A 57,087-nucleotide genomic window follows, 5' to 3' on the forward strand; every position below is an offset into this window, starting at 1 on the left:
GATGACAAAGGCGAAGTCACGCTGTCGCCGGTTCAGCAGGCATTTCTGGAACATTACAGTTTCCAGTGCGGTTACTGCACGCCGGGCTTTGTCAATGCGGCAACGTTGCTGCTTGAGCGTCTGGAAAAAAATCCAATCGCACTCAATGAGCTGGAAGGTGCGATTGAAGCGGCGCTGGAAAATCACATCTGCCGCTGTACCGGTTACGTGCGGTATTACGAAGCGGTGCGTGATGTCGTGATGAAAACTCCAGGCCTGATCCGGGAGCACGCGTGATGAAAAAACGTCTTTTTCTCCTGCTGCTGGCGGTGATTATCATCGTCGTGGCGGTGCTCTGGTGGCGTGAAAACCGCACGCCGGACGCGCCGGTGCAAAAAGTCACGGCGGACACCACACAGATTGAACGTGGCCGCTATCTGGTTCAGGCGTCCGACTGTGCCGCGTGCCATACCGCGTCCGGCGGCGCACCGCTGGCGGGCGGTTATCCGCTGGAAACGCCATTCGGCAAAATCTTTGGCAGCAACCTGACGCCGTCCGCAGACGACGGTATCGGCCGCTGGACGTCGGATGATTTCTATCTGGCGCTCACCAAAGGCGTTGCGCCGGGCGGGCGTCATCTGTATCCGGCGATGCCTTACACCTCGTATAAAGGCGTGACCCGCAAGGATTCTGACGACATGTACGCATTTCTGATGACGCGTCCGGCGGTGAATCAGCCGGTGCCGGAAAACGAAATGCCGTTCCCGTTCAACCAGCGTATGGCGATGATTGGCTGGAACCTGTTGTTCCGCACTGCCGATCCGATCCCCGCCAGTTCGCAGGGCGATTCTGCTGACTGGCAGCGCGGGCAATATCTGACGGATGTGCTCGGCCACTGCGGCGAATGTCATACGCCACGCGGTGCGCTGGGGCAGATGCATACCGATAACAACCTGAAGGGCGGAACGCTGGGGCGGATCACCGCGCCGGACATCACCCCGCAGGCGCTGGCGCAGCGCGGCTGGAACCCGGCAGATCTCAGCCGTTTCCTCGCCACCGGCATTGCACCGCAGGGATCGGCGTTCGATGAAATGCACAAAGTTGTCGATCTGAGCACCCGTCATCTTACCGAAGACGATCACCGCGCGATCGTCACTTATCTGCTGGGCGACAAACCGCCTGCGGCTGTCCCGGTGGCTATCGGGCAGGGCGGCAATGACGCCGGCCGCATTACGTATCTGGATCAGTGTTCCGGTTGCCATATGGCTGACGGTTCCGGCAAACCGCACGTTGCCGTGGCGATGCAAAACAACGCCACGCTGCGTCAGCCTGATGGCCGTAACCTGATTGTTTCGGTACTTGAAGGCTTACCGGCGCAGGAATTCCCTAACGGCGAAAGCATGCAGCCGATGCCGGGCTTCGCGGAGCGCCTGAACGACGCGCAGATTGCCGAAATGGTGAATTACCTGCGCGTAACGTTCGGCGGATTGCCGGGCGATATCACGCCAGAGCAGGTGAAGGCGCTGCGCAAACCGTAGTGGAACGCGCTGATAAAGCATGAAAAAGCCCGGTGAAGGGGATATTCACCGGGCTTTTTATTTTATGACGAGAGCCGTCAGATCAGATGCTCTGCAAACTCCCCGAGCATGTCGCCGACAAACTTCAGGCGTTTTGGCCGGTCGGTGAGATCGAGCATAAACTTCAGTTTAGTCGGGCCATCAAGGCGGTAAACCTGCGGCTGTTTTTGCAGCAGGCCAATCAGGAAGCCAGGATCTACACGGTTTTTATCGCCAAATTCAATGAATCCACCACGTTCGTTGCCTTCGATACGTTTGATGCCCAGCGTTTTTGCTTTCAGGCGCAGTACGGCAATCTGCAACAGATTACGCGCACCGTCCGGCAGCGTGCCGAACCGGTCAATCAGCTCGACGCGCAGCTCATCCAGCTCGCCTTCGGTTTTGGCACTGGCGATACGCTTGTACAGCGACAGACGCGTGTTGACGTCAGGAATGAAATCTTCCGGCAACAGTGCAGGCATGCGCATTTCAACTTCGGTCTGGCTGGTGGTCAGATCTTCCAGCGACGGCTCGCGGCCTTCTTTCAGCGCTTCGACGGCGTTTTCCAGCAGTTCCATATAGAGCGAGAAACCGATGCTAGTCATCTGACCGCTCTGGCCTTCGCCGAGCAGTTCACCGGCCCCGCGGATTTCAAGGTCGTGCGTTGCCAGCGCAAAACCGGCACCCAGGTCTTCGAGCGACGCGATAGCTTCCAGACGTTTGTGCGCATCCGTTGACATCGCTTTTGGCGGCGGCGTCAGCAGATAAGCATACGCCTGATGATGCGAACGCCCGACGCGGCCACGCAGCTGGTGCAACTGCGCCAGCCCGAAGTGATCCGCGCGCTCAATAATGATGGTGTTCGCCGTCGGAATATCGATCCCGGTTTCAATGATGGTGGTACACACCAGCACGTTAAAACGCTGATGGTGGAAATCGTTCATCACGCGTTCGAGGTCGCGTTCGCGCATCTGGCCGTGGCCGATGGCAATACGCGCCTCGGGCACCAGTTCCGCCAGGCGCTGTGTGGCTTTCTCGATATTTTCGACATCGTTGAATAAGTAGTAAACCTGCCCGCCGCGCAGGATTTCACGCAGAATGGCCTCGCGAACCACCAGGCTGTCGTACTCACGCACGAACGTTTTGACCGCCATACGGCGCGCCGGTGGCGTGGCAATAATCGACAAATCGCGCATGCCGCTCATCGCCATATTCAGCGTGCGCGGAATTGGCGTGGCGGTCAGGGTCAGAATATCGACGTCCGCACGCATCGCTTTGATGCGCTCTTTATGACGCACGCCGAAGCGGTGTTCTTCATCGACAATCAGCAGGCCGAGGTCTTTCCAGCGCAAATCACTTTGAAGCAATTTATGCGTTCCGATGATGATATCGACCTTGCCTTCGACCGCATCTTCCAGCACCGCGTTTTGCTCTTTGGCGCTGCGGAAACGGGACATCATTTCAATGCGCACCGGCCAGCTGGCAAAACGGTCGCGGAAGTTATCGAAATGCTGTTGCGCCAGCAGCGTGGTCGGCACCAGAACCGCGACCTGTTTGTTGTTGGAGACCGCGAGAAACGCCGCGCGCATCGCCACTTCGGTTTTGCCAAAGCCCACGTCGCCGCACACCAGACGATCCATTGCGAGAGGCTGCGTCATGTCTGTGAGAACGGCGTTGATGGCCTGCGCCTGATCCGGCGTGGTTTCAAAAGGAAACGCCTGGCAGAACAACTGGTACTGCTCTTTATCATGCTTAAACGCAAAACCGGCTTTCGCTTCGCGCTGGGCGTAAATATCCAGCAGCTCGGCGGCCACGTCGCGCACCTTCTCGGCGGCTTTCTGACGGGCTTTCGACCAGGCTTCACCGCCCAGTTTATGCAGCGGCGCACTTTCATCCGCGCCTCCGGCATAACGGCTGATCAGATGCAGGGATGACACCGGCACGTAAAGTTTGTCTTCACCGGCATAAGTCAGAATCAGGTATTCAGCGGTAATCCCGCCGGTTTCCAGCGTGGTCAGGCCAAGGTAACGGCCTACGCCGTGCTCAACGTGAACCACCGGCTGACCGGGGCGCAGTTCTGCAAGGTTGCGGATCAGCGTATCGGTGTTAATCGAGCGGCGGGTGTCCTGACGACGACGTGCCACACGCTCACCGAGCAAATCACTTTCACAAATCAGCGCCAGCTGTTTATCCGCATCAAGAAAACCGCGTTCACACGCACCGATCATGATGTAGCGACCGACCGTTTCGGCTTCTTCAATGCGGGTAATCAGCGCGGGCATCAGTTTGATGCGCGCCAGCAAATCTTGCAGCGTTTCGCGGCGGCCTTCACTTTCCACCGAGAACACCAGGCTGCCCGCGAAAGATTCATTGAACCGGCGCAGGTTATCCATCGGCGCTTTGTTTTGCGGCTGGACGGATAAATCCGGCAGTTTCTCGTAGCTCAGGTTGGTGTTGGCGGCTTTCTTCGGCAGTGAATCCGTACGCAGCTGAACGCGAGGCCAGGCTTTCAGTTCGGCGTGCAACGCATCGACGCGCAGCCAGAGATTTTCCGGTTCGAGCAGCGGACGCATCGGATCCACGCGACGGCTTTCATAACGCTGGCAGGCGTCCTGCCAGAAACGTTCGGCGGCGGCTTCCAGATCGCCGGTATTGAGCACCAGCGTGTTTTCCGGCAAATAGCTGAAGAGCGTGGTCAGCGGCTGGCTGAAGAACAACGGCTGCCAGTATTCGATACCGGCGGGGAACGTGCCTTTGCTGACCTGCTGGTAAACGTGCTCAGCGTCGCGGCGCACCTCAAACTTCTCGCGCCACTGGCTGCGGAACAGTTCGATGGCGTTTTTGTCAGTCGGGAATTCGTGCGCGGGCAGCAGATTAATGTGGTCGACTTCCGTCAGCGTGCGCTGGGTGTCCACGTCGAAAATGCGCAGGCTGTCGATTTCATCGTCGAAGAAATCGATGCGGTACGGCTCTTCGCTCCCCATCGGGTATAAGTCGAGCAGGGCGCCACGGGTGGCAAACTCACCGTGTTCCATCACCTGATCGACGCTGCGGTAACCCGCCTGTTCCAGCTGTGACCGCAGTTTGTCACGCGAAAGCTGCTGGCCTTTTTTCATCACCAGCGCATGGCCGTGCAGGAACTCATGCGGACAAACGCGCTGCATCAGCGTATTCACCGGCAGAATGATAATGCCGCGCTCCATCGTCGGAAGCTGATACAAACTGGAAAGACGCGACGAAATGATTTCCTGATGCGGTGAAAAACTGTCGTAAGGCAGCGTTTCCCAGTCCGAAATACTCAGGACTTTATGATCGGTAAATTGTTGAATTTCATCACGCAGGCGCAGGGCATTTTGCATATCCGGCGCAATCAGCAGGATAGGACCCGCGTGGCGTTCACTGATTTGGGCGCATTCAAGCGCGCAGGCGGAGCCGGTAAGCTGCCCTAACTGGCGGGTATCGCCCGGGCGTTCAGGCAGCGAATAACGATAATCTTGAGACATAGGCTGTTTTGCGTTCTCGTTTTTGGCGGCTGTCGGAGGCCAATTAGCAGACCGTATCTTGCTTTGCAGGGGTAATCGGGGTCAACCCGTTGTCTGTATAAAATGGTCAACGGCGTCACAAACTTAAACCGATTACTTTGGGTTAGTGGTTCCATAAAGCGGTGCTAGCCTTTATTATCCTTGATCACTTTAGTCTGCGCCATGCACTTATTTGCGGCCAAGCACTTAAAACGGAAGTCATGTATCAACCTGTCGCGTTATTTATAGGCCTGCGCTACATGCGCGGGCGTGCTTCGGACCGCTTTGGGCGGTTTGTCTCCTGGTTATCCACCATCGGCATCACTCTCGGGGTGATGGCGCTGGTAACCGTCTTGTCAGTGATGAACGGTTTTGAGAAGGATCTGGAAGGTAACATTCTGGGTCTGATGCCTCAGGCGCTGATCACGGCACCGAACGGTTCAATCGACCCGCAGAAAATCACCCACGATCAGGTTTCCGCGCTGAAAAGCGTGAACCGCGCCGTGCCGCTGACCACCGGTGACGTGGTGCTGCAAAGCCCCGGCAGCGTGGCAGTGGGCGTCATGCTCGGCGTCGATCCTGACCAGAAAGATCCGCTGGCGAAATACCTGATTGGCGTCGCCCAGCAGGAACTGCAACCGGGCAAATACAACATCATTCTCGGCGACCAGCTGGCGCAACAGCTTAAAGTCCGTCGTGGCGATCAGCTGCGTATGATGGTGACCAGCGTCAGCCAGTTCACGCCGGTCGGGCGTGTGCCTAGCCAGCGCCTGTTTACCGTGATCGGAACTTTCTCCGCCAACAGCGAAGTCGATGGTTACCAGATGCTGGTGAATATTCAGGACGCGTCGCGCCTGATGCTATACCCGAAAGGCAACGTCACCGGCTGGCGATTATTCCTCGATAAACCGCTGGACGTCGATACCCTGAGCCAGCAAAAACTGCCGGACGGTGCCAGCTGGAAAGACTGGCGCGAGCGCCGCGGCGAGCTGTTCCAGGCCGTGCGCATGGAAAAAAATATGATGGGCTTGCTCCTCAGCCTGATCGTTGCCGTTGCCGCGTTTAACATTATTACATCGCTGGGTTTACTGGTGATGGAGAAACAGGCCGAAGTGGCGATTTTACAAACGCAGGGCCTGAGCCGCCGCCAGATTATGGCGCTGTTTATGGTGCAGGGCGCGAGTGCCGGTGTGATTGGCGCACTGCTCGGTGCTTTGCTCGGCGTGCTGCTCGCCACGCAGCTCAACTCGATTATGCCGGCCCTCGGTCTGATGCTGGATGGCGGTTCGCTGCCGGTCGACATTGAACCGGTACAGGTAGTGGTCATCGCGATTGTTGCGATGGCTATCGCTTTATTGTCAACGCTTTACCCTTCCTGGCGCGCTGCTGCCACCCACCCCGCAGAGGCTTTACGTTATGAGTAATTCTTTATTATTGCAGTGTGACAACCTCTGTAAGACTTATCAGGAAGGCAAAATGCATACCGATGTATTGCGCGACGTGAGTTTCGCGATGCAGCCGGGTGAGATGATGGCGATTGTCGGCACGTCCGGTTCCGGCAAAAGTACATTGCTGCATTTGCTGGGGGGGCTGGATTCTCCGACGTCTGGCGAGGTGATTTTTAAAGGCAAGTCGCTCAACGCGATGTCTTCTTCGGCGAAATCAGAACTGCGCAACCGCGAACTGGGCTTCATTTATCAGTTCCACCATTTGCTGCCGGACTTTACCGCGCTGGAAAACGTGGCGATGCCGCTGCTGATCGGCAAAAAGAAATCTGCTGAAGTGCAGGAGCGCGCAATGGCGATGCTGGAGGCCGTGGGTTTACAACATCGCAGCAATCACCGTCCTTCTGAGCTTTCCGGCGGCGAACGTCAGCGTGTGGCGATTGCCCGTGCGCTGGTCAATAATCCTTCTCTGGTGCTGGCGGATGAACCGACCGGTAACCTGGATCAGCGCAATGCCGACAGTATTTTTGAACTGCTGGGCGAGCTGAATGTGCGTCAGGGCACGGCATTTCTGGTGGTGACGCATGATTTGCATCTGGCGAACCGTCTGACACGTCAGCTGGAAATGCGTGACGGCAAGCTGCAGCAGGATTCGATGTTGCTGGGAGCGAAGTAATGTCAGGCATTCCATTTTCTTTAACGATTGGCCTGCGGTTCAGCCGTGGCCGTCGTCGCAGCGGCATGGTTTCACTGATTTCAGTGATTTCAACGTTGGGTATCGCGCTGGGCGTGGCGGTGCTGATCGTCGGGCTGAGTGCGATGAACGGCTTTGAGCGCGAGCTGAAAGAGCGTGTTCTGGCCGTCGTGCCGCACGGTGAAATCCGTCCGGTGAATCAGCCGTTTAATGACTGGCAGGGCGTGCTCGACCGTGTTGAAAAAGTGCCGGGTATTGTGGCCGCTGCGCCGTACATTCAGTTCAACGGACTGATTGAACACGGAGCAAAACTGCGTGCAATCCAGCTGAAAGGCGTGGATCCGCAGAGCGAACCGCGTGTCAGCGCCGCGCCGAAATTTGTGCAGAATAACGCCTGGCAAAACTTTAAAGCCGGGCAGCAACAGCTGATCCTCGGTAAAGGCGTGGCGGATGCGGTAGGAGTAAAACAGGGTGACTGGGTGACCGTGATGATCCCTAACAGTGACCCTGAAATGAAACTGTTGCAGCCAAAACGCATCCGTTTGCAGGTCGCCGGGATTTTACAACTCAGCGGCCAGCTTGATCACAGCCTCGGCATGGTGCCGCTGGCCGATGCGCAGCAATACCAGGATATGGGCACCAGCGTCACGGGCATTGATATCAAAGTGAATGATGTCTTTGCCGCGCAAAAACTGGTGCACGACGCCGGTGAAGTCACGCACGCTTACGTCTACATTAGTAGCTGGATTGGCACTTACGGCTACATGTACCGCGATATTCAGATGGTCCGCGCCATTATGTACATGGCGATGGTGCTGGTGATCGGCGTGGCCTGTTTCAACATCGTGTCGACGCTGGTGATGGCGGTAAAAGATAAAAGCAGCGATATTGCGATTTTGCGCACACTGGGCGCGAAAGATGGGCTTATCCGCGCTGTCTTCATCTGGTACGGTTTACTGGCGGGGCTGGTCGGCAGTGTCGCGGGCGTGGTGATTGGTGTGATTGCGTCGTTCCAGCTCACCAATATCGTCAACGGTTTGCAGAAACTTACCGGCCATCAGTTCCTGTCCGGGGATATTTATTTCATCGACTTCCTGCCTTCTGAAGTTCACTGGCTGGACGTCGGAGGCGTGCTGTTAACCGCGCTGGTGCTGAGTTTGCTGGCGAGCTGGTATCCGGCACGCCGCGCCAGCCGTATTGATCCCGCCCGCGTACTCAGCGGCGGCCAGTAACCATGGTTTACGCAACACAATCTTTCAGACACAGAGAGTAAGGAGCACTTCATGCGCACACGTCATCGTCTGTGTCGGTTTCGCAAAAACAAACGTATCCGGCATCAGCGTTTCCGGTCGAATATTTTCCACCGTGACTCAATGGCGGCGGCCTCGCTCAAAAAGCCGTTTGTGGTGGTGCTGACCGGTGCCGGGATTTCCGCTGAATCGGGGATCCGCACTTTCCGCGCCGCCGATGGTTTGTGGGAAGAACACCGCGTGGAAGACGTGGCGACGCCGGAAGGGTATCGCCGTGATCCGGAGCTGGTGCAGCGTTTTTATAATGAACGCCGCCGCCAGTTGCAGTCGGAAGATCTCAAACCGAACGCCGCGCACTATGCGCTGGCGACGCTGGAAGAAGCGCTCGGCGATAACTTTCTGCTGGTGACACAGAATATCGACAACCTGCATGAACGCGCAGGCAGCTCCCGCGTGATCCACATGCACGGCGAATTGCTCAAAGTGCGCTGCACGCAGTCAGGACAGATTCTGGACTGGCCGGGCGATTTAACCGTCGATGACCGCTGCCATTGTTGCCAGTTCCCTGCGCCGCTGCGTCCGCACATTGTCTGGTTTGGCGAAATGCCGCTGGGTATGGACGAAATTTATGATGCGCTGGCAAAAGCTGATTTCTTTGTGGCTATCGGCACGTCCGGGCATGTTTATCCGGCTGCCGGATTTGTACATGAAGCACGGATTGGCGGTGCCTGTGCCGTTGAGCTGAATCTGGAACCGAGCCAGGTTGAAAGCGAATTCGACATGAAGCATTACGGGCTGGCAAGTGAGGTGGTGCCCGAATTTGTGCATAAATTCCTGACCAAAAAAGATGAAGCCTGGCAATAAACCCGCCAGACCTGACGTTGCAGCCGAACTGGCGATGCCTGTTTCCCGTATTCTTCGGGAGTTCATCGCCAGTTGCAACGCCGGTAACTTAAGCGTTATTCATCTTTATCGCTAAAATTGCGCCCGCCCCGAAGAGTTATCCCGTTAAACTTGGTGAAAAATGACCTGACGCAATATTCACGGTTTTCATGCTGCGCATAATAAAACCCAGCCGCCAGAGGATACCTATATGGATAAGTTGCTTGATCGTTTTCTGAATTATGTTTCTTTCGATACCCAATCTAAGCCCAATGTTAAACATACGCCGAGCACCGACGGTCAGCTGAAGCTGGCGCAGGCACTGCGTAATGAACTGACTGAACTGGGATTTTCACAAGTTACGCTCAGTGATAAAGGCTGTGTAATGGCGACATTACCGGGCAATGTGGCCTGGAAAGTGCCGGTCATTGGCTTCATCTCTCATCTGGATACCGCCCCCGATTTCACCGCGAAACACGTTAATCCGCAGATTGTGGAAAATTACCGTGGCGGCGATATTGCACTGGGCAATGGCGATGAAATTTTATCTCCGGTGATGTTCCCGGTTCTGCATCAGTTGCTTGGCCATACGATCATTACCACCGATGGCAAAACGCTGCTGGGGTCTGACGATAAATCTGGCATTGCCGAAATTATTACCGCGATGGTGCGGCTGAAAAACAGCAATATCGCGCACGGTCCGGTGCGTATTGCCTTTACGCCGGATGAAGAAATCGGCAAGGGCGCGCAGAGTTTTGATGTTCCGGCCTTTGGCGCGGAATGGGCGTATACCGTGGACGGCGGTGGCGTGGGTGAGCTGGAGTTTGAGAACTTTAATGCCGCCTCGGCGACCATCAAGATTGTCGGCAACAACGTTCACCCGGGCAGCGCGAAAGGCGTGATGGTCAATGCGCTGTCGCTGGCGACGCGTTTCCACAATGAACTGCCGGTGGAAGAAACGCCTGAACATACTGATGGCTACGAAGGTTTCTATCACCTGACCACCATCAAGGGCAACGTTGAACGCGCGGAAATGCACTACATCATCCGTGATTTCGATAAAACGCAGTTCGAAGCCCGCAAACAGAAAATTATCGATATTGCGCACGTCGTGGGCAAAGGCCTGCACCGTGATTGTTATATCGAAGTGACGCTGGACGATCACTATTACAACATGCGCGAGAAAGTGGCCCAGCATCCGCACATTATTGCGCTGGCGCAGCAGGCGATGAAAGACTGCGATATTGAGCCGATCATGAAGCCGATCCGCGGTGGCACCGACGGCGCGCAGTTATCTTTCCGCGGCTTACCGTGCCCGAACATTTTCACCGGCGGCTATAACTTCCACGGTAAACATGAGTTTGTGACGCTGGAAGGCATGGAAAAAGCGGTATCCGTGATCATGCGTATCGCCGAGTTAACGGCGAAAGAAGCGCTGAAACACTAAGTTCCCGCAAACAAAAATCGGGTAAAACTGGCGGCAAAAAAAGGGGCGATGTCTGATGACATTGCCCCTTTTGTATTTGAATCAGTCGCGACGGTTAGTCGTTAAAGTACCAGTAACCGCTGTTCACCAGCGCGGAAAGCAACGCCAGGAATGACGGGTCATCCAGCGCATCGCCCAGCATTTCTTTGGTCACGGTTTTGTGGCGGGCAATCGCGTCCACCGCACCGATGTGTTCGGTAGTCATCGCTTCACCGTTGACATAACAAACGTCGCCGACGCGCAATACGCGCAGCCCGCCCAGACGTTCCAGTGTTTCGCCGGAGTCGAGCAGTTCGTAGATTTCACCGGCCTGATACGGCGGTTCCGGCGGGGCCAGATCCAGTTCGTGGCGCGACTGGGAAATAAACTCACCAAACCAGCTGTTGAAGTGCGCCGGGTTGCCAATCAGGTCCAGCATCATGCCGCGCAGTTTATCCAGTTCGGCAGGCTGAACTTCCGCCGGATTTTCGCGTTCCGCCAGATCCGGATCGCTGTAACGGTGGCTGCCCAGTTCACGGGAAAGCACGAAGTCGGCGAAACCGCTGACCATTTCACGCGCATTCGGCGCGCGGAATCCGACAGAATAGTTGAGGGAATTTTCCAGTGAATAGCCGTCGTGCGGGAAACCCGGCGGAATATATACGATATCGCCCGGTTCCAGTTCTTCATCGATAATGGCTTCAAACGGCTCAACCTGAAGCAGGTCCGGGTGCGGACAATGCTGTTTCATGGCGACTTTCTCGCCCACGCGCCAGCGGCGACGGCCCGTACCCTGAATGATAAAGACGTCGTACTGATCCAGATGCGGGCCAACGCCGCCGCCCGGAACAGAGAAGGAAATCATCAGGTCGTCCATCCGCCAGTCAGGAATATGGCGGAACGGCGTCATCAGATGGGAAGATGGCTCGTGCCAGTGATCAACCGCCTGAACCAGCACTGACCAGCCGTTTTCGCCCAGATGATCGTAGCTTTCGAAAGGCCCGTGGCTCACATTCCAGCGTCCGTCCTGATTACTGACCAGACGGCTGTCGACTTCGTTTTCCATCGCCAGACCCGCCAGCTCATCGGGAGAAATGGGATCGACGAAATTCTTGAAGCCGCGTTTTAAGACGACAGGACGTTTTTGCCAGTAGCGCTGAAGGAAATCGTTCCAGTCGAGGTCGAGTTGATAATCCATAATATATCCATGAGGGGAGGGAACTGTTAAGGATTATAACGGAAGGTGTTGCTGGTGCATTGGGCAATTACCCGCAAATTTAACGTTACGTGCAAGAAAGCAGCGAAATTTGCGGGCGAATGCAGCAGCATTTTGATTTGCGGACGGTTACTCCAGTTCGATGCCGTGCTGTAATCCGAAATGAACGTGCATGCTGGCACCGCCTAGCGGGCTGTCGCCGATGACAATTTTACCGTCGTACTGCTCGATAATGTCATTCGCCAGCGACAGGCCAAGACCTTGTCCCGGACGCAGCGTATCCGCGCGCTGACCCCGCTGGAAGATCACTTCACGCTTACTTTCCGGAATGCCTGGGCCGTCGTCCTCAATCAATATCACCAGTTCGTTTTCGGTATGAACGGCGCTGATTTCCACGAACTCAAGGCAGTATTTACAGGCGTTATCGATAACGTTGCCCATGACTTCCATGAAGTCATTTTTCTCGCCGACAAAGGTAATTTCCGGCGAGATATCGACCGTAATCACCACGCCTTTGCGCTGATACACTTTGTTGAGGGCAGAACATAATCCGTCAAGAATTGCGGGTACGGAATGCACTTCGCGGATCAGTAAATTCTGTTCCGAGCGCAGCGTGGCGCGGTGCAGGTAATAGCCAATCTGCTGAGAGATGCGGCTGATTTGTTCCAGCATGACCGGCTCGGCTTCTTCGATGGTCATCTGTTTGCCATTTCGCAGCGCGCGCAGCGTGGACTGCAACACTGCCAGCGGCGTTTTAAGGCTGTGCGTTAAATCCGCCAGCGTGGTGCGGTAACGGTCATATCGTCCGCGCTCGCCGTGCAGCAAAATATTGAGGTTTCGCACCAGCCCGCGCAGTTCACGCGGAGGATTTTCATCGAGCGATTCACGCTCATGGGTCTCCAGCTCGGCGACCTGATGAATCAGCTGTTTGATTGGCCGCAGGCTCCAGTAAGCCGCCAGCCACAGCAGCGGAACCACCAGCAACAGGTTCGCCAGCAGCACATAGCTGAACCATTCCCAGACCAGATCCGAGCGCTGTAATTCCTGCGGAATGGTATCGACCACCACGATATTGAGCGCCGGTAAACGCGATGTGGCGTTATACGTGTTGACCGCGATGGAGTGGGTCATCGCGTTGGCATCGGTGTCGTCGTAACTTTTCAGCTTGTCCTGTGCTTTCGGGTTATTGCCCAGCACTTCGCTGCTGATTTGCGTGTCGGTATCCAGTTCATAAAAGCCCGGTTTATTCATCCAGGCTTTATCAATATGCGCTTCGAGTTCGGGGATCCGGCGTTCTGCCCACAGCAGATTGCCTTCGCCGTCGTAAATAAAGACCAGCGTCGGGGAATTAAGATCCAGATCAGGCGGCACGTTAATGCTCAGCTTGTTGTCACGCCACTGCGCCAGACTGAAGAATAAGTTACTTTCACCGCGCAGGAGGCGGTAAGCAGTTTTGTCGAAACTCACCATATAGCCCACCACCGCCACCAGCCCGTAAGCCAGTGACAGGGCGAGCACGACCGCAGCGGTCGCCATCATAAAGCGGACGCGAAGAGAAAAAGGGTTCTTGGTACGTCCTTTCATGGCGCGTCCTTTTGAGGCGAAAACAGGCAATTACGGGCGGATATCGAAACGATAACCCTGGCCGCGCACGGTGGTAATAACATCAACCGGATGTTCGGCTTGCAGCTTTTTACGCAGGCGTCCCATCAGCACGTCGACGGTGTGGCTTTCGCGCAGCTCGGCGTCCGGGTAAAGCTGAAGCATCAGGGAATCTTTGCTGACGACTTTACCGGCGTTGCGGATCAGGGTTTCAATAATGGTGTATTCGAAAGCGGTCAGTTTGATCGGCTGCTCGTTGACGGTCAGCTCGCGGCGCGACAGGTCAATCTGAAACGGCTGAAGAGTGATGACCTGCGAGGCCAGGCCGCTGTTACGACGCATCAGCGCCTGCATGCGGGCCAGCACTTCTTCGAGGTGGAAAGGTTTGGTGACGTAATCGTCGGCACCGGCTTCCAGCACCGCGACTTTGTCCTGCCAGCTTTCACGGGCGGTCAGCACCAGAATCGGCAGATTGGTCTGATGACTGCGCCAGCGGCGGATCAGGCTCAGGCCGTCTTCGCCCGGCAGACCGAGATCGACAATCGCGATATCAGGCGCATGTTCGTGCAGGAAGTAATCCGCCTCTTTGGCGTCTTCCGCCGCATCAACCTGATGACCCATTTCCCGCAGCTGTACCGAGAGGTGGTGGCGTAGCAGTGCGTTATCTTCAATGACTAAAATTCGCATGGTGATTCCTTGTTCTCAGTACGCGGAAAATGATGACTAATTTGATGCGGTTAAGTCTAAATGATCCTGAAACATTTTAATCAACCCAGGCTCAACGCAGGGCGGAGAAACCTCAACAAAACATAAACGAATTATAAACGCCCTGAGCCGGGAGAAACATAAATTGTGAGGCAGATCGCTGATTAATATCAAAGGTATCATTAAGGTATTGTAAAGGTATCTCGAATGCCTGATTTCATCCGTTGCTTCCGGTGCCGGGGCACCGCGCGGATCCCTTACTCAGCAAGGATATAATAATGAAACGTACCCATCTGAAGCTGTCCGTTATGATGTTTATTGAGTGGTTTATCTGGGGCGCCTGGTTTGTGCCGCTCTGGCAATACCTCAATAAATTAGGTTTTAGTCCGTCGGAAATTGCCTGGTCTTACAGCAGCACGGCGATTGCGGCGATCCTTTCTCCGGTTCTGGTGGGCGTGATCGCAGACCGCTATTTTGCCGCTCAGAAAGTGCTCGGCTGGCTGTTGCTGGCCGGTGGCGTGCTGATGGGATTCATCGCGCTGCAAACCGAATTTTCGACGTTCTTCCCGCTGCTGGTGGTATACGCGATTACCTATATGCCGACCGTCGCACTGACCAACAGCATTGCGTTCGCCAACATCAATGACACCGAAAAGGATTTCCCGCGTATTCGTGTGCTCGGTACGCTGGGGTGGATTGCGTCCGGTCTGGTGATTGGTTTTGTGCTGCCGCCGCTGCTCGGGATGGGCAATATCTCTGATACCAGCCAGCCGCTGTGGATCACGGCGATTGCGTCATTTGCGCTGGGGATTTACAGCTTCTGGCTGCCGGATACACCGGCAAAAGGCAAAGGGCCGGTGGACATCAAAGCCCTGTTTGGCCTGAATGCGCTGGGTTTGCTGAAAGACCGGTCGTTTGCCATTTTCGCTGTATGTTCATTTCTTTTTTGCATGCCACTGGCGTTCTATTACCAGTTCGCCAACGGCTATCTGACGCAGGTTGGCTTGCCAAATGCCACCGGCTGGATGACGCTCGGGCAGGTGTCGGAAATCTTTGCAATGCTGGCGCTGCCGTTCCTGCTTAAACGCTTTGGCATCAAAAAAGTGCTGATGCTGGGCTTCATCACCGCCGCCATCCGTTACATCTTCTTCATCTACGGCGGCACGGCTGACGTCTGGGCCTACAGCATGTTGTTCCTCGGCATTTTGCTGCACGGTGTCAGTTACGATTTCTATTTCGTCACCGGCTATATCTATGTCGATAAAAAAGCGCCGCCGCATATGCGCACCGCCGCGCAGGGCCTGATCACGCTGATTTGTCAGGGGTTGGGCAGTTTTATCGGCAACTGGCTCGGTGGCCGGGCGATGACCACCTTCGCGCTGAGTACACCAAAAAATGGCATGACCTTCGACTGGTTTGCCGTCTGGGGTGTCGGCGCAATTATGGTGGCGGGCGTGATGCTGCTGTTCCTGCTGTTCTTCCGTGAACGCAGCAAAACGATTACACCGGTCAGTCTGAGCGCCTCTTCTTAAACGACACATTTTTCATTTCTGGCGGGCAGGCAGCCCGCCGTAATTTTATTTCGGGAGATTTATCGATGACACAACCAGGACTTGAGAGCCGCATGCTCGGCGCGTTGTACGGACAAATGCTGGGCGATGCGCTGGGCATGCCGTCAGAGTTGTGGCCGCGTGAGCGCGTCAAAAAACATTTCGGCTGGATCGACCGTTTCCTCGATGGCCCGGCGGAAAACAATGCGGCCTGTTATTTCACGGCGGCGCAGTTTACCGATGACACTTCGATGGCGCTGGCACTGGCCGATGCGCTGCTGGAAGCGGATGGCAAAGTCGTACCGGAGCTGATCGCACGCAACGTGATCCGTTGGGTGGACAGCTTCGACGCCTTCAACAAAAACATTCTCGGGCCAAGCTCCAAACTGGCGCTGGCGGAGCAAAAAAAAGGTGTCGCGATTGATGCGCTGGAAAACAATGGCGTGACCAATGGTGCGGCGATGCGCGTTTCCCCGCTCGGCTGCGTGCTGCCTTCGGCTCCGCTGAAACATTTCTGTGAGCAGGTCTGGCTGGCCTCCAGCCCGACGCACAAATCAGATATTGCCGTTGCCGGCGCGGTGGTGATTGCCTGGGCGGTGTCGCGCGCCATTGAAGGGGCGGGCTGGGCGGAAATCCGTCTGGCGCTGCCGGACATCGCAAAATACGCGCAGACACGGGAATCGACCACGTTCAGCGCGTCTCTGGCAGCGCGAATCGAGCTGGCGTTTGATACGGTGGCGAAAGCCGAAGGCACGGAACAGGCGTCGGAAGCGGTGTATCAGCGGGTTGGCGCGGGCGTCAGCACCATTGAATCTGTACCTGCGGCGCTGGCGATGGTGGAGCTGGCGGGAACCTGCCCGAACCAGTGTGCCATTTTATGCGCCAATCTTGGCGGCGACACCGACACCATCGGCGCGATGGCGACGGCCATTTGTGGCGCGCTAAACGGCATTGAAGCATTCAAAAAAGAGTGGCTGGATGAACTGAAACGGGTGAATCCGCAGGACATGACCCGCTACAGCGACGCATTTCAGCGTTTTCGCCGCAACGCGCAGGAGGCCGGATGAGCCAGACGCACCGTGAACTTTTGCAGACACTGACGCAGGGCGACTGGCACCAGCAATCGCCGGTTCTCGTCATCGGTGCGGCGGTGATGGATATGGTTGCGCGCGCGGATGCGTTGCCGGAGCGCGGCGGTGATATTGCCGCCGACGTGACCGGTTTTCATCTCGGCGGCTGCGCATTGAATATCGCGCTGGGGCTGAAACAACTGGGAATTCACAGCCAGAATCTTTTGCCCGTCGGCGAAGGGATGTGGAGCGACCGTCTGCGCAAGGAGATGGCGGCGCGCGAAATTGTGTCTGATTTGCAGGTGAAAGGCGCGGACAACGGCTGGTGTCTGGCGCTGGTGGAACCTGACGGCGAGCGCACGTTTATCTCCGTCGACGGTATCGAAAATCAGTGGCAGCCTGCATGGCTGGCGCAGGCAACACCGCAAAACGGGCTGGTGTACGTTTCCGGTTATCAGCTGGGCGCAAAACAGGGCACGGTGCTGACGGACTGGCTCGACACCTTACCAGAAGCCGTGCGGGTGCTGGTGGATTTTGGCCCGCGTCTGGATGTGATGCCCAAAGAGCGCGTCGAACGGCTGATCCGCCCCGGTGTGATCCTGACGCTGAATCAGCGCGAAGCGGCCATACTCGGTTTTGCCGGTGACGCAGAAAGTTTCTGCCGTCAGTTGCATGAGAAAACCCGCGAACTGGTGGTTTTACGCTGCGGTGAGCAGGGCAGTTATTATTATGGTTCAGCGGACGATTGCGGATGGATCGCGGCGCGGAAAATTACCGTGGCCGACAGCATCGGGGCGGGCGACAGCCATTGCGCCGGTTTACTGGCCGGGCTTTCGCTGGGGCTGACGCACTGGCAAAGCATGATGCTGGCGAACTGCGTGGCGGCTTACGTGGTTTCACAACCGGGCGGAGATTGCGCGCCAACGCTGTCGCAGCTGATTTCTTCACTGGACAGCGTCAGTTAGAAAACGGTCAGTCTTCGCTGACGAATTCGTACATGTCACTGCGGCAAAAACTTTCGCTGTATTCAATCGGGCGGTTTTGCCCGTCGAACAGCGTTTGTTTGATGATAAGCAGTGGCATCGCCTCTTTCAGCTGCAATGCCTGCAAGGTTTCCGCGTCGCTCATCGCCGCACTGACGCGGCTTTGCAGCGCGCCGAGCTCAATATTATTGCGACCAAAATAGTCATAGAGCGAAACGCCGATTTCCTCGACGTCGCGGATGGCGTCCATGATGACGTAGGAAACTGCTACCGACATCGGGCGTGTATCAATGTAGTGAATGCGTTTAAGCATGTAGACCGGCGTGTTTTCGGTAATCGCCAGTTTGCTGGCAATCAGCGCCGAGGCGGGCACCTGATCGCGGCTGATCCACAGTGTATCCGGCTTGCGCCCCTGAAGCATGACTTCCCGGGAAAACCCTTTCACTCCGGCCAGCGAATAAGCCAGGCGGGCATCGGTCGCTTTTTTGATAAAGGTGCCGTAACCCCGCGAGCGCCCGATATGGCCGTCTTCTTCCAGCCTGGCGAGCGCCTTTCGCACGGTGATACGCGAAATGCCCAGAATTTCAGTGAACTGGCGTTCGCTCGGCAGAAAATCACCATCCTGCAAGATGCCTGCTTCCATTGCCTGACGTACCGATTCGTTAAAGCACAAATACAGGGGCATTGTGCCCGCCTGAGCCAGATCGGTTTTCAGTTTTTCCAGCACCTGCTGGTTGGTGTCCATGCTCATGAAGTCGGTCTTCCAATGCGGGGGGAATGGGCTCTATTTTAGAAGGACAGAGATTTTTTGCAGTGACATTTTGCGCGTCGCGGTCACATAAAAAAGGCGACCCGGAGGTCGCCTGATAGAGGTCACACATAATACGTGAGCAAAGATTTACTTCAGCTCGTCAACCATGGTCGTCGCGCGGCCAATGTAATTGCCCGGCGTCATGGCTTTCAGGCGCACTTTCTCTTCTTCCGGTAATTCCAGAGAATCGATAAAGGCCTGCATACCTGCCGCATCAACACGTTTACCACGGGTCAGCTCTTTCAGCTTCTCGTAAGGTTTTTCGATGCCGTAACGACGCATCACGGTCTGGATTGGCTCAGCCAGCACTTCCCAGTTGTGATCCAGTTCGTTTGCCAGATTCGCTTCGTTAACTTCCAGCTTGCTGACGCCTTTGAGGGTGGCCTGATATGCAATAAGCGCATAACCCAGACCCACGCCGAGGTTACGCAGCACGGTGGAGTCGGTCAGGTCACGCTGCCAGCGGGAAACCGGCAGTTTGCTGGCCAGATGCTGCAACACCGCGTTGGACAAGCCAAGGTTGCCTTCGGAGTTTTCGAAGTCAATCGGGTTCACTTTGTGCGGCATGGTGGAAGAACCGATTTCGCCAGCAATGGTGCGCTGTTTGAAGTGGTTCAGGGCGATGTAACCCCAGATGTCGCGGTCGAAGTCGATCAGGATGGTGTTGAAACGCGCCACACAGTCAAACAGTTCGGCAATGTAGTCGTGCGGCTCGATCTGTGTGGTGTACGGGTTCCAGTTAATGCCCAGAGAAGTCACGAACTCTTCGCTGAATTTATGCCAGTCCACTTCCGGGTACGCCACGATGTGGGCATTGTAGTTGCCAACGGCACCGTTGATTTTGCCGAGGATTTCGACGTTTTGCAGTTGTCTGAACTGGCGATCCATACGGTAGGCGACGTTAGCCAGCTCTTTACCGATAGTGGATGGCGTAGCAGGCTGACCATGAGTGCGCGACAGCAGCGGAATGTCACGGTGTTTGTGCGCCAGATCTTTAATCCCATCAATGATCTGTTTCCAGTACGGCAGCACCACGTCCTGACGTGCGGTTTGCAACATCAGCGCGTGGGAAAGGTTATTGATGTCTTCAGACGTACAGGCAAAGTGAATGAACTCGGACACCGCGTGCAGGGCAGGGATACCGGCCACTTTTTCTTTCAGGAAATACTCAACCGCTTTGACGTCATGGTTGGTGGTTTTTTCGATGTCTTTAATGCGCTGAGCGTCATTCACATCAAAATTGGCCACTAACTGGTCGAGGAAAGCGTTTGCGTCGGCATCAAAAGCAGGAACTTCCTTGATTTCTGCACAGGCTGCCAGTTTTTGCAGCCAACGTACTTCAACCTGCACACGGAATTTCAGCAGGCCAAATTCGCTGAAAATAGTACGCAGCGCGCTGACTTTATCACCGTAGCGTCCATCAACGGGGGAAACGGCGGTCAGTGAGGATAATTCCATCGGTAGCAACTCCTGGGGTCTTATTAACAATGAGCGAGAATACTTTTCGCCTGTTCAAACAAGCGATTACGGGAAAACATCAGTTGCAGGCGTCCACCGCCCACCTGGTGCCACAGCACGGCGGAACGGATGCCAGCCAGTAAAATGGCGCGGACTTTCGCCTGAACCTGCGGATTTTGCAAAATTGTCGGTGAACCGGTGACCTGAATGCGCGGGCCTGCCGGGCTGACGACGTCGACATAAATCGAGGCCAGCGAACTAATCATCGTGTCGGATTCGAGCTCGAAATGCGCCAGCTGGCGGTCGAGCTGATCGATACGTTCGCCGAGCTGATTCATGGCGGCTTTATTGGCACAGAGCTTGCGCTCAAGCACCATCAGGCTTAGTGCGTAACGCGTTAACTCAGCGCCCGGCCCCTGGCGGTTGGCGTTCAGCACGCCCAGCAGCGTTTCCAGCCCCATCTTCAAATTCGCTTCATTATTACCGTACACCGCCAGCGTGGATGCCGGATTCATCTCCAGCAGGCTGCGCAGTGACACTGACATTTCTTCCTGAGCGCAATTGCCTTCATGGGCAAGTTGCTGGACCAGGCGCGCCGCCTGACAGATCCCCGCCAACGCCAGCGTAATGTCATAATAATTTTTAGCCACGTTTACTCCTGTAAGCGTTTTGAAACGATGAGACGCAGTGACAAAGAAGATAGCCCAAACTAATGGCGACAGATCATGCCATAAAACTGACCCTAAACACAGTTCGGAATCAGTGCAGATCGTCACAGGCGGGCAGAAAAAAAGCGGGACGCCCGAAAGCGTCCCGTTTTCATACACCTGTTGGCGTGGTATCAGGCCTGAAGCGGCAGGCGTTGCTCAATAACGCCACCGCCGAGGCAGATTTCGCCGAGGTAAAACACGGCAGACTGGCCCGGTGTGACGGCGGCAACTGGTGCGTCAAAGCGCACTTCAATGCGGTCTTCGCCCAGCGGCGTGACGACGCATGGAATGTCTTCCTGACGGTAACGGGTTTTGACGGTACACGTCAGCGGCGCGGTCAGCGGTTTGCGATCAACCCAGTGAAGCTGTTGCGCAATCAGCCCGACGGACATCAGACGCGGATGTTCATGGCCCTGAGCAACGTACAGAATGTTGTTTTCCACATCCTTTTCAACGGTGTACCACGGCTCTTCGCTGCCTTCTTTCTGGCCACCGATGCCCAGACCTTTGCGCTGGCCGAGCGTGTGGTACATCAGCCCCTGATGTTGCCCCATCACCTGACCATCCACGCTTTTAATCACGCCAGGCTGTGCCGGCAGATAGCGGCCAAGGAAATCGCGGAATTTACGCTCACCGATAAAGCAAATGCCGGTGGAGTCTTTTTTCTTCGCGGTGATGAGATCGAGCTCTTCGGCAATGCGGCGCACTTCCGGTTTTTCCAGCTCACCGACCGGGAACAAGCTTTGTGCAACCTGTTCGTGACCCAGCGTGTAGAGGAAATAGCTCTGATCTTTATTGCCATCGACGCCGCGCAGCAGGTGGCTGATGCCGTCGATATCCTGGCGGCGCACGTAGTGACCGGTCGCGATGTAATCCGCGCCCAGATCTTCTGCGGCGAATTCCAGGAAGGCTTTGAATTTAATCTCTTTGTTGCACAGGATATCCGGGTTTGGCGTGCGTCCGGCTTTGTATTCCTCGAGGAATAATTCGAACACGTTGTCCCAATATTCCGCCGCGAAATTCACGGTGTGCAGTTCGATACCCAGCTTGTCGCATACGGCCTGCGCATCGGCAAGATCGGTGGCTGCTGTGCAATACTCTTCGTCGTCATCCTCTTCCCAATTTTTCATGAAGAGGCCCTCAACCTGGTAACCCTGTTGTTGCAAAAGGTACGCAGAGACTGAGGAATCGACACCGCCGGACATCCCGACGATCACTTTTTTCTGGCTGTTGTCAGACATAATTGTCCCGAAACACATGAATTAATTGTCCGGTACTGACGGTGTTTTTCTGATGCTTGTCCCACGAGGATGAAGGCCGCGCGCAACAAAAACACCACAGAAACCCGAACAGAGGGGTACTGCATAAATACTGAAGCGCGAAATTTTATCACGTCAGGCCGGTTGCTGCATCGCTGATTCACAGCACGGCAACAACCGGACGAAAGGCTTTTCTGCGCGCTTACTCCGGCAGATTAAAATTGTGCAGGATTTCCAGAGGGTAACGCGGTGATTCCTGATAACAGCGGATGCTTTCCGCCACCAGCGGTGAGCGTAACTGCGCCGAGCCGATAATTTCTTCGGCACTGACCCAGCGGCACTGATCGATATCGTCATCCTGCGGCGCGGTGTCCAGAATTTCCGGTAAATCAATCACAAACGCGAAGCGCAGAAACGGTGTGCCGTCCGGCGCCTGCCACTGATGCAATCCGAGAAAAGACTGCGGTTCGGCGTGAATACCGGTTTCTTCATACAGTTCGCGTTTTGCTGCGCTGACCAGCGTTTCGTCGGCTTCGAGATGGCCAGCCGGCTGGTTCCAGGTCACTTTTCCGTGAATGGTTTCTTCAACGACCAGAAACTTTCCCTGTGCCTGAACGACGCAGGCGACGGTGACGTGCGGTTTAAACATGCGGGATCTCCTTCCATTGGCCGGGTTGTAAGTCGCCGAGGGAAAATTCGCCCATGCTGTAACGGATCAGGCGTAACGTCGGGAACCCGACATGTGCCGTCATGCGACGAACCTGACGGTTCCTTCCCTCGTACAAAGTGATTTTCAGCCAGGTCGTCGGGATCGCTTTACGTTCGCGGATTGGCGGATTGCGTGCCCAGAGCCATTTCGGTTCACCGACAATTTCAGCACCGGCGGGCAGGGTGGGACCATCTTTCAGCGTGATACCTCGGCGCAATGCTTCGACGGCGGCGGTATCCGGCACTCCCTCGACCTGTACGTAGTAAATCTTGCCGGTGCGTTTACCTGGCTGTGTCAGTGCAGCTTGCAGTTTGCCATCGTTGGTCAGCACCAGTAAACCTTCGCTGTCCCGGTCGAGACGACCGGCGGCATAAACATCTGTTAATGAAATGTAATCTTTAAGTGTCGCCCGACCCGCCTCATCAGTGAATTGTGGCAGTACATCAAACGGTTTATTGAAAAGAATCACCTTTCTGGGCCCTTTTGGGGCAGATTGTTCTTTGGCAGGCCTTTTGCTGAAACGTTTAACGTTGTGATTTTTAAAAGATAGCGGGTTCATAGGCATTGAAGTTAGAGAGAATTAGCGCATTATACTTGAAAAATGTTTCGGATTGGCTAGCGAGAAATATTCGAGTAATATCGACCGGCATCTTACAAATTTTTAACAAAAATGCGCTCGAAGGAGAGGTTAATGGAAAGCAAAGTAGTTGTTCCGGCTGAAGGTAAAAAGATTACAGTAGACGCTCAGGGTAAACTGGTCATTCCTAATAATCCTGTTATCCCATTCATTGAAGGTGATGGCATCGGTGTTGACGTCACGCCTGCCATGATTAAAGTCGTTGATGCGGCTGTTCAGAAAGCCTACAAAGGCGAGCGTAAAATCTCCTGGATGGAAATCTACACCGGCGAGAAATCCGTAGAACTGTACGGCAAGGACGTATGGCTGCCAGAAGAAACTCTGGACCTGATCCGTGATTACCGTGTTGCTATCAAAGGCCCACTGACCACTCCGGTTGGCGGCGGAATTCGCTCCCTGAACGTGGCACTTCGCCAGCAACTCGACCTGTACATCTGTCTGCGTCCGGTTCGTTATTACACCGGCACACCAAGCCCGGTAAAACGTCCTGAAGATACCGACATGGTGATCTTCCGTGAAAACTCCGAAGATATCTACGCAGGTATCGAGTGGAAAGCCGGTTCTGCTGAAGCGGACAAAGTCATCAAATTCCTGCAAGACGAAATGGGCGTGAAGAAAATCCGTTTCCCACAGGAATGTGGTATCGGTATCAAACCTTGCTCCGAAGAAGGCACCAAACGTCTGGTTCGTGCGGCGATTGAATACACCATCACCAATGACCGTGATTCCCTGACGCTGGTTCATAAAGGCAACATCATGAAGTTCACCGAAGGTGCCTTCAAGGATTGGGGCTACCAGCTGGCGCGTGAAGAGTTCGGCGGCGAGCTGATCGACGGCGGCCCTTGGGTGAAAATCAAGAACCCGAACAACGGCAAAGACATCATCATTAAAGACGTTATTGCTGACGCATTCCTGCAACAGATCCTGCTGCGTCCGGCTGAATACGACGTTATCGCCTGTATGAACCTGAACGGTGACTACATCTCCGACGCCCTGGCGGCGCAGGTTGGCGGCATCGGTATCGCTCCGGGTGCAAACATCGGTTCTGATTGCGCGCTGTTCGAAGCCACTCACGGTACTGCGCCGAAATATGCCGGTCAGGACAAAGTGAACCCGGGCTCAATCATTCTGTCCGCAGAAATGATGCTGCGTCATATGGAATGGTTCGAAGCCGCAGACCTGATCGTGAAAGGCATGGAAGGCGCTATCGCGGCTAAAACCGTGACTTACGATTTCGAGCGTCTGATGGAAGGCGCTAAGCTGCGGAAATGCAGCGAGTTTGCCGACGACATGATCGCAAATATGTAATTTCAGTTCGCTGAAACAGAAGAACGGGAGCCTGGTGCTCCCGTTTTTTATGGCTGACGGGTATGAGAGGGCAGTTTAGCTGAGCGGGTTTTGCGGCTGATTATCGTCCTTGTCCTGCAGCTTGCCTTCGTAGCCCACCAGAAAAAATGCCCTGGACGGATGTTTCGCACTGGCGGAAAAGAACTCGGCCACCAGATCTTTATCCAGACTGTATTTACGCGACAAAACGCCTGCCTCGAATGCGGCATTGTTATCATCACCGGTAATCTGCGCCCGGGTGTGTGCAAATCCCAGCACAAAGCCCCGCAAATACTCTTTGCAATAGCCTGATACTTGCGCAGCAGGCCATGCGCTTTCGGCGCTCAGGCCCGCTTTTAGCCCTTTCCCAAAATGGTTTTGCATTTCAAAAATCCTCGTCGAACAAGCGCTGTATAATAAATCATATAGCGATTATTCAGGCAATGACCTACAGCAAGAGAATTGAGGTTTGTGGAAAGGCCACTCCGGAGCAAAGCAGGCATATTTCAGAGATAAGAATTTGGGTCAGAAGGGAAAGTGAGAGTGAATTTGCGTTAAGTTTTGTCGGCTCTTTGAATTTTTTCACCGGATATTCAGCAGGATAAGGGTTTATTTCACCGGTCATATTGTGCATCGCAGGCAGCGGTGTTAAATATGAGCGACTTTTTGCCACAGGACGGACCTTTTGTTACGTTCACTCCTCTCCAGCTCACTGTTCCGCATCGATCTGCGACGTCTGATTCTGATCTTAGCCGTAATGAGCGCCTTCGTGACGCTTGCAAACAGCTTTTATGCCAGTTATCGCGTACAGCGCCAGTTGCTGATCGACAACACGCTTGAAGAAAACCGCGTTTATGCGACCAAGCTTGCGTCCAGCACCGAACAGTTTATCAAAAGCATGCAAAAGCAACTGGCCTACAGCGCAGTGATTGCGGCAGGCCACTTTGACGATCCTGCTATTCTTCAGTCCGAAACCGCTCGCCTCAAATACCAGACGGACAGCTTCAATTCTGTGGTGATCACCAATGCCCGCGGAAAAGTGCTGGCGACATCGCCGGACAGTTTACAGTTGGTCGGGCATGTGCTGACGACGCCGGGCGCGGTAGAAGCCCTGAAAGAACGGCGTCCGCTGATCAGCAAACCTTATATTTCTGCCGCGCAAAACCTGGTCATCATTATCTCGACGCCGGTTTTTACCGCCGACGGAAAGTACCTTGGATATATCGGCGGCACCATTTATCTGAAGCAGAAAAGCATTTTGAATGAACTGCTGGGCGAGCATTTCTATCGTGACGGTTCCTACATCACGGTGCTCGACGAAGACCGGCGCATTCTTTATCACCGTGACGCCAGCCGCATCGGCGAGGTGATGAAACCACATCCGATGACAGAAATTGTCAGAACGGCGACCAACGGCAGCCTGATGGTGGAAGGCGTCGGCGGGGATCAGATGCTGGCCGGTTATGCGGTTGTGCCTTCTTCCGGCTGGGAGATTGTGACGCTTCGTCCGACCAACGCCACGCTGAAACCGCTGGAAGGGCTGATGGTTAAAGTGCTTAAACATCTGACACCGCTGGCTGTCCTGACACTGCTTGCCGTCTGGTTATTCTCGCGGCTGATCGCCCGTCCGCTGTGGCTGCTGGCGCGCAATGCGAACGAAATGGATAACCCGGAAGTTTCGGTTAATATCCGCGAGATTCCGTCGTGGTACTTCGAATCCAACCAGCTGAAACGTGCGCTGCTGATAGGTATCAGCCTGTTGCAGAAAAAAATCGGTAAGCTGAAATTTGAAGCGCAAACCGACCCGATGACCGGCCTGTTTAACCGGCGCGGGCTGGCAATGACGCTGGAGTCCGTGGCGCAGCTGCGTCAGCAGTTTTCAGTCATTGCGCTGGATATCGATCACTTCAAATCTATCAACGATTCTTATGGCCACGATGTTGGCGATGAAGTGATTAAATCAATGGCGGAGCAGATCCGGCATAACGCGCGGGAAACAGACATTTTATGCCGGGTTGGCGGAGAGGAGTTTCTCGTTCTGTTGCCGCGCACGGCGCTGGCTGAAGCGGAAATGATTGCTGAACGTCTTCGCGAAAATGTTGAAAGTCTGGAACTGCCGGGTATCCGGCCAATCACGATTTCGCTGGGCGTGGCGCACTGGCACTATTTGCAGGGCGATCCTGATACGTCGCTGAAAAGAGCCGATGAAGCGCTGTATAAAGCGAAACAGGATGGCCGTAACCGCGTGGTGGTTTCTGAACCGTAATTTTTACGTGATATCAGGGCATGAATTGCCCTGATTTTTACCGGTTATTTCGCAGCAGCGGCAGCCTGCTGTTTCTTTTCCTGCGCGGCAAGATGGTGCCCGATAGCGCAACCTGCCACCGCGCCGATGACTGCGTGGTGTTTCAAATGCCCGGCAACGCCTCCCACGACAGCGCCCTTGAGGCAACCTGCCGCCTGGGCAAATGAGCTCATCAGCAACATGCTGCAAATGACTGCGCCGAAGATTGTTTTTTTCACCTGATTTCCCCTGAATGAACGATTAGTGCTGTGGCAGAAAATGTCATAACAGGCGCTGGCTTGTCATTTTGCTATCTGTAAGCAGGTGCTGCTGATGTTACGCATTGTGCTGCAAAACCCTGCTGGCGTGAGGGAGTTTGGGATAAGGACGGGTTACAACTGCTGAAGCGGTTAACGGCTCATTGAACAACGGTTTACTTTGCATTCCGCTGGTCGGGCTCTTCACTTTTTTTAAGTCTGCTAAACTTAATATCAGTAACCGGCGAAGATCCCTTTCTTCGCTGTATCCGGTTATTTTCCACCCGTGAAGAAGGATGCCGCTATGACGCATCAAGAACAATTGCAGGCCCTGATGGTTCGCATTGACGCGCTGGAACAACGTGAAAGACAACTGACTTATGCTTCAAATGCTTATCAGGCAATTTTGACCACGTTACTGGGCATTCTGGATAAACCTACGCGCGATCGCGTGATCAGCATGGTAGACCAGGCTCACGATGTGGCTTATGCCAAAGCAAATCTGGAGCAGAAAGGGAATATTCTCGGCGCGGATGACATAACTCAGCGCATTTTCTTATTCGCGCAGGGGCGTGCAGCGCAGCCTAAGTGAAGGCAATTGCAGGATTTATTCGTGACTCGTTCCCTGAAAAGGCGACGAGGATTTTGTTCGTCCCTTATTCAGGAACGTCGGTCGGTTTTTAACATATTGATGGCTGCGCCAAGTAAAATACGACGCTGAACGCCAGTGGCGCAGGCCAGTTGCTCGTCGAGATAACCAATCAGCGCATCGGCACTCAGAGGCTCCCCTCTGTGACGCATCTGAATTACGCCATCACCGATAATACGCGCCACTTCATCCCAAAGCGGTTGGATCTCACTTTCCGAGAATTTCATGACAGCTCCCGTTTGTGTGATTTACGTACAATCTACCATCTGAGTGGCGTGTGGCAAGTGTGCGGGCCGAGATCGGGTGGCAGGGCAAAAATGGGTTCCTTCCGGCACGCAGGCCGGAAGGGGGTTGAGCGCAATGTGTTAATGCTTTATCACATACAAATCTTTGGTGTAGACGTAATTGAGCAGGCTGTCGTTGAAGCCGCCGACATAAGGTTTTACCAGACGGGTGCTCACATAATGGTACAGCGGGATGACCGGCGACTGGTCGGTCAGAACCTGTTCTGCCTGCTGATACGCTTTGCCAACATCGGCTTTATCCGTCGCTTTTAATGCATCGTTCAGCGCCTGATCGTAAGTGGCATTGCTGAATTTAGGCGTATTTTCGCTGTTGCCGGTACGCAGCGTATTCAGGAACGTGGACGGCTCGTTGTAGTCCGCAATCCAGGCGTAACGAACCACTTCGTAAGTCCCCTGATGCATGGTATCGAGCATGGTTTTCCATTCCTGATTCTGTAAAACGGCATCCACGCCGAGATTCTTTTTCCACATAGACGCCGCCGCGATGGCAATACGCTGATGTGCTTCTGACGTGTTGTACAGAAGATTGAATTTCAGCGGATGATCCGGACCAAAACCGGCTTCCTTCAGCAATTTCTTCGCTTCTTCGTTGCGCTGGTCCTGCGTCAGGCTGGCATCTTTCGGTTTGGCAAATGTAAATCCACCGGTGTTATCTGGCGTCAGATGCCAGGCTGGCGTTTGTCCCTGACCCAGCACTTTGTCGGCAATAATCGATTTATCAATCGCCAGATTCAGCGCTTTACGCACCCGCACATCGTTAAATGGCGGTTTCTGTGTGTTCATCGCGTAGTAATAAACCGCGAGATATGGGCTGACATGAACCTGTGAACCCAGCTCTTTTTTCAGCGAGGCGAACAATGGCGCCGGGATGGTATTGGTAATGTCTATTTCGCCGGCTTTGTAGCGGTTCACATCCGCCGTGCCGGACGCAATTGGCAGATAGGTCACTTTATTGATGACGGTATGCGCGTTATCCCAGTAGGTTGCATTACGGACTGCGGTTATGCGTTCGTTAACCGTCCAGGTATCCAGTTTGAAAGGACCGCTGCTGGCGAGGTTGCCGGGCTGGGTCCATTTATCGCCGAATTTTTCGACATCGGCCTGACTAATTGGCGAAAGTGAAGGGTGCGCCAGCATGCCGAGGAAGTAAGAAAGCGGCTGGTCGAGGGTGACTTCCAGCGTATCTTTATCCAGCGCTTTGATCCCTAACTGGTCAGCTGATTTTTTGCCCGCGATGATTTCATTGGCATTGAGGACGTGCATGCTGCCCAGATAACTTTCGTAAGGTGAAGCGGTTTTAGGGTCGATTAAACGACGCCAGCTGAAAACGACATCCTGTGCGGTAATCGGAGAGCCGTCAGACCAGACAATGCCCGGGCGTAAATGGAAAAACCAGGTTTTCTGATCTTTCGTTTCCCAGCTTGCGGCCAGCGAGGGTTGTGCATCGCCCTTGTTATCAATGGTAATCAGGCCCGCAAACAGATCACTCAGAATGTTGAATTCAACATCGCTTTCCACTTTATGAGGATCAAGAGAGGCGGGTTCACTCCCGTTATTGCGCACGATTTCTTGTTTTGCTGCCAGCTCAACTCCCGCGGGAACGGTCGCGGCGTAGCTGGCAAAAGGTGCCAGAAAGGCACTGGAAAGAAGGACTGCGAGGGGAAGTTTCTGAAAGCAGCCATAAGTTTTACGTATCGTCATTGCCATTTCCTGCCCTGTCAATATGGTTAAATATCAATGAGTAACAGGGTATTCATACCGCTCTTCTGACACTTTAGCAATCTTTATGGAACATTTTATCGCCACGTTGTGAAAGCGGACACAAGGGGCTAATAACCGGCATTCTCATGTGCCGGGATCCAGTAACCATCAATAAAATCTTCAATAGGGTAACAGCCGGCCTGCCGCAAACCTTGCTGGTGCATGGCGACAGTGCATTGCGCCTTCGTATTAAAGGCATCCACGACCAAATCTTCGCATCCACCGCCGAGATAACAGATGGTCAAAACAAGTGCGAACATCGTGCTCCTCCTTCGTTGTCACCTGATTAAGCATAGAAGGAATGTTCCGGTAACGACACAAAACGGGGTTCGTTTGCTGATTCTTTGTCCAGTTATAGCGAGGCGAAATACAAGAAAGGCGGGGATAGAGAATTTCATCCATGCGCGTGATATTCTCGCGACCATAATTTTTACGAATGGCTTTTGTGGAAGGAGTATCTGATGTCCGATTCTTTAAACAGAGAACAGGAAATTGAATCTGATCTGGTGGCATGCCAGCTGGTAATTAAACAAATTCTGGATGTGATTGAAATTATTGCGCCAGCAGAAGTTCGCGAGAAAATGTCTCATCAGCTGAAGAGCATTGATTTCAGTAAACATCCTGCCGGAGCGGATCCGGTCACCAAGCGCGCTATCGAAAAGGCCATTTCGCTCATTGAGCTGAAATTCACCCGACACGACAGCTGATGCTTTTGTTATGCCCGCCGCCTGGACGGGCATAACAACCCATATTTTTCTCTATTTATTATCAACTACTTCGCCGACCTGCTTGAAGATCGGGCAGTTAGCCACGCCAATTACGCCGCTGTCGGAATGGATATACTGTGAGCTGACAATCCCGCGCGCGGTGAGATACTGGCATTTCAGCCCAAGACCCGCTGCATTTTCACTGCTGCCGACGGTCACACCGTAACCGGAAAAAAGAAAAACGGCGTAAATAACGGCCAATACAATAATCGTTTTAATCACACTCATCCCAAAACTCCCCATGTTCATCCTGACGCTTCAGGATATTGATAAGTCTAGTAGAAGTTATTTCCGGGTAAATGTCATCCCAGCCAATTCTGAATCGCGGCGCTCGGGCTGAAAGCAAAAAAATTGGCCCCTGAAAAGGGGCCAATTGATAACTTAACTATGCGTCTGACGCAGAGCAGGCAGAAATTACCAGCGGTATTTCATACCCACGTTTGCTGCCCACGGCTGGTCAACATCGCTGCCGCCCAGGTAGTTAGCACCCGCGTAAACGGTGAAGTTTTTGCTCATGTCGAACTGACCGCCTAAACCAACGCGAACTGCTGAACCGTCAATGCCGTTATCAATACGGTCACCGTTGATATCTGCATCATTGTTCGCATCTTCGTAAACGTATGCCAGTGTTGCGTAAGGGCTGATGGCCTGACCGGCACCCAGATCGAAGGTGTAACCGATGTTGGTACCCAGCTCGTAACGCATGCTGTCATAAGCCTGATCGCTGACGCGCATGTTGTTGCTCATGCTGTAGTCGTCATCACCGATGAATACGCCAGTGATGCTGGCGTAAGGAGTCAGGTAAGCCTGCGGTGCGAATTTCCAGTCGTAACCGGCTTTCAGACCGAAGCCCCATGCGTCGGTGGAGTTATCACCAGACACTTGCTGACCGTTGCTCATGGTGCTGTCAGTAGAGTTGTTGAAGTGGCTGTAGCTCAGAGACGAATCAATGAATACGCCATTTTTGAAGTCCAGGCTTGAGTAGACGCGTGCTGACTGGCTGTCAGTATCTGCGCTTGCGTTGTCCATAGACAGGCTGGATTTCGCGAAGCTGGCTGCCATACCGACCAGCCATTGGCGATCGCCGCCACCTTCAGTGACTTTATCCAAACCAACCATGATGCCGTTAACGTCCTGATCGTAATCAACAACGCCATTGTCGCCGTTTTGCTGACCGCCAAAGTAGTTAACCCATACGCCACCTTTGTCATCACCCTGGGTGTGACGTGAGCTGTCCATACGGTTGCTCAGAGTATCCTGCTCCATGTGCCAGGTTGCAGCATTAGAAGAAGGCAGGCTCAGCGCCGCGTTAGCGGTAGAAGTGATGCCTTGTTTAGCCAGAACCACGGTATCGCCAACTTGTTCTGCCTGATACTTATAAGCACCCAGATCGGCGGTATTTGCGTGAGTGAAGGCTGCGTTGCCACCGTAAGTGCGGATCAGTTCTTTATTCTGATAATCCGCAACGCGGCCTGCGCCGGTCGCGTTATCAATACGAACCTGATAGTTACCGTTAGTCACGCCGTTAACCGCCAGGTGACCATCGGAATTCATACCGATAGTACCGCGGTCGTAAACGTAATCCGCAGCAGTTTTGTCGCGGGCGTTATTCATGTCGGAGTTCAGAACATACTCACGGCTGCCAACGTTGAAGGTACCGTCATCGGTCAGCACCATGTTGTGAGTATCAACTTCACCAGCGCCTAAGTTCAGCTGAGAACCGTTACCGACGGTAATGGTGTTCGCGTACAGAGAAGCGGTTTCTTCAGTCAGAGTCGCTTTACTGCCTGAGTTCAGGTTCAGTGCGTCAGTTGCAACGCCGCCGTGTGCTGCAATTTTCAGGCTTGACTGATTTGTCAGAGAGATGTTGTCTGCAACCAGAGTCGAATCAACAACATTCAGCTGTGACTGGTTATTCAGGGTCAGGTTATCAATGTTGGATGCCTTTGTGGTATCCCACTCAGAACCATTGTTCAGAGCAACATTGAACAGACCGCTCTGATAAACGCTGTCGCCGATTAAAAGGTTGGTAGTATTGCTGTAAAGTGAATCCGGCCAGATGCTGTTAGCCGAGCGATCATACAAAGTATAATCTTTGTCGACGTTAGAAGTCGCTGCGCCAACCCATTTACTGCCATTATCCAGAGTCAGATTCAGTTCGTCGGTGTCATCCCAACCATTAGTATCAAGGTTGCCGTCGCCATTGCTGTCATGGCCACCCTTATAATAATTATTGTCAAACGAGCTTGCGAAAGTCACATCGCCTTTGATGGTGGAATTATTAAAGACGGCGTTAGTCTTCATTGAGTTATCTTGTGCGGTTGCCGTTACAGATAACGCAACATCATCGCCAGGATTTGTTGCGCCGTCGGTTCTTGAACCGTAATCGCTAGGTTTATCTGACTGACCATAAAAACTATTATTGCCCAGTTCGCTGTATGAACCTGAAGTCAGAACAGAATCATTAACGGTGATATTCGTATCGTAGGTATTACCATTATTAACAGTGGTATCAGCCCAACCATAACCCTGTGTCAGCGCAATGCCAGCAACATGGGAATTGTTCTGGATAACGATATTGCTTTCTTGCTCAAGCGTTACGGCAACACCCAAAGCAGAAGTTGGGTATTGTTGATGCGTAATTTTATTGTCTGCGCGAACGACGTCATAACCGAAGTTTTCGTAAGTATCATTGATGGTGGAATTATCAATGGTCAGCTGCAACGGCGACTGGTCGTATTCATTGCGGGCTGTGGAGCCACAAGTAGAATCCGTAGAACCAACGCAACGGGAAGTGATCATGCCATTCACGGTTGTATTGGTGATATTCAGGACATTGCTGGTATTGCTATCAAAGCCCAGGTAATGCGTAGAGATAACGCCGTTTACGACTGCATTATTGATAGAAGAGTAGATGTCTCCGCCAGTATAACTGTTATTGGCGCCATCATTATCAACATAGCCGTGATAGCCAATATAACCAGACTGAATCGAGTCACTGTAGAAAGTATCGTATACGGTGCCGGAGATGTCTGCTGACATCGCCGCAGGTGCTGTTACTGCAACAGCGCAGGCCAGCGCTATTTTAGAAACGAAGAACTTTTTATTCCATGCATGCATTTATTAATCCCTCAACAAAAAATAGTCAGCATGAATCAACTGAAATAATTTCAGTTACTATGCTTTGATTTATATTACAGAAGAGACAGAAGAACTGTTCGACGGCGGGATGATATTTTAATGCATGGTGTTATTCAACAAAGAAGTTCACACAAACTTGAAAGAAAACTGAATTATTATTGTTGTTCAAAGTTCTGAATTTAATTTATTTAGAGTGTTTTAAATAATGTTTTTCTTTATGTTTTCTGAATAATAACGGTATATTAGAATTTATGCTGCTGTGCAGGCCCTCGCCTGGCAGGTTCTTTAACGGGATGTTATGCGTGATAATCCGCTGGGGTCCCCGTGGAACAGGGTTTTTCAGGATGCGGGTCATATTTATTTGAGTGAAAATTGCTAAGGTGGATTTTTAGGGTGACTGTATTATCGGGTTGTTTAATTTCTTACATTGCGCAATGTTTTGCTTAAAAATCTTTATTTATCGGAAACGGTTTTGATGAACAACAGGGGTAACAGGTATACAGTAAATGTTTATTTAATTGATGCAGATCAACGGGAGTTATTCGGTATTAATTGATAAGGGTTATACATTAACGTGTATGATTTCTGTATGTGATAATTGCGGGTCACGCTGAGAGTAAAAGGCGATACTTCGTTATATCGCTGTTTAGGATTTACGTCGTACTATGGGTTTCTGTTCTGCTATGTTTGGACTATCCCTTTGAGCCCTGATAGACGCTTTTTAAACCAAAAGAGACCTGCCATCAAATTGAAAAAGCCTGTTTTCAGTGTCAGGAGGATCGTGATGTTCGTCCTTTTCCTGCTCATCTGTATCGGTCTGTACCTGCTTGCCCTCAACAGCTATTGCGATCAGGGCGGCAACTTTGACCTTGGTGTTTGCTCTATCACCTCCTTTATTCCTTTCTGAGTAATGTCTGCCAGACGAACCTGCGAGCTTTGGGATCCGCAAACCAATAAGAAACCCCTGTTTTTTTGTGAATGACTTCCCTGGCCTGCCGGGGATGGTAAGATGCTTGCTCTGAACATTCAGTGGTAGGGTAGTCAATGTTTGATTTCGCAATGGGCCAAAACAGCCTGGCTTCATTGGTGCTGTGTGCACTCTCAGCGCTGTTATTCCTTCTGGTGTGGTTTTTTGTCAGCCGCGCCAGCGTCAGGGCAAATGAGCAAATTGCTTTGTTGCACGAGATAGCTGAGCAGCAACGCCAGCAAACCGAGTTGCTCAAGGTTCTGGCTGCACAGGTAAAGGGCAATACGCCCACCGTTGAGACAGAGGATGATTCTGCTCTCAGCCTGCGCGGATTTATTCCTGAACGATAATTCCGTTTTGTTAACCCGCCAATTGGCGGGTTTTTCATTTATGCTTTTCATTCACAAAAGTGTCTTAATCTTCCGGTAGTCTCCACGCATGTGCCCTGCAGGATGGAAGAACAGATGATCAAATGGTCTGAAGAAAACGACAGTGAAGTAAACCACAACATTGCCTTATTGACCGGAGAGGAGCCTGAGAAGTGGTATCCCTATGGCGGCATGAAAGGCAAAGATTATTGCAACAACCCCTCCGATGCGTGGCCGATTATTTGCGCCAACAAAATCAGCATAAATTTTAAAGAGTTGCAAAGCGATCCCCTCTGGCTGGCAGAAATCAGCAGCCCGAACGGTCAGTGGCAGGCGCAGAGCAAACGGCCTCTTCGTGCAGCAATGGTATGTTTCCTGCTTAGTAAGACTTGCGCATAATTAAAAGCGCAGAGATACTCAGATTGTGACAAGGTTTTGCAGAGAAGTGATTCGAATAAGCATCGCATAAAGCGATGCGTATCAAGTGATTAATGTTTCCTCATTTTGACAGTTGTGTCTAAGGCGGAGTCCATTATGAAGCGCATCATTAAAGGTGATAAAAATCTTTCCCATCTGGTGGTTGCTCATGCAGCTATCGACAGTCATGAAAAAGCCTACGGCAAACGCCGTCAGGGCTGGCCTTCTACCTACCTCATTAAATACAAAGATGCGCGTGTTGCGGTCGAAGTCGTGACCCGCAGACAATCCTATGTGGCAACTCTCATGATCGGCGCCAGAAATCTGACCAAACTTTGTGGTATGCCTGCCTGATAAGCAGAGCGATGAGTCTCAAACTTAAAACCGTGCCGGATTTCCCGACACGGTTTTTCTTTATAACGTCTTCGCTGACAGGTGAGCCTGATGCAAGCTGCCGCGAGGGAAGGGGCGTTTTATCAGCCTGAGCATCAGGGAGATGAGATCCATCATCAGCAGCAATGTGCCCGTGATGGCCAGGATCATGAGCCCGGCGAACGCCAGGATGACAAGCTTCAGCGCCGGCGGCAGCGTGAACCGGCGAAAGCGAGAGCGCAGCCACAGACGTCCATATTGTGTCTGGATCTGCATAATGTGCGTCAGTCGCGCGGTGAACGACTTGCGGTTTTTCGTTGTGTTCATTGTCATAAAGCGTCTCCTTTCAGAACATCTTTAGTACAACACAGAGTTATTAAGATTTTCTTAATGGCCGCTAAACGTTCATTTGCCACATTATTTTGCACTTTCTGTCTGTGGTGTGCCCCGCAAGTATGATAATTATTCAATATTGCAGACCTGAACTGCTCTCCGAAACCGTCATCTCACAGGAGCCTTATGCCTGGTAAAAATCCCTATTACGATCCTTCAAAAGCCCATCATACGCCTGAAGGTTTCACGAATGACGAACCGCAAAACCGGCAGGAAGGCGACCTGAAACGCTGGAGGAAAGAACGCAAAGAGCAGGGTTTGCCGGTTCCTCCTGATAAAGGCTATGAACATTTTGTCAGCCAGTGGTGGCAGGCGGCTGATTTCAGCGGAACTGATGACCGGTTATGGTTTTTAGGCCACGCCTGCCTGTTGCTTCGGGTCTCGGGTCGTTACATTCTGACCGATCCGGCGCTTTCTGACCGCGCTTCGCCGCTGAGTTTTTACGGCCCGAAAAGGAAAACGCCAGTCGCGGTTTCCGTCGATAAGCTGCCAAAAATCGACGTCGTACTGTTTTCGCACAACCACTACGACCATCTGGATCGTATGACGGTTCGTCGTCTCCTGCGCCGCTTCCCCGACGTGCAATTTATGGTGCCGCTGGGAATGAAATCCTGGCTAACGCGGCGTGGCGCAAAGCATGTTGAGGAACTCGACTGGTGGGAAGAGCGAACGTTTGGCGAAATCACGATTTCTGCTGTCCCGGCGCGTCACTGGAGTATGCGCACGCTATGGGATCGCAACCGGTCGCTGTGGTGCGGCTGGGTGGTGGCTCATCCTTTATTGAAATTCTACTTTTCCGGGGACAGTGGTTACAGCGATCAGTTTAAAAAAATCGGGCAGCGTCTGGGGCCATTCGATTTGGCAGCGATTCCGGTTGGCGCGTATGCACCAAGATGGTTCATGAGCGCGCAGCACATGGACCCACAGCAGGCTGTCGAAGTGTTTAAAGAATTGCGTTGTCACAAAGCGGTGCCCATTCACTGGGGCGTTTTTGAATTAGCGGATGAATCACTCGATGAGCCTTTACGCGAATTATCTCAGGCAGTGAGTCAAAGTGACTTGCCTGAAATGGAATTCAAACCATTAAAAATAGGCGCAAGCATATCTAAAGGTTGAATTTCATTTTTAAGGGCGCGAACAGACGCGAAAAGTAAATGGCGCGCCATTAAATGAGAAGTATTATCAGTTGAAGTGATCAATCTCTCTTAACACGCACAAAGAAGAGGGGTTATAAAGTTGTTAATTACAATCCCGCTGACACTTAATTCTCCTGTCAGCAGCGCGCATTTGTTCAGAATAATGGCTCGCCAGAACATTCCAAATGCGCTGTTTTGAGCGTTAACTGAAATTTTTTCAGGTTATACAGTGGATTATAGGGCACTACACCGGGGACCTGCGTGCAGTAACCAGTCAACCTTGGTTGTCATTTTTCTGATGAAACATTGAAAGAGTTGTGTGACTCATATCTTTAAGTGATAAATCTAAGATGGGATTTTGATCACGGTATTTAATATTTATTTTTTATATCGATATTTAATAATTGAATAAGTCTGGGGGAGGATGTTTATTAACTGTTATCTCGATTTAACCAACTCGCAAACTTTAATTCATTATAATGTCAAAATCCGGAATGTCGAAAAAGTGGCTTTATATATGTACCGGTGTGGAATTGAATTCTCTCAGACGGCTGTCTTTCATTGTATTATCCTGAGGAGATAAAGGCGCACAGTTTAGGTGCATTTATTCCTTTACCCCCTTTGTTTTGCACCATTTTATCCGTCTATGGCGTAATTGATTATTGCATAACCAGTCATACCGTCCGGATATGTTCCTGTCAGGGTGCCCGTTCTGTCTGACAAGTGTGCAACTCGCCCGCCAGACAGGCTGTCACCCGAGTGTTGCCCGCCGGGAGGTGCAGGACTATCACGCAGAATCCCTGCTTCCTGGAGAAGTCTGGAATGCGCGCCGCAATAAAAATTCAAATAAAGATGAGTTTTACGCTTACGGTTCTGCATTAAATGATCAATAATCAAAACAGGTCGTTATTGTTTTGTTTGATATGCAGGTAAAACTGCAAAGCAGAAAAAAGCATGTCTATCAACATATTTCAGCATAACTGAACACGAAGTGCCTTTAACCGGCTCAAATATGTGCGACATGTCCATCACTGATTAAAAATGGCTTGCCATCGAATTCAGAGTATGTGATAACGCATCTGGGTAAAACGAGGTACAGTTCTGTATATGTGTGGCATTTTCAGTATAGAAGTTCTGAGTAAAGACGTTCACGTTGAATACCGCTTCTCTGCCGATTCTAATCTTAGTGCCTCAAGCAGTAACGACTCTAGTTTGTCTATGTAACGCCCTCGGGCGGTTTAAACAATCCAAAGGAAATACTCAAGATGGCAAAGATCAAAGGTCAAGTTAAGTGGTTCAACGAGTCTAAAGGTTTCGGTTTCATTACTCCTGCTGACGGCAGCAAAGACGTGTTCGTACACTTCTCTGCAATCCAGGGTAACGGCTTCAAAACTCTGGCTGAAGGCCAGAACGTAGAGTTCGAAATCCAAGACGGCCAGAAAGGCCCGTCAGCAGTTAACGTAACTGCAATCTAAGCAGCGCTTAGCTGTAAAAAAACCCGCCATGCGCGGGTTTTTTTGTGCCTGAATATCCGGTGTTTATCAGGATTATAAGATCATAATGCCCGATTGCTGGTTGCGGCCACTGATCCCCGGATGCGTCGGGTCTTTTGCACGCTGATGACTGTTGCGGCGAAAACTGGTGTATTTGAACCCGTTTCCTGCAGGCGCTTCGGTACAGATTGTACAGCTGCCGGCATGATCAATGCCCGCAAAGCCGAGGGAATGCAGCTTGGCACTGGCGATTGCCGCCAGATCGAGATGCCGGTGCCGGGGCGAAATCAGTGAAGGAGGCAAATCGAGGCGTTGCATAAAATCATCAACCAATTCCTGGCTGACTTCATAACAGCAGTTTCCAGCCGCCGGACCAATCGCTGCAAACCAGTCTGAGGTATCGCCGTTCTCATTAATACGCTCAGCCATTTTTTCAAGAATGCCGTCGATAAGCCCGCGCCAGCCGGCATGTATTGCCGCGACTTCCTTACCATCCTTACGGCAAAAAATAACCGGCAGACAGTCAGCCGTGAAAACCGCCAGCAGTATTCCGGGCGTTGACGTGATAAAACCATCGGCCTCGCCGCAGTCTTGCCCGGGCTGGACGACATCTGCAATACGTGTGCCGTGAACCTGTTTCTTTTCAGGGCGGGTGGATTCATAAGCTTGCAGATGTGCGGGGAGCAGATTTTCTTTGTCGCCGAATCCATGCAGGATACCGGGGATAGGGCTGAGTAAAGCTGAGTTGTCACTCATCTCGTGTCTCGGTTAGAAAAATGTTATCGACTCAGTGTAGCCGTCTTTGAACCGGATTTTCCAGTAGTTGCAACAACAGTACGCCTTCTTTAGACTTAGCCCTGTTGCGAATTTTCGCCCTTTCAGACTTTCCTTGTAGGTTTCCCGCATGACTTATCAATGTCCACTTTGTTTCCAGCCGCTTGAGCTGACAGGCCAGCAATGGCGATGTGCCGCTAATCATCAGTTTGATAACGCCAAAGAAGGCTACGTTAATCTGATGCCGGTGCAGCATAAACGCTCGAAACAGCCCGGGGACAGCACTGAAATGATGGTTTCGCGCCGTGCGTTTCTCGACGCCAGACATTACCAGCCATTACGTGACCGGCTGGCGGATATTCTGGATAACGTGCTGCCGGAAACTGCGGAAACGCTGCTGGATATTGGTTGCGGGGAAGGGTACTACACCACCGCGCTGGCGGAACGCCTGTCGCAGCATCGCAAGATGAATGTCTTCGGGCTGGACGTGGCGAAAGTGGCGATTCGCTACGCGGCTAAACGCTATCACAATGCGTCGTTTTGCGTCGCTTCCAGCCATCGTTTGCCGTTCGCCGAAAACTCTCTGGACGCGGTGGTACGCATCTATGCGCCATGTAAAGCGCAGGAGCTTTACCGTGCTATTAAGCCCGGTGGTGTGGTGCTGACCGTCGCACCTGGTCCTCGTCATTTATATCAGCTGAAGGGCATGATTTATCAGGATGTTCAGCTCCATGCTGAACAGGATGAACAGCTGGAAGGTTTTGAGCGCGTCAGTACCGAAACGCTGGCTTACGATATGCGCCTTTCAGGCACAGAAGCGTTTGATCTGCTGCAAATGACGCCGTTTGCATGGCGGGCGACGGAAGAGGTGATGGCGAATTTAAAATCTCAGTCTGCGTTCGAATGTGAGACTGATTTTGTGATCAGACTGCACCAGCGAAAATCTGACCAATAAAGCCGTTTTTTCTACATCACCCTAAGTAACCGAGATGTTCGAGCAGGATACTCAGGCCAATACCGATTAACACCATGCCTCCCAGCACTTCGGCCCATTTTCCCAGTAACGGGCCGATAAACCGTCCCAACATCATTCCCAGCGTAGACATGATCATCGTCGCCATGCCGATAAACAGCGCGGTATGGATGATGTTCACTTCCAGAAACGCAAGGCCGACGCCGATGGCTAAAGCATCCAGGCTGGTTCCAACGGCGGTGGCTGCGAGGATCAAGAAACTGTGGCGGCTGGCCAGAATGGTCTCTTCTTCAGGTTTTTCTTTCAGGCCCTGAAAAATCATTCGTGAGCCGAGAATGAACAGCAGAATAAAGGCGACCCAGTGATCCCATTCCATGATGTATCGGGTGGCAAATAAGCCCAGACACCAGCCAATAAGCGGGGTGATGGCTTCAATGACACCGAAAATGAGACCGGTACGTAATGCTTCGCGAAAGCGCGGGCGATGAAGGGTTGCCCCTTTACCGATGGATGCGGCAAAAGCGTCCATAGACATGCCAAAAGCAAGAATCAGTGTGGCGGATAAGTTCACGAGAAGAGTCCCGGCCGGGTATTCCATATACACGTAACCCACCCCCAACCTCCCGGCAGCGCTACGTGTCTATGGTCTCGCCAACCTTACGGATGCCCGCACCACGTTTCAGGATCTAAAACGAGTATGTTGATACGGGCGTTTTTGAATACGCATTATTAAAACTGATTCAAAAACCGGCTACTCCCCAAATGACGGCGCAACCTTACCATAATGTTTTTATTCGGGACAACAACAAATAAAATAAGGGTTTCCCATGGAGCTGGGAATTATTTCCACAAAGAATAAATAACCCTCAAACTGGCTGAAATAACAACGGCGTTGATGTGGTATTAAACGGCATTGTGATTCATAAGGTTAAATAACATTGTCGTTAATATGCATCAGGCTATAACTGATATACGGATGTTTAAATTCAAATTACTGATTATTAACCATTAAGTTATAAATTCTTTCAAGATCGTCCAGTTCGTTGACGCGAATGAGTAATTTTTTCTGCTCTAATTCAAATACCAGTACACCATCTTCGGAGAGATTCATGCTCCGTATCCTGTCGTAGGTGATGAATGTATTGGCGAAATAAAAACCCTGCGGTTTGAACAGCATTTTTGGCCAGCGAATAAACGACAAATAGAAGGCAATCAGACCTAAACCAATTAACAGATAATTCGTTATCACCGTGCCATTTGAATGGATATTGTTGTACAGAAGGATCGCCAGCAGGCCAATGAAAATGATGGAATCCAGTCTGTTGCGGCGCCGCAGGTTCACCCGCAGCTGCGTTTTGCCATTCCGGGTACCCATGATGAATTCGTCGTAGATGGCGTAGGCAAGCAACAGAAGGGTAAACAGTGCGAGGACAATATCGGTGACAGACATGAAAAACTCCAGCAAACAGCCATCAGGCAAAACAAGATAGAAACACAGAAACTGGCAAAATACAGCGATAAAAAAACCGGGGGATTGCTCCCCCGGTTTTCAAGGTTATCAGAGGCCTAACAGACCAATCCAGTAACCGAAGATACCGATGGCGAAGAAGCCAACGATAATCCACAAGGCATTCACTTTCTTACGCAGCAGCCACATACAGCCGAAGGTCAGCAGTAATGGCACCAGACCTGGCATCAGTTGGTCCAGAATCGTCTGTACCGTAGTAACCGTGGTATGGCCCGTCTGGTCGGTGATTTTCGAGACCACCAGCGGAATGTTTACGTGCGTCCACTTGTTAACCAGGGCCCCCATGACAAAGAGGCCGAGAATAGACGCCCCCTCAGTCAGTTTTTGCAGGAAGCCGCCGCCCATATCGTTAACGATATCGACACCTTTTTTGTAGCCATAGGACACGCCATAGTAGCGGGTCAGCAGACGTACAAGGTTAAACAGAACGAAGAACAGCAATGGCCCCAGCAGGCTGCCGGTCATCGCGATACCTGCGCCCAGCGCCGCAAATACAGGACGAACAGTACCCCAGAAGATTGGGTCACCCACACCGGCCAGCGGCCCCATCAGACCGACTTTCAGGCCGTTGATGGCTGCGTCGTCGATAGGTGCGCCGTTAGCACGCTGTTCTTCCATCGCCAGCGTTACACCCAGAACAGGCGCTGCAACGTAAGGATGGGTGTTGAAGAATTCCAGATGGCGTTTGATGGCCGCTTTGCGATCGTCGTTATTTTCAGGATAGAGACGACGAATTGCAGGCACCATACAGAAGCAGAAGCCCAGCGCCTGCATACGTTCGAAGTTCCATGACCCCTGGAAAAGGTTGGAGCGCATAAACACACCGCGAATATCGCTGGCCGTGAGTTTTTTAACTTCAGTTTGATCAACCATGTCCTTCACCCTTAATCCAATTCGTTGTCGAGGTCGTTAACACCCGGTGCAGCCGCTGCTTGCGCAGACTTGTTGTATTTCGGGCTCAACTGGATGTAAAGAACCGCCATCACCACACCAATCACACCCAGTGCAACCAGGTTGAAGTTAGTGAATGCAGCAGTAACGAAACCAAGGTAGAAGAACGGCATCAGGTAGCCAGCGCGCATCATGTTGATGACCATGGCGTAACCGACAACGACGATCATACCGCCGGCGATGTTCAGACCGTTGGTGACCACTTCAGGGATGGACGCCAGCAAATCATGAACGATGGCAGTGCCCACAGAAACCGCAACGATGACGGCAGGGATTGCGATACGCATTGCCTGCAGAACCAGCGCTGAAACGTGGATCCAGCTGATCGCGTTCAGGTTACCTTTTTCAGCGGCCTTATCGGCAGCGTGCTGGAAGGCAACTGTGATGGTACGAACGATGATAGTTAATACCTGGCCGGCCGCAGCCAGCGGGATTGCCAGTGCGATACCTGCACCAACAGACTGTCCGCCTGCGATAACCAGAATGGTGGAAATAATGGAAGCCAGAGCGGCATCGGGTGCAACAGCAGCACCGATGTTCATCCAACCCAGAGCGATCATTTCCAGAGTACCCCCGATAATGATCCCGGTTTTAACATCACCCAGAACAAAACCGATTAAGGTACAAGCAACTAACGGACGGTGAAACTGGAATTCATCCAGGATCGAACCCATCCCGGCAATACATGCAACAATAAATATCAGCACAATTTGTAGTGTGGTGATCTCCATTGCACTTCTCCTATGACCAAAGGACGCTGAGTATAAACAGGCGCATCAGGCAGATAACGTTGAGGGAATCTGCACAAACTCGATGTGCTTATTAATTCATCTTATTAATGAGATCCATCATCTTGAGGCGCGAGTCGGTAGAGACTTTACGCACTTCAAGCTCGATACCTTTTTCATTCAATTTCTTGAACGCTTCGATATCTTTTTTGTCGACGGACACGGCGTTATTCACCTGTGTTTTGCCCTGGCGGAAAGCCATACCACCGATGTTTACGGTTGTGATTTTCACGCCAGCCTCAACCAGACGCAGCACGTCAGTTGGGTTGGTGAACAACAGCATGACGCGGTCGTTGGCATATTTCGGGTTGTCCCAGACGCGAATGGCTTTCGCGACGTCGACAACGTGTGCGGTAACACCTGGAGGAGCAACCTGAGTCAGCAGCGTTTTACGCACGGTATCGGCAGCCACTTCGTCGCTGACAACAATAATGCGGGTTACGTTGGTTTCTTTGGTCCAGCGGGTCGCTACCTGGCCATGAATCAAACGGTCATCGATACGGGCAAGGCCGATTTTCATATGGTCGTTCGGACCGGCAGGTTTCGCCGGGGCAGCTGCTTTTGGCGCAGGGGCGGCAGCAGGGGCTTGAGGCGCAGCTTCCGGCGCTTTCAGTGCTTTCACACCGATTCGGCCAGTTTCTACTGCGATGGCAACCAACTCTGCGAAAGAGGGGTTATCATCACGTGCCATGAAAGTCTCTGCCAGCATCGGGATGTTAACACCGGTGACAACTTCGTAATTTTCTTTATCGACAACAATGCGGCTGGCGGCGTTGAACGGGCTGCCACCCCATGTATCGACCAGGAAAAGAACGCCGCTGCTGGTGTCTAAACCCCCCAACTTTGCCGTGTACTTTTCGATCAGGGTTTCGGCGTTTTCGCCGGGAACGAAATCAATGAAGGCGACATTATCCTGTTCACCTAAAATCATTTCCGCTGTTTTCAGCAACTGCTCAGCTGCTGACCCGTGCGTGCCGATGATAATAGCAATACTCACTCGCTACCTCCTCTGTTAACTCTGGGAAAGAGTTATGCACATAAGTAATGGTGCTGATGATGTCCGCCCGTTTTTATTCCTGAGGCGAACAGGGCACTCCCTGCGTAACTAATCTTTCCTTAATTTCTGATAAGACTGCTAAACAGTAAAACTGCAGAACCTCAACAGGTTGTGCGACGTGATTTATTTTAGTGTGTGAAAAAATAATTTTTGTGACGACTGTCCGTTATTCAACGACGTAATGTGAATACGCTTTCACGTGGGCAATAAAACAGCATAGTTGTTACAGGATGATGCTGAAGGTAAAAAATCATACTTTCTTCATATAATCATTCCTGATAGAGTAATTTTCCCAATAATTGAACAGGAGTACCGGGCCTCAGCCCTCCCTATGGACTGTCACCGACGTCACTATTCTTCGCTTTTTCACCTCATGAACACCGGCAAATCCGCCCCAATGGGCCTGATTTTTGCCGCACTGAAACCGCTTTCATCTGTTAATTTTGCAGTAAAAAAAGTTTGCCGGGCCTCTGAAAGCTCAGCGAATTGCGTTTCTTTGCGTCTTTTTTCTTTAACTCATTGCGGAGTCTGACATGGAATTTCTGATGGACCCTTCAATATGGGTCGGTTTATTGACGCTTGTTGTCCTGGAAATTGTTCTGGGTATCGACAACCTTGTTTTTATCGCCATCCTTGCCGATAAACTGCCGCCTAAACAGCGAGATAAAGCCCGAATCATCGGCCTTTCGCTGGCGCTGATTATGCGTTTAGGCCTGCTGTCCCTGATCTCGTGGATGGTCAAACTGACCACGCCGCTGTTCAGCATTGCGCAGTTCAGCTTCTCGGGGCGTGACCTGATCCTGCTGGTCGGTGGCCTGTTCCTGCTGTTTAAAGCCACAACCGAGCTGCATGAAAGGCTGGAAGGGCACGACGAACAGGGAACGCCAAACCGCGGCTATGCCAGTTTCTGGTCAGTAGTGGCGCAGATCGTTGTACTTGATGCGGTATTCTCGCTCGATGCGGTGATTACGGCAGTCGGCATGGTGAACAACCTGGCTGTCATGATGACGGCGGTGGTGATCGCCATGGGTGTGATGTTGCTGGCGTCTAAATCGCTGACGCGCTTCGTGAATAACCATCCGACGGTTGTCGTGCTGTGTCTGAGCTTCCTGCTGATGATCGGCCTGAGCCTGATTGCAGAAGGATTTGGCTTCCATATTCCGAAAGGCTATCTGTACGCTGCGATTGGTTTCTCGATTCTGATTGAGTTGTTCAACCAGATTGCGCGCCGCAACTTCCTGAAAAGTCAGTCGAACCGTCCTATGCGTGAACGTACCGCCGAGGCGATTCAGCGTCTGATGGGCGGGAAACGTCAGAGTCAGAATGAAGATGAACCGGCGGGCGATGTGTTACCGGCGGGTGAGACGTTTGCTGAAGAAGAACGGCATATGATCACCGGCGTACTGACGCTGGCCTCGCGTACGCTGCGCAGTGTAATGACGCCGCGAACTGAAATTTCCTGGGTCGATTGTGAAAAGTCACCCGCCGAAATTCGCAGCCAGCTGCTCGACACGCCGCACAGCTTATTCCCTATCTGCCGCCATTCTCTGGATGATGTCATCGGGGTCGTTCGTGCGAAGGACCTGCTGGTTGCGCTGGAAAACGGTGAAAACATCGTGGCGTTTGCAGAAAAAACGCCGCCGATTGTGGTGCCTGAAACCATGGACGTCATCAATCTGCTTGCGGTTCTGCGTAAAGCGAAAGGGCGTCTGGTCGTGGTGAGTAATGAATTTGGCGTGATTCAGGGACTGGTGACGCCGCTTGACGTGCTCGAAGCCATTGCGGGCGAGTTCCCGGACGAAGATGAAACGCCGGACGTTATTGCTGACGGTGAATCATGGATTGCCAAAGGCGGGACGGATTTGCATTTGCTACAGCAAATCCTCGACGTGAACACGCTCGTCAGCCCTGATGATGATTTCGCTTCGCTGGCGGGGTTACTGCTGTCGAAGTCCGGGCAGATGCCGGTGGCGGGTGAGGTGATAGAAATGGCTTCGCTGCGCTTTGAAATTCTAGACGTGTCGGAATACCGCATCGAGCGCGTTCGCATTACACGTATTAAGTCAGAGAATGACTGGGAGCAGGAACAGTAACCGGTTCTGCTTGCGTGAAAACGGCGACTCCGGTCGCCGTTTTTTATGGTTTGAATTCAGCGGCAGGCTATCAGGCCGGTTTGGAGTCTTGCGGCGGCGTGATGATTTGAGTCGATTTTTTATAGCGCTCAAGCCAGATAGGGAACACTTCAATCGGCATTGGCCGGGCAAAATAGTAACCCTGCAATGAATCAACTTTTCGCTGCCGCAGATATTCCACCTGTTCACGCGTTTCCACCCCTTCAGCAATCAGCTTCAGATTCAGGCGCTGCGCCAGCGTAATGATGGTGTCGGTGACCGTCGCGTTAATCGCGTCCGTACCAATCGACGCGGTGAAGGCCTGATCAATTTTGAGTACGTCAGGGTTCAGCGTTTTGAGATAACTCAGCGAACTGTGGCCGGTGCCGAAATCATCAATGGCCAGCAGGATCCCCATTTCTTTCAGCTGTGAAATTTCTGCCGCGCGTAATTCCTGCAAACGTGTTCGTTCGGTCAGTTCCAGCATCAGGGAAACCGAAGGTTGCGCCGGAAGCCAGATTTTGCGGATGTCATCCACAATTTCCATGTTATTAAAATGCTGCGCTGCGACATTAATACTGACGTAAAAACCCGGTGTGGCAGGGAACACTTCCAGATTATCCGCAACCGTCTGAATCAGGTACCGCGTGAGCGAAATGATCAGCCCGTGCTGTTCGGCAAGCGGAATAAAAACATCGGGCGACACCCATTCCTGACGGCGATTTTTCCAGCGCATCAGGGTTTCTACGCCGATACAGCGTCCATCGGTACTGTTAATAATGGGCTGACAGTAGACTTTAAATTCGCGGTGCGAAATCCCGTGGCTGATCGGATAAGCCAGACTGATCCGGCTGCCGGAAAGCAGATAAACCGCGGTGGCGGTCAGCAGGCTGATTAATACCGAAAGAGGCAGGTGAGATAACAGCTCACTCCAGGCTAAATCGCTGGCTTGTTCGCCATAGAGCGACACGGAAAAATCGTATTTATCAGAGCTGACGCTCAGCAGTGCGGGCTGCGGGAGGTGACTGCTTTCAACAATCTCGTCACTGCCGTATTCGAGATTTTGTCTTCCGACATTTAATACGATGTGGCTGGCGTAAGGTGGCTGGGGCTCAAGAAGGAAGTTCGAAAGGACACCGATGTTATAAACAAACAGTTCGCCGTTAAGATTATCCGGCGTCGTGGGTTGCCAGAGAACCAGCGTCGGCGCATCTACCTTGCTCCATTTTGACGCGCGCAGATCAAGCTGAGTTTTGCCCTGAGCCAGAGTGGGCAGTGTTTTGTTGAAATTCAGATCTAAAGCCCCGATCAGGCTCGAACAGATGATGGTGCCGTTACTGACCAGACTGATGGATCGCAGCGTTTGCATACGGGCGACAGTTTGTTGCATAACCGGTTGCAGCGCGTTGCAGCTTAGCGTCTGGTCGATAGGAATCGCTCTTCCTGCGGGCGACGCAGGTTCGAGTAATTTCTCCAATTTTTCAACGGTATGGATAGCCACACGTTGTTGATCTTCTGCGATGACCTGAGCTTGTTCGTAAATGCGAATGCCAAGAGTCAGAAGCAGCGTAAATATCCCCATTGCGCAGGCAAGCGCAATGCGATAGTAACGATACTTCGCAAGTCCGGTCTGGGAGAACGGCATCGTTCTAATCCTTTTATCCCGTGTTAAATGCAGGCTCAAAATTATTATTTTTAAAGGTTTACCGATGCGTCACAGCCGTTTTGTTCTTATTGATAGTAGCTGTAAATCGCCGGACGCTCTGCCTGAGTTGTGGAAAACTCCCTATTTTTCCCGGCAAAAATCAAACGAAATCCGTATCAGTGACGTTGTCACGTGTGTTTTTTCTGCATATTTTCGGCATGTATTTTCAGTGTATAGAGAGGTTCTCTGAACGGGAAAATCAGGCGGAAATCAGCATGCCGTACCTGCAGGGTATAATGCAAGTGTCACTACCATTATGTATTGATAATACAACAGGTTGTTGTTAGCGAAGGTTTTATTGCTACCGGCTCCCACCGGAGTGGTATTTCCTGCGGCAAACGGGCCAAAAATGGTCCAACCCGCCAGCCGCCTGGAGACGAAAAATCCTGCAAATGATTAGTCGCACTGAACCTTAATGGCTAAACCACCGCGGGACGTTTCGCGGTACTTCGAGTTCATATCTTTGCCCGTTTCGTACATTGTCTCGATCACTTTATCCAGCGAAACGCGTGGCTCACTGGTCCGGCGCAAGGCCATGCGTGCGGCGTTGATGGCTTTTACAGAAGCAATCGCGTTACGCTCGATGCACGGAACCTGAACCTGCCCGGCAACCGGGTCGCAGGTTAAGCCCAGATTGTGTTCCATGCCAATTTCCGCTGCCACGCACACCTGTTCCGGGCTGCCGCCCAGCAGTTCTGTCAGGCCCGCCGCGGCCATAGAACAGGCCACGCCGACTTCGCCCTGACAGCCGACTTCCGCACCCGAAATCGACGCATTCATCTTGTAGAGAATGCCAATCGCGCCGGAGGTCAGGAAATAACGCAGGTAAATATCCGGGCTGACGGACTGAATAAACTGGTCGTAATACGCCAGCACCGCCGGAACAATCCCGCAGGCGCCGTTCGTCGGCGCCGTCACCACGCGCCCGCCGGCCGCATTTTCTTCGTTCACGGCCAGGGCAAACATGTTCACCCAGTCGATCACGTTCATCGGGTCATTAGACAGTTTATCGTTGGACACCAGCATTCTGCGCAAGGCAGAGGCGCGACGCGGAACGCGAAGCGGGCCAGGCAGAACGCCTTCCGTATTCAGACCACGGTCGATGCAGGCCTGCATGGTGTGCCAGATTTTCTCGAAATACTGTTCGATGTCCTGTTTGCTGTGCTGGGCCAGCTCATTTTTCATCATCAAACCTGACAACGAAAGGCCGGTTTCCTTGCACTTGGCCAGCATTTCGCTGGCGGAATTAAAGCTGTAAGGCACTGTCACTTCATCAAGCACCGGCTGACCGAAATGCTCGTCATCGACAATAAAACCCCCACCGACGGAGTAGTAGGTTTTGCTGTAAATCATTTTATCGCCCGTAAAGGCATGAATTTGCATCGCATTTTCATGGCGCGGTAAATTCTCACCGCGAAACACCATGCCGGTGTCACGGGGGAAATCGACTTCGTGCTGAGTTTCACCCAGCGGCAGGCGCTGACGCTGCTCAACGTCGCGAATAAAGTGGGGAATGCCGTCGATGTCGACGGTATCTGGCTGGTTACCCGCCAGACCTAAAATAATGGCGATATCTGTGTGGTGGCCCTTGCCTGTGAGAGACAGGGAACCAAAAACGTCCACGGCGACACGCGTAACGGCAGGCATCATGCCCTTTTCGAGCAGGTCATCAGCGAACTGTTTCCCGGCTTTCATCGGGCCCAAAGTATGGGAACTGGAAGGGCCAATCCCGACCTTGAACATGTCGAAAACGCTAATCACGTCGAATACTCCTGTAATGAATTACGGCAGGGAACGGGATCCCTGACAGCCACAACTGAACTTGTGGCTCAATCTATAGTTTAAAAGGCCTGAGGGGCAAAAGTTTCATTTTTCGCATGAAATAAACTTATTTGATGCAAAAGTGTGATCGGAATGTAATCAGCGGGCTCAGACTTCAACCTGCCGGGCGAGCTGGCGGATGATCGCCGCCGTGAGTCCCCAGACAAATTGCTGCTGATACCAGGATAAATACACCCGGTGATGGATGCCTCTGCGATGAATATCCAGAGTGTGGTAGCGGGCAAGGTCAAAGGCTTCCTGCAAGGGCATTTCAAACAGCTCGGCGACTTCATCCTCAGCCGGATGGAACGTCACATCGACCGGCAACAGCCCGACAACCGGCGTCACCTGAAAACCGCTGCTGCTGTCCTGCGGTGAAAGCGTGCCTAAAACGTGAACCTGTTCCGGCTCAATAGCGACTTCTTCCTGAGCTTCCCGCAACGCGGTGGCAATAATTGAGGCATCCGTTGCATCGGCTGCGCCGCCGGGAAAGGCGACCTGACCGGGGTGTTTGCGCAGCTGATCGGAACGGCGCGTCAGTAAGATTGTCGGCTCTTTCCGGCAGATAATCGGAATTAAGACGGCGGCGTGACGGGTTCCGCGCAATGCGGGGGCAGGCATACGCGGTTGCTGCAACTGAAAGCGCAGGATGAAATCTTCCACCGCGGGGGAAAAAGTCTGCACGGGTGCGTGTTGTTCCAGCAAAGTCACGGCTGAACGTCTCCTAACTGAGGCAGTATGCGGGCAATTTTATCGAACGTTTCCTGATATTCTGCCTGTTCCTGGCTGTCAGCCACAATCCCGCCGCCTGCCCAACAGTAAATTTTCCCTTTCGCCGTCAGCAGCGTGCGGATGGTGATATTACTGTCCATCGTGCCGCAACAACTGATGTATGCAATGCTGCCGCAGTAACCGTTGCGTCGCTGTGGCTCAAGTTCTTCGATGATTTCCATCGCGCGGACTTTCGGTGCGCCGGTAATCGAGCCGCCGGGAAAACAGGCGCGCAGCAACGCACTGGCGTGGCACGCTTCCGGCAGTTTTGCTGTGATGGTGCTGACCAGATGATGGACCGCAGGGAAAGGCTCGACTTTGAATAATTCGGGAACGCGCACGCTGCCCGGCGTGGCAACGCGGCCAATGTCATTTCGCAATAAATCGACGATCATCAGATTTTCCGCACGATCTTTTTCCGATGCCGCCAGCCGCTCAGCCTGATGTGCATCTTCTGCGGGATCCTCGCTGCGTGGCAACGTCCCTTTAATCGGGCGCGTCTGGATCTGTTGGTCTTTCAGCCAGATGAACCGTTCAGGCGACAGACTGATCACCGTGTTTTCAGGCAAACGTAGAAACGCCGAGAAGGGGGTACGATTCGCATTGTTCAGCTGCAAAAATGCCTGCCACTCCTCACCGGAATAGTGCGTTGAAAATCGCTGCGCGAGGTTAATCTGATAGCAATCGCCGTTGTGAATGTATTCCTGAATCTGGCGGAATTTTTCACCGTATGCCTCGCGGGTCATGTTGGACTGCCACGGCGCTTTGAGCCGGAAAGGCTGCGCGGCGGTGGCCTTCTGTTGCGCCAGCCAGTGCAGGCGGCCGGCAACATCCTGGTGGCAAATCAGCGTCACACGTTGCAGATGGTGATCGGCGATCAACGCCCAGTCATAAATACCCACCGCCATATCCGGCAGAGCGATGTCCTGTTCTGCCGTGTCGGGCAGCGCCTCAATACGCCGCCCTAAATCATAGCCAAACAGCCCGAGCGCGCCGCCCAGAAACGGAAAATCAGGCGAGCTTTCCGCCTGCAAACCGGATGCCGAAAGGTATTCTTCCAGCAGGGCAAACGGATCGTCTGTCCGTGACGTTATTTCACCGTTTTGCTCAACTTGCGTGATATCACCGCGCGTCGTCAGCGTGACCAGCGGATCCGCCACCAGAATATCAAAGCGATTATGCTGATGCAGCGCAGAGCCGGAATGCAAAAGCATGGCCCACGGTAAAGCTGAGAGCGCAGAAAATTGCTCGGACAGCGCATCGGTATGATAAGGCAAAGTATGAAAATTTACGGAACGGGTGGATTGCATGGCAGGTAAGAGCTTCCGGGCGCAATTAAAACGTATTATAGCGTCGATCCTAACATAGATTCGGCTGCCTGAAAGCAGCACAGGCGATTTGCAGCAATAAGGCGTATACTGTGCAACCCCGCAGCCTGCGGGCCGGTTTAACGTACAACAGGAATCTCCCATGCTGACAGGTATGCCTTCATTATCACATTCCGAACAAGAACAGGCCGCCGATCGTATCCGCCAGTTAATGGAAACCGGAATGAGCAGCGGCGAAGCCATTGCAACCGTTGCGGAAGAAATCCGTGAAACGCACAAAGGCGATCGCGTGACCGTTATCTTTGATGACGAAGACGAGTAAATTTCTGCCCTGATAAGTCCATATCGGGCATAAAAAAAACCGGACCCTTTGCGGAGTCCGGTTTTTTTTCATCTTTATTCAGGCATCAGCCTTTAACGGTAACCGCCGCTGCGGCTTGTTTTGCCTGCTCAACCGCGTCTTCAACGTTATCGGCAATCGCCAGCGTCACACCCAGACGGCGTTTGCCACTGATTTCCGGTTTACCGAACAGACGGATCTGGTTGAAACCGGTCAGCGCGTTTTCCAGCCCGCTGAAAGAAACGTTGCTGCTGGTCAGTTCCGGCAGGATAACCGCGGAAGCCGACGGGCCGAACTGGCGGATTTTCCCAACCGGCAGACCTAAGAATGCGCGAACGTGCAGGGCGAACTCGGACATATCCTGAGAAATCAGCGTGACCATTCCGGTGTCGTGTGGACGCGGTGAAACTTCGCTGAAAATCACTTCATCGCCACAGACAAACAGCTCAACGCCAAACAGCCCTTTGCCGCCCAGCGCCTTCACCACTTTCTCCGCGATATCTTTCGCGCGCTGCAATGCCAGTTCGGTCATTTGCTGCGGCTGCCAGGATTCGCGGTAATCGCCATCTTCCTGACGATGCCCGATTGGCGCGCAGAAATGAATGCCGTCAATGGCGCTGATAGTCAGCAGCGTAATTTCAAAATCAAACTTCACCAGACCTTCAACAATGACGCGTCCTCCACCGGCACGGCCACCTTGCTGGGCATAATCCCAGGCTGTCTGTAACTGCTCAGCGCTGCGGATCAGGCTCTGGCCTTTACCGGATGAACTCATCACCGGCTTGATGATGCACGGATAACCGATTGCGTCGACGGCCTGACGGAAAGACGCTTCGTCGTCAGCAAACTGATACGTCGATGTCGGGAGTTTGAGGGTTTCCGCGGCCAGACGGCGGATGCCTTCACGGTTCATGGTCAGACGCGTCGCTTCGGCGCACGGCACCACGTTATGGCCCTGTTTTTCCAGCTCAACCAGCATGCTGGTGGCGATAGCTTCAATTTCCGGCACGATAAAATCAGGGCGTTCGCTTTCAATAACGGCTTTCAGCGCATCGCCATCGAGCATGTTAATGACATGGCTGCGGTGAGCGACCTGCATCGCGGGTGCATCCGCATAGCGATCGACGGCGATCACCTCCAGACCCAGGCGCTGACATTCGATCGCCACTTCTTTACCCAGCTCGCCAGAGCCTAACAACATGACGCGGGTGGCGCCGGTGCGCAGTGCAGTACCAATGGTTAACATAGCTTCGTACCCAGATCTTTGATGAAGGAAAGTAAGAATTTCGCGGCGCAGTATATCTGAAATTATCAGGGACGAAAACGATTGCGCGGCGTGTTTGAAAAATTCCCTGTCTACGTAAGAAGGGGATTTACAGGATTTTTTAAGCCGGTTTTCTGCTGTTTAAGGCAGTCTGCGGGCGTCTCTGTTATCATTTAGCAAACCATGGCGCCAGATCTCCTGCCGCTGCCCCGATTTTTGCCTCACATAAAGAGTTATCGCCTTGAGCACGCATTCCTTTTCTGTCCTGACATTGCCCGCTGAGCAACTTTCCAACCTGAATGAACTGGGTTACACCGAAATGACCCCGATTCAGGAAGCCTCTTTGCCCGCTATCCTGCAAGGTCAGGACGTCCGCGCCAAAGCCAAAACCGGCAGTGGTAAAACAGCCGCTTTCGGCATTGGTTTGCTGAACAGCATCACTGTTTCACAGTTTGTGGCGCAGGCGCTGGTGCTTTGCCCGACGCGCGAACTGGCCGATCAGGTCAGTAAAGAATTACGTCGTCTGGCGCGTTTTACCCAGAACATCAAAATCCTGACCCTTTGCGGCGGCCAGTCAATCGGCCCTCAGAACGAATCGCTGGTTCGTCAGCCGCACATCGTGGTCGGCACGCCGGGCCGTATTCAGGAACACCTGCGCAAAGGCACGCTGAAGCTGGATGATCTCAAAGTGCTGGTGCTCGATGAAGCCGACCGCATGCTGGACATGGGTTTTAGTGAAGATATTGAAGATGTGGTCAGCTATACGCCGCAAACCCGCCAGACGCTGCTGTTCTCCGCGACGTATCCGGACGGCATTGAACGCATCAGCTCCAAATTCCAGCGCGAGCCGCTGAAAGTGGAAATTGAAGGCGAAGATGATGTGGCAGACATCAAGCAGGTGTTTATCGAAGCGGATAAACATCAGCGTTTATCCCTGCTGGCGGCGGTGTTGTACCAGCATCAGCCGACATCGTGCGTAGTGTTCTGTAATACCAAGCGCGACTGCCAGGAAGTGTGTGACGCACTGGCTGGCAAAGGGATCAGCGCGCTGGCGCTGAACGGCGACCTCGAGCAGCGTGACCGTGACCGAGTACTGGTGCGTTTCTCCAACGGCAGCTGTCGTGTGCTGGTCGCAACAGACGTTGCGGCGCGCGGTCTGGACATCAAACAGTTAGGTCTGGTCATTAACTATGAACTGTCTTTCGACCCGGAAGTTCACGTTCACCGTGTAGGCCGTACAGGGCGCGCGGGAACCAGCGGTCTTGCGGTCAGTCTGGTGACTCCGCAGGAAATGCCACGTGTGACGGCGCTCGAAGATTACACCCGTCAGCGGTTCACCTGGCAACCTGCCGCGCAGGCACTGGCGGCAACGCCAGTGGCGCTGGATGCTGAAATGGCCACGCTGTGCATCGACGGTGGCCGTAAAGCCAAAATCCGTCCCGGCGATATACTCGGCGCGCTGACCGGCGATGCCGGGCTGACCGCGGCAGAAGTCGGTAAAATTGATATGTTCCCGATCCACGCTTACGTTGCTATCCGTCAGAAGAGTGCGAAGAAAGCCCTGCAACGCCTGCAGGAAGGGAAAATCAAAGGCAAAAACTGCAAAGCGATTATTTTGCGCTAAAAGAGTGATGTCGCGTTTTACATTGTTCGTCTGATTGTTAATGTTGTGTTATTGGCTTGTTGATGATTATATTGTCTGACACAAGTGATGACCTTTCGGTATGTATGGTTATTGTTCCGGCAAGGTCAGCGTAATAAAAGACAAAGACTGGGAAGACGAACGATGAAAAAGATAATCTTGAGCGCGGTAATGGCAGTCGCAGGAATGAGCGGTCTGATCCAGACTGCTCAGGCCGATGAGCCTGAAGTAAGAACGGCGACGGTCACACCTTGTGCGAATGCGACGAAAGATGAACTCGCGGCGCTGGTGAAACGCGATTTTCTGCAAAACCGTATTCCGCGCTGGGATGCGGATAAAAAAGCACTCGGCACCTCAACGCCGGTTGCGTGGGTTGATGCCGGCAGCATCAGCGGTGATAACAAGAAATGGGATATCCCGCTGAAAGTCCGCGGTGATCATGCCGACAAAACCTACGACGTTACGCTCAACTGCCAGCTCGGTGAAATCAGTTACAGCACGCCGGTCTGAGTTTTTCCCCTGCGCCCGCAACCCCTGACGGGCGCACATTCCCGCTAATTCCCGCACATTCCGTCTCTTGGTTTCCCCGTGTAAACCTGTCACTCTTGTCACACCATAAAGAGGACAAAGAGATCCGAGATGATGACACCTCCAAAGGCTGAAAAACGCCCGCAAACTCTGAGCGTACACGGCGATGACCGTGTCGATAATTACTACTGGCTGCGTGACGATGACCGCGCCGATCCTCAGGTTCTGGCGTATCTGACGGCAGAAAACGAATACACCGATCAGGTTATGCAGCCCCATCAGGCGCTGCGTGAAACGCTTTACGGGGAAATGGTCGCGCGTATTGCGCAGCAGGATCACTCCGTTCCTTATGTCAAACACGGCTACCG

57 protein-coding genes and 1 riboswitch (2 of these 58 cut by a window edge) are annotated in these 57,087 nt (G+C 52.7%); of the genes, 27 read left to right on the forward strand and 30 right to left on the reverse strand.

The annotated features are described in order from the left end of the window. Both KWG64_RS18050 and KWG64_RS18055 read left to right on the forward strand, forming a co-directional pair. Positions 1 to 276 carry the 3' portion of a (2Fe-2S)-binding protein gene (locus KWG64_RS18050; RefSeq protein WP_195814014.1) on the forward strand. Its footprint begins 273 nt before the window's first position, so the window shows 276 of its 549 coding nt (coding positions 274–549); its start codon lies beyond the left edge, outside the window; its stop codon occupies positions 274 to 276. Then, positions 276 to 1,517 (forward strand): cytochrome c, encoded by a 1,242-nt coding sequence (locus tag KWG64_RS18055; RefSeq protein WP_218522684.1) that lies wholly within the window; start codon positions 276 to 278, stop codon positions 1,515 to 1,517. The genes KWG64_RS18050 and KWG64_RS18055 overlap by 1 nt, the downstream gene beginning before the upstream one ends. Positions 1,518 to 1,594: 77 nt before the next feature. Here KWG64_RS18055 and mfd read toward each other — a convergent pair whose 3' ends face one another. After that, the gene (mfd, locus tag KWG64_RS18060) at positions 1,595 to 5,038 is read right to left on the reverse strand and encodes a transcription-repair coupling factor (RefSeq protein WP_218522685.1); all 3,444 of its coding nucleotides are present in this window, start codon (positions 5,036 to 5,038) and stop codon (positions 1,595 to 1,597) included. Positions 5,039 to 5,277: 239 nt separating this feature from the next. On the opposite strand from mfd, the gene lolC reads away from it, so the two are divergent. The 5 genes from lolC (at position 5,278) to pepT (ending at position 10,774) form a co-directional block, all read left to right on the forward strand. Then, the gene (lolC, locus tag KWG64_RS18065) at positions 5,278 to 6,480 is read left to right on the forward strand and encodes a lipoprotein-releasing ABC transporter permease subunit LolC (protein WP_218522686.1); all 1,203 of its coding nucleotides are present in this window, start codon (positions 5,278 to 5,280) and stop codon (positions 6,478 to 6,480) included. Next, positions 6,473 to 7,177 (forward strand): lipoprotein-releasing ABC transporter ATP-binding protein LolD, encoded by a 705-nt coding sequence (lolD, locus tag KWG64_RS18070; protein ID WP_152325621.1) that lies wholly within the window; start codon positions 6,473 to 6,475, stop codon positions 7,175 to 7,177. The genes lolC and lolD overlap by 8 nt, the downstream gene beginning before the upstream one ends. Next, positions 7,177 to 8,427, forward strand: a complete 1,251-nt coding sequence (gene lolE / locus KWG64_RS18075; RefSeq protein ID WP_195814009.1) for a lipoprotein-releasing ABC transporter permease subunit LolE — start codon at positions 7,177 to 7,179, stop codon at positions 8,425 to 8,427. The genes lolD and lolE overlap by 1 nt, the downstream gene beginning before the upstream one ends. 51 nt (positions 8,428 to 8,478) lie before the next feature. Next, complete coding sequence (gene cobB, locus KWG64_RS18080; protein ID WP_195814008.1) at positions 8,479 to 9,309, forward strand: Sir2 family NAD+-dependent deacetylase; 831 nt, start codon at positions 8,479 to 8,481, stop codon at positions 9,307 to 9,309. A 229-nt stretch (positions 9,310 to 9,538) separates the two neighbouring features. Beyond that, the gene (gene pepT, locus KWG64_RS18085) at positions 9,539 to 10,774 is read left to right on the forward strand and encodes a peptidase T (RefSeq protein ID WP_218522687.1); all 1,236 of its coding nucleotides are present in this window, start codon (positions 9,539 to 9,541) and stop codon (positions 10,772 to 10,774) included. Between the two features lie 94 nt (positions 10,775 to 10,868). On the opposite strand, the gene KWG64_RS18090 is transcribed toward pepT, so the two are convergent. From KWG64_RS18090 to phoP, 3 genes are all read right to left on the reverse strand, one after another. After that, positions 10,869 to 11,990, reverse strand: coding sequence for a cupin domain-containing protein (locus KWG64_RS18090; RefSeq protein WP_195814007.1), 1,122 nt, complete (start codon positions 11,988 to 11,990; stop codon positions 10,869 to 10,871). Between the two features lie 147 nt (positions 11,991 to 12,137). Next, positions 12,138 to 13,592, reverse strand: a complete 1,455-nt coding sequence (gene phoQ / locus KWG64_RS18095; protein WP_195814006.1) for a two-component system sensor histidine kinase PhoQ — start codon at positions 13,590 to 13,592, stop codon at positions 12,138 to 12,140. Positions 13,593 to 13,622: 30 nt separating this feature from the next. Then, a complete protein-coding gene (gene phoP / locus KWG64_RS18100; protein ID WP_095921366.1) occupies positions 13,623 to 14,297 on the reverse strand; it encodes a two-component system response regulator PhoP in 675 nt (224 codons plus the stop codon). A gap of 296 nt (positions 14,298 to 14,593) precedes the next feature. Between phoP and KWG64_RS18105 the strand changes: the two genes are divergently transcribed. The 3 genes from KWG64_RS18105 to KWG64_RS18115 all read left to right on the forward strand — a co-directional run bounded on the left by KWG64_RS18105 (position 14,594) and on the right by KWG64_RS18115 (position 17,900). Beyond that, entirely contained in the window at positions 14,594 to 15,847 is a 1,254-nt protein-coding gene (locus KWG64_RS18105) for a nucleoside permease (RefSeq protein ID WP_218522688.1), read from the forward strand. Positions 15,848 to 15,912: 65 nt separating this feature from the next. After that, complete coding sequence (locus KWG64_RS18110) at positions 15,913 to 16,932, forward strand: ADP-ribosylglycohydrolase family protein (protein ID WP_218522689.1); 1,020 nt, start codon at positions 15,913 to 15,915, stop codon at positions 16,930 to 16,932. Continuing rightward, positions 16,929 to 17,900, forward strand: coding sequence for a PfkB family carbohydrate kinase (locus KWG64_RS18115; protein WP_218522690.1), 972 nt, complete (start codon positions 16,929 to 16,931; stop codon positions 17,898 to 17,900). The genes KWG64_RS18110 and KWG64_RS18115 overlap by 4 nt, the downstream gene beginning before the upstream one ends. A 7-nt stretch (positions 17,901 to 17,907) precedes the next feature. Here the strand turns inward: KWG64_RS18115 and KWG64_RS18120 are convergent, their stop codons facing one another. The 6 genes from KWG64_RS18120 to rluE form a co-directional block, all read right to left on the reverse strand. Beyond that, positions 17,908 to 18,669: a GntR family transcriptional regulator gene (locus tag KWG64_RS18120; RefSeq protein WP_218522691.1), complete on the reverse strand. Its 762-nt coding sequence runs from the start codon at positions 18,667 to 18,669 to the stop codon at positions 17,908 to 17,910. Between the two features lie 147 nt (positions 18,670 to 18,816). After that, positions 18,817 to 20,187 (reverse strand): adenylosuccinate lyase, encoded by a 1,371-nt coding sequence (purB, locus tag KWG64_RS18125; RefSeq protein WP_218522692.1) that lies wholly within the window; start codon positions 20,185 to 20,187, stop codon positions 18,817 to 18,819. Positions 20,188 to 20,210: 23 nt separating this feature from the next. Then, positions 20,211 to 20,837, reverse strand: coding sequence for a high frequency lysogenization protein HflD (hflD, locus tag KWG64_RS18130; RefSeq protein WP_218522693.1), 627 nt, complete (start codon positions 20,835 to 20,837; stop codon positions 20,211 to 20,213). A 191-nt stretch (positions 20,838 to 21,028) separates the two neighbouring features. Continuing rightward, positions 21,029 to 22,138, reverse strand: a complete 1,110-nt coding sequence (gene mnmA, locus KWG64_RS18135; protein WP_195822875.1) for a tRNA 2-thiouridine(34) synthase MnmA — start codon at positions 22,136 to 22,138, stop codon at positions 21,029 to 21,031. A gap of 220 nt (positions 22,139 to 22,358) precedes the next feature. Then, positions 22,359 to 22,805 carry an NUDIX hydrolase gene (locus KWG64_RS18140; protein WP_218522694.1) on the reverse strand — a complete coding sequence of 149 codons (447 nt, stop codon included), beginning with the start codon at positions 22,803 to 22,805 and terminating at the stop codon, positions 22,359 to 22,361. Then, on the reverse strand, positions 22,798 to 23,424 hold the full coding sequence (gene rluE, locus KWG64_RS18145; RefSeq protein ID WP_218522695.1) for a 23S rRNA pseudouridine(2457) synthase RluE: 627 nt from the start codon (positions 23,422 to 23,424) through the stop codon (positions 22,798 to 22,800). Before rluE ends, KWG64_RS18140 begins: the two co-directional genes overlap by 8 nt. 132 nt (positions 23,425 to 23,556) lie before the next feature. On the opposite strand from rluE, the gene icd reads away from it, so the two are divergent. Next, positions 23,557 to 24,810, forward strand: a complete 1,254-nt coding sequence (gene icd, locus KWG64_RS18150; RefSeq protein WP_056778851.1) for an NADP-dependent isocitrate dehydrogenase — start codon at positions 23,557 to 23,559, stop codon at positions 24,808 to 24,810. A gap of 75 nt (positions 24,811 to 24,885) precedes the next feature. On the opposite strand, the gene KWG64_RS18155 is transcribed toward icd, so the two are convergent. Beyond that, positions 24,886 to 25,212 (reverse strand): DUF2623 family protein, encoded by a 327-nt coding sequence (locus tag KWG64_RS18155; RefSeq protein WP_195814346.1) that lies wholly within the window; start codon positions 25,210 to 25,212, stop codon positions 24,886 to 24,888. 64 nt (positions 25,213 to 25,276) lie between these two features. Next, positions 25,277 to 25,501: a hypothetical protein gene (locus KWG64_RS18160; protein WP_218522696.1), complete on the reverse strand. Its 225-nt coding sequence runs from the start codon at positions 25,499 to 25,501 to the stop codon at positions 25,277 to 25,279. Positions 25,502 to 25,513: 12 nt separating this feature from the next. Here KWG64_RS18160 and KWG64_RS18165 point away from each other — a divergent pair, with 12 nt between their 5' ends. Continuing rightward, a complete protein-coding gene (locus KWG64_RS18165) occupies positions 25,514 to 27,094 on the forward strand; it encodes a sensor domain-containing diguanylate cyclase (protein WP_255562221.1) in 1,581 nt (526 codons plus the stop codon). A 44-nt stretch (positions 27,095 to 27,138) separates the two neighbouring features. Here KWG64_RS18165 and KWG64_RS18170 read toward each other — a convergent pair whose 3' ends face one another. Then, positions 27,139 to 27,351 (reverse strand): hypothetical protein, encoded by a 213-nt coding sequence (locus KWG64_RS18170; RefSeq protein WP_195814696.1) that lies wholly within the window; start codon positions 27,349 to 27,351, stop codon positions 27,139 to 27,141. Positions 27,352 to 27,673: 322 nt separating this feature from the next. Here KWG64_RS18170 and KWG64_RS18175 point away from each other — a divergent pair, with 322 nt between their 5' ends. Beyond that, positions 27,674 to 27,961: a hypothetical protein gene (locus KWG64_RS18175; protein ID WP_101077160.1), complete on the forward strand. Its 288-nt coding sequence runs from the start codon at positions 27,674 to 27,676 to the stop codon at positions 27,959 to 27,961. Between the two features lie 68 nt (positions 27,962 to 28,029). Here KWG64_RS18175 and KWG64_RS18180 read toward each other — a convergent pair whose 3' ends face one another. The 3 genes from KWG64_RS18180 to KWG64_RS18190 form a co-directional block, all read right to left on the reverse strand. Continuing rightward, a complete protein-coding gene (locus KWG64_RS18180; protein ID WP_195814347.1) occupies positions 28,030 to 28,245 on the reverse strand; it encodes a hypothetical protein in 216 nt (71 codons plus the stop codon). A 138-nt stretch (positions 28,246 to 28,383) separates the two neighbouring features. After that, positions 28,384 to 30,024, reverse strand: a complete 1,641-nt coding sequence (locus tag KWG64_RS18185) for an ABC transporter substrate-binding protein (protein ID WP_218522697.1) — start codon at positions 30,022 to 30,024, stop codon at positions 28,384 to 28,386. Positions 30,025 to 30,152: 128 nt separating this feature from the next. Beyond that, positions 30,153 to 30,344, reverse strand: coding sequence for a YebW family protein (locus KWG64_RS18190; protein WP_152325639.1), 192 nt, complete (start codon positions 30,342 to 30,344; stop codon positions 30,153 to 30,155). Between the two features lie 201 nt (positions 30,345 to 30,545). Between KWG64_RS18190 and KWG64_RS18195 the strand changes: the two genes are divergently transcribed. Then, positions 30,546 to 30,791: a DUF2766 family protein gene (locus KWG64_RS18195; protein ID WP_104922661.1), complete on the forward strand. Its 246-nt coding sequence runs from the start codon at positions 30,546 to 30,548 to the stop codon at positions 30,789 to 30,791. 51 nt (positions 30,792 to 30,842) lie between these two features. Here KWG64_RS18195 and KWG64_RS18200 read toward each other — a convergent pair whose 3' ends face one another. Next, positions 30,843 to 31,079 carry a YobH family protein gene (locus KWG64_RS18200; protein WP_152325640.1) on the reverse strand — a complete coding sequence of 79 codons (237 nt, stop codon included), beginning with the start codon at positions 31,077 to 31,079 and terminating at the stop codon, positions 30,843 to 30,845. Positions 31,080 to 31,265: 186 nt separating this feature from the next. Continuing rightward, the gene (locus KWG64_RS18205; RefSeq protein ID WP_218522698.1) at positions 31,266 to 33,971 is read right to left on the reverse strand and encodes an autotransporter outer membrane beta-barrel domain-containing protein; all 2,706 of its coding nucleotides are present in this window, start codon (positions 33,969 to 33,971) and stop codon (positions 31,266 to 31,268) included. Between the two features lie 799 nt (positions 33,972 to 34,770). Between KWG64_RS18205 and mgrB the strand changes: the two genes are divergently transcribed. The 4 genes from mgrB (at position 34,771) to KWG64_RS18225 (ending at position 36,098) form a co-directional block, all read left to right on the forward strand. Beyond that, the gene (mgrB, locus tag KWG64_RS18210) at positions 34,771 to 34,899 is read left to right on the forward strand and encodes a PhoP/PhoQ regulator MgrB (protein ID WP_370530260.1); all 129 of its coding nucleotides are present in this window, start codon (positions 34,771 to 34,773) and stop codon (positions 34,897 to 34,899) included. 137 nt (positions 34,900 to 35,036) lie between these two features. After that, a complete protein-coding gene (locus tag KWG64_RS18215) occupies positions 35,037 to 35,309 on the forward strand; it encodes a YebO family protein (RefSeq protein WP_218522699.1) in 273 nt (90 codons plus the stop codon). 114 nt (positions 35,310 to 35,423) lie between these two features. Then, positions 35,424 to 35,726 carry a phage protein NinX family protein gene (locus KWG64_RS18220; protein ID WP_120132055.1) on the forward strand — a complete coding sequence of 101 codons (303 nt, stop codon included), beginning with the start codon at positions 35,424 to 35,426 and terminating at the stop codon, positions 35,724 to 35,726. A 135-nt stretch (positions 35,727 to 35,861) separates the two neighbouring features. Then, complete coding sequence (locus KWG64_RS18225) at positions 35,862 to 36,098, forward strand: DUF4060 family protein (protein WP_104922655.1); 237 nt, start codon at positions 35,862 to 35,864, stop codon at positions 36,096 to 36,098. A 60-nt stretch (positions 36,099 to 36,158) separates the two neighbouring features. Here KWG64_RS18225 and KWG64_RS18230 read toward each other — a convergent pair whose 3' ends face one another. Next, a complete protein-coding gene (locus KWG64_RS18230; protein ID WP_218522700.1) occupies positions 36,159 to 36,449 on the reverse strand; it encodes a hypothetical protein in 291 nt (96 codons plus the stop codon). 186 nt (positions 36,450 to 36,635) lie between these two features. On the opposite strand from KWG64_RS18230, the gene KWG64_RS18235 reads away from it, so the two are divergent. From KWG64_RS18235 to cspE, 3 genes are all read left to right on the forward strand, one after another. Continuing rightward, on the forward strand, positions 36,636 to 37,625 hold the full coding sequence (locus KWG64_RS18235; protein ID WP_218522701.1) for an MBL fold metallo-hydrolase: 990 nt from the start codon (positions 36,636 to 36,638) through the stop codon (positions 37,623 to 37,625). Between the two features lie 1,127 nt (positions 37,626 to 38,752). Beyond that, positions 38,753 to 38,869, forward strand: a complete 117-nt coding sequence (locus KWG64_RS18240; RefSeq protein ID WP_071823629.1) for a DUF2627 domain-containing protein — start codon at positions 38,753 to 38,755, stop codon at positions 38,867 to 38,869. A gap of 41 nt (positions 38,870 to 38,910) precedes the next feature. After that, on the forward strand, positions 38,911 to 39,120 hold the full coding sequence (gene cspE / locus KWG64_RS18245; protein WP_002221949.1) for a transcription antiterminator/RNA stability regulator CspE: 210 nt from the start codon (positions 38,911 to 38,913) through the stop codon (positions 39,118 to 39,120). Between the two features lie 72 nt (positions 39,121 to 39,192). On the opposite strand, the gene pgeF is transcribed toward cspE, so the two are convergent. After that, the gene (pgeF, locus tag KWG64_RS18250) at positions 39,193 to 39,894 is read right to left on the reverse strand and encodes a peptidoglycan editing factor PgeF (protein ID WP_218522702.1); all 702 of its coding nucleotides are present in this window, start codon (positions 39,892 to 39,894) and stop codon (positions 39,193 to 39,195) included. A 148-nt stretch (positions 39,895 to 40,042) separates the two neighbouring features. Here pgeF and rlmA point away from each other — a divergent pair, with 148 nt between their 5' ends. After that, the gene (rlmA, locus tag KWG64_RS18255) at positions 40,043 to 40,867 is read left to right on the forward strand and encodes a 23S rRNA (guanine(745)-N(1))-methyltransferase (RefSeq protein ID WP_218522703.1); all 825 of its coding nucleotides are present in this window, start codon (positions 40,043 to 40,045) and stop codon (positions 40,865 to 40,867) included. A gap of 16 nt (positions 40,868 to 40,883) precedes the next feature. Here rlmA and mntP read toward each other — a convergent pair whose 3' ends face one another. The 5 genes from mntP to manX all read right to left on the reverse strand — a co-directional run bounded on the left by mntP (position 40,884) and on the right by manX (position 45,149). Next, entirely contained in the window at positions 40,884 to 41,456 is a 573-nt protein-coding gene (mntP, locus tag KWG64_RS18260; RefSeq protein WP_218522767.1) for a manganese efflux pump MntP, read from the reverse strand. 7 nt (positions 41,457 to 41,463) lie between these two features. Further along, a riboswitch (yybP-ykoY riboswitch) is annotated at positions 41,464 to 41,658 on the reverse strand. A gap of 218 nt (positions 41,659 to 41,876) precedes the next feature. Beyond that, the gene (locus KWG64_RS18265; protein ID WP_195822888.1) at positions 41,877 to 42,335 is read right to left on the reverse strand and encodes a DUF986 family protein; all 459 of its coding nucleotides are present in this window, start codon (positions 42,333 to 42,335) and stop codon (positions 41,877 to 41,879) included. 108 nt (positions 42,336 to 42,443) lie between these two features. Continuing rightward, a complete protein-coding gene (locus KWG64_RS18270) occupies positions 42,444 to 43,286 on the reverse strand; it encodes a PTS mannose transporter subunit IID (RefSeq protein ID WP_195814359.1) in 843 nt (280 codons plus the stop codon). Positions 43,287 to 43,297: 11 nt separating this feature from the next. Further along, the gene (locus KWG64_RS18275; protein ID WP_101077145.1) at positions 43,298 to 44,095 is read right to left on the reverse strand and encodes a PTS mannose/fructose/sorbose transporter subunit IIC; all 798 of its coding nucleotides are present in this window, start codon (positions 44,093 to 44,095) and stop codon (positions 43,298 to 43,300) included. 91 nt (positions 44,096 to 44,186) lie between these two features. After that, a complete protein-coding gene (manX, locus tag KWG64_RS18280) occupies positions 44,187 to 45,149 on the reverse strand; it encodes a PTS mannose transporter subunit IIAB (protein WP_218522704.1) in 963 nt (320 codons plus the stop codon). A 593-nt stretch (positions 45,150 to 45,742) separates the two neighbouring features. Between manX and KWG64_RS18285 the strand changes: the two genes are divergently transcribed. Next, positions 45,743 to 47,302, forward strand: coding sequence for a TerC family protein (locus KWG64_RS18285; protein ID WP_195822889.1), 1,560 nt, complete (start codon positions 45,743 to 45,745; stop codon positions 47,300 to 47,302). Positions 47,303 to 47,372: 70 nt separating this feature from the next. Here the strand turns inward: KWG64_RS18285 and KWG64_RS18290 are convergent, their stop codons facing one another. The 4 genes from KWG64_RS18290 to pabB all read right to left on the reverse strand — a co-directional run bounded on the left by KWG64_RS18290 (position 47,373) and on the right by pabB (position 52,927). Next, positions 47,373 to 48,965, reverse strand: coding sequence for an EAL domain-containing protein (locus KWG64_RS18290; protein ID WP_218522705.1), 1,593 nt, complete (start codon positions 48,963 to 48,965; stop codon positions 47,373 to 47,375). Positions 48,966 to 49,421: 456 nt separating this feature from the next. After that, entirely contained in the window at positions 49,422 to 50,786 is a 1,365-nt protein-coding gene (locus tag KWG64_RS18295) for an L-serine ammonia-lyase (RefSeq protein WP_218522706.1), read from the reverse strand. Positions 50,787 to 50,954: 168 nt separating this feature from the next. Further along, a complete protein-coding gene (locus KWG64_RS18300) occupies positions 50,955 to 51,557 on the reverse strand; it encodes a CoA pyrophosphatase (RefSeq protein WP_195814364.1) in 603 nt (200 codons plus the stop codon). Then, positions 51,554 to 52,927, reverse strand: coding sequence for an aminodeoxychorismate synthase component 1 (pabB, locus tag KWG64_RS18305; RefSeq protein WP_218522707.1), 1,374 nt, complete (start codon positions 52,925 to 52,927; stop codon positions 51,554 to 51,556). The genes KWG64_RS18300 and pabB overlap by 4 nt, the downstream gene beginning before the upstream one ends. A 160-nt stretch (positions 52,928 to 53,087) precedes the next feature. On the opposite strand from pabB, the gene KWG64_RS18310 reads away from it, so the two are divergent. Further along, positions 53,088 to 53,267, forward strand: a complete 180-nt coding sequence (locus tag KWG64_RS18310; RefSeq protein ID WP_101077138.1) for a YoaH family protein — start codon at positions 53,088 to 53,090, stop codon at positions 53,265 to 53,267. Positions 53,268 to 53,352: 85 nt separating this feature from the next. Here KWG64_RS18310 and purT read toward each other — a convergent pair whose 3' ends face one another. Beyond that, a complete protein-coding gene (purT, locus tag KWG64_RS18315) occupies positions 53,353 to 54,531 on the reverse strand; it encodes a formate-dependent phosphoribosylglycinamide formyltransferase (RefSeq protein WP_218522708.1) in 1,179 nt (392 codons plus the stop codon). Between the two features lie 259 nt (positions 54,532 to 54,790). On the opposite strand from purT, the gene dbpA reads away from it, so the two are divergent. The 3 genes from dbpA to KWG64_RS18330 form a co-directional block, all read left to right on the forward strand. Then, positions 54,791 to 56,173 (forward strand): ATP-dependent RNA helicase DbpA, encoded by a 1,383-nt coding sequence (gene dbpA, locus KWG64_RS18320; RefSeq protein WP_101077136.1) that lies wholly within the window; start codon positions 54,791 to 54,793, stop codon positions 56,171 to 56,173. Between the two features lie 162 nt (positions 56,174 to 56,335). Then, on the forward strand, positions 56,336 to 56,701 hold the full coding sequence (gene yebF / locus KWG64_RS18325; protein WP_195814368.1) for a protein YebF: 366 nt from the start codon (positions 56,336 to 56,338) through the stop codon (positions 56,699 to 56,701). A gap of 129 nt (positions 56,702 to 56,830) precedes the next feature. Then, positions 56,831 to 57,087 carry the 5' portion of a S9 family peptidase gene (locus KWG64_RS18330; RefSeq protein ID WP_218522709.1) on the forward strand. The gene runs 1,783 nt beyond the window's last position, so 257 of the gene's 2,040 nt are visible here — the first part of the coding sequence; it begins with the start codon at positions 56,831 to 56,833; the stop codon falls past the right edge of the window.

The sequence above is a fragment of the Rahnella sp. PD12R genome (assembly GCF_019200965.1).
GTDB classification, from domain to species: domain Bacteria; phylum Pseudomonadota; class Gammaproteobacteria; order Enterobacterales; family Enterobacteriaceae; genus Rahnella; species Rahnella laticis.

Bases quoted from the DNA above. Each gene is read 5' to 3' on its own strand.
- KWG64_RS18055 (WP_218522684.1), top strand. From the start codon at position 276: ATGAAAAAACGTCTTTTTCTCCTGCTGCTGGCGGTGATTATCATCGTC.
- mfd (WP_218522685.1), bottom strand. From the start codon at position 5,038: ATGTCTCAAGATTATCGTTATTCGCTGCCTGAACGCCCGGGCGATACC.
- lolC (WP_218522686.1), top strand. From the start codon at position 5,278: ATGTATCAACCTGTCGCGTTATTTATAGGCCTGCGCTACATGCGCGGG.
- lolD (WP_152325621.1), top strand. From the start codon at position 6,473: ATGAGTAATTCTTTATTATTGCAGTGTGACAACCTCTGTAAGACTTAT.
- lolE (WP_195814009.1), top strand. From the start codon at position 7,177: ATGTCAGGCATTCCATTTTCTTTAACGATTGGCCTGCGGTTCAGCCGT.
- cobB (WP_195814008.1), top strand. From the start codon at position 8,479: ATGCGCACACGTCATCGTCTGTGTCGGTTTCGCAAAAACAAACGTATC.
- pepT (WP_218522687.1), top strand. From the start codon at position 9,539: ATGGATAAGTTGCTTGATCGTTTTCTGAATTATGTTTCTTTCGATACC.
- KWG64_RS18090 (WP_195814007.1), bottom strand. From the start codon at position 11,990: ATGGATTATCAACTCGACCTCGACTGGAACGATTTCCTTCAGCGCTAC.
- phoQ (WP_195814006.1), bottom strand. From the start codon at position 13,592: ATGAAAGGACGTACCAAGAACCCTTTTTCTCTTCGCGTCCGCTTTATG.
- phoP (WP_095921366.1), bottom strand. From the start codon at position 14,297: ATGCGAATTTTAGTCATTGAAGATAACGCACTGCTACGCCACCACCTC.
- KWG64_RS18105 (WP_218522688.1), top strand. From the start codon at position 14,594: ATGAAACGTACCCATCTGAAGCTGTCCGTTATGATGTTTATTGAGTGG.
- KWG64_RS18110 (WP_218522689.1), top strand. From the start codon at position 15,913: ATGACACAACCAGGACTTGAGAGCCGCATGCTCGGCGCGTTGTACGGA.
- KWG64_RS18115 (WP_218522690.1), top strand. From the start codon at position 16,929: ATGAGCCAGACGCACCGTGAACTTTTGCAGACACTGACGCAGGGCGAC.
- KWG64_RS18120 (WP_218522691.1), bottom strand. From the start codon at position 18,669: ATGAGCATGGACACCAACCAGCAGGTGCTGGAAAAACTGAAAACCGAT.
- purB (WP_218522692.1), bottom strand. From the start codon at position 20,187: ATGGAATTATCCTCACTGACCGCCGTTTCCCCCGTTGATGGACGCTAC.
- mnmA (WP_195822875.1), bottom strand. From the start codon at position 22,138: ATGTCTGACAACAGCCAGAAAAAAGTGATCGTCGGGATGTCCGGCGGT.
- KWG64_RS18140 (WP_218522694.1), bottom strand. From the start codon at position 22,805: ATGTTTAAACCGCACGTCACCGTCGCCTGCGTCGTTCAGGCACAGGGA.
- rluE (WP_218522695.1), bottom strand. From the start codon at position 23,424: ATGAACCCGCTATCTTTTAAAAATCACAACGTTAAACGTTTCAGCAAA.
- icd (WP_056778851.1), top strand. From the start codon at position 23,557: ATGGAAAGCAAAGTAGTTGTTCCGGCTGAAGGTAAAAAGATTACAGTA.
- KWG64_RS18155 (WP_195814346.1), bottom strand. From the start codon at position 25,212: ATGCAAAACCATTTTGGGAAAGGGCTAAAAGCGGGCCTGAGCGCCGAA.
- KWG64_RS18175 (WP_101077160.1), top strand. From the start codon at position 27,674: ATGACGCATCAAGAACAATTGCAGGCCCTGATGGTTCGCATTGACGCG.
- KWG64_RS18180 (WP_195814347.1), bottom strand. From the start codon at position 28,245: ATGAAATTCTCGGAAAGTGAGATCCAACCGCTTTGGGATGAAGTGGCG.
- KWG64_RS18185 (WP_218522697.1), bottom strand. From the start codon at position 30,024: ATGACGATACGTAAAACTTATGGCTGCTTTCAGAAACTTCCCCTCGCA.
- KWG64_RS18190 (WP_152325639.1), bottom strand. From the start codon at position 30,344: ATGTTCGCACTTGTTTTGACCATCTGTTATCTCGGCGGTGGATGCGAA.
- KWG64_RS18195 (WP_104922661.1), top strand. From the start codon at position 30,546: ATGTCCGATTCTTTAAACAGAGAACAGGAAATTGAATCTGATCTGGTG.
- KWG64_RS18200 (WP_152325640.1), bottom strand. From the start codon at position 31,079: ATGAGTGTGATTAAAACGATTATTGTATTGGCCGTTATTTACGCCGTT.
- KWG64_RS18205 (WP_218522698.1), bottom strand. From the start codon at position 33,971: ATGCATGCATGGAATAAAAAGTTCTTCGTTTCTAAAATAGCGCTGGCC.
- KWG64_RS18215 (WP_218522699.1), top strand. From the start codon at position 35,037: ATGTTTGATTTCGCAATGGGCCAAAACAGCCTGGCTTCATTGGTGCTG.
- KWG64_RS18220 (WP_120132055.1), top strand. From the start codon at position 35,424: ATGATCAAATGGTCTGAAGAAAACGACAGTGAAGTAAACCACAACATT.
- KWG64_RS18225 (WP_104922655.1), top strand. From the start codon at position 35,862: ATGAAGCGCATCATTAAAGGTGATAAAAATCTTTCCCATCTGGTGGTT.
- KWG64_RS18230 (WP_218522700.1), bottom strand. From the start codon at position 36,449: ATGACAATGAACACAACGAAAAACCGCAAGTCGTTCACCGCGCGACTG.
- KWG64_RS18235 (WP_218522701.1), top strand. From the start codon at position 36,636: ATGCCTGGTAAAAATCCCTATTACGATCCTTCAAAAGCCCATCATACG.
- KWG64_RS18240 (WP_071823629.1), top strand. From the start codon at position 38,753: ATGTGTGGCATTTTCAGTATAGAAGTTCTGAGTAAAGACGTTCACGTT.
- cspE (WP_002221949.1), top strand. From the start codon at position 38,911: ATGGCAAAGATCAAAGGTCAAGTTAAGTGGTTCAACGAGTCTAAAGGT.
- pgeF (WP_218522702.1), bottom strand. From the start codon at position 39,894: ATGAGTGACAACTCAGCTTTACTCAGCCCTATCCCCGGTATCCTGCAT.
- rlmA (WP_218522703.1), top strand. From the start codon at position 40,043: ATGACTTATCAATGTCCACTTTGTTTCCAGCCGCTTGAGCTGACAGGC.
- KWG64_RS18265 (WP_195822888.1), bottom strand. From the start codon at position 42,335: ATGTCTGTCACCGATATTGTCCTCGCACTGTTTACCCTTCTGTTGCTT.
- KWG64_RS18270 (WP_195814359.1), bottom strand. From the start codon at position 43,286: ATGGTTGATCAAACTGAAGTTAAAAAACTCACGGCCAGCGATATTCGC.
- KWG64_RS18275 (WP_101077145.1), bottom strand. From the start codon at position 44,095: ATGGAGATCACCACACTACAAATTGTGCTGATATTTATTGTTGCATGT.
- KWG64_RS18285 (WP_195822889.1), top strand. From the start codon at position 45,743: ATGGAATTTCTGATGGACCCTTCAATATGGGTCGGTTTATTGACGCTT.
- KWG64_RS18290 (WP_218522705.1), bottom strand. From the start codon at position 48,965: ATGCCGTTCTCCCAGACCGGACTTGCGAAGTATCGTTACTATCGCATT.
- pabB (WP_218522707.1), bottom strand. From the start codon at position 52,927: ATGCAATCCACCCGTTCCGTAAATTTTCATACTTTGCCTTATCATACC.
- KWG64_RS18310 (WP_101077138.1), top strand. From the start codon at position 53,088: ATGCTGACAGGTATGCCTTCATTATCACATTCCGAACAAGAACAGGCC.
- purT (WP_218522708.1), bottom strand. From the start codon at position 54,531: ATGTTAACCATTGGTACTGCACTGCGCACCGGCGCCACCCGCGTCATG.
- yebF (WP_195814368.1), top strand. From the start codon at position 56,336: ATGAAAAAGATAATCTTGAGCGCGGTAATGGCAGTCGCAGGAATGAGC.